Origin of the sequence: Pseudomonas sp. KB_12 (assembly GCF_052114545.1) — a bacterium.
Taxonomy (GTDB): Bacteria; Pseudomonadota; Gammaproteobacteria; order Pseudomonadales; family Pseudomonadaceae; genus Aquipseudomonas; species Aquipseudomonas brassicacearum.
The window spans coordinates 1-57,671 of record NZ_JBFREY010000034.1; the positions used below are offsets into that span (position 1 = coordinate 1).

The window sequence follows — 57,671 nt, forward strand, 5'->3', positions numbered from 1 at the left end:
TGGGTGGGCCATGGATGGCCCTTCGCGGCGGCCCACGGAGCAATGCCGGAGTGAGGGCACACCGAGCCTAGGCGAGGTGCCGAGTGGTGGGGCAAAGCGCTTTTGGTTACTTTTGGCGCTCTTCCAAAAGTGACCCGCCGTAAGGGCGGAACCATAAGCCGCCGTGACCGCAGCAATGGATATTCACCCCCCCAAAACACCTCAAGTCTTCCTCATACCAATACGCCTCCGCATCTCAGCCGTAATACTCTGCCGAGTTCGCTTAAGCCCAGCCCAAGGCTCATGCCCCACTTGCGCCAAACGCTCATGAACGTTATGCACATTCCACAAATTCGCCCCCTTGAGCTCAGCCACCTCCTCACGAAAAATAGGCACCGAAACCGGCAACCCTTCCCGGGTCCGAGCCGCGTAGGCACAAATGGTGGTAGCGCCTAACCCATTGCGCAGGTAATCGATAAAAATCCGCCCCACACGGTTCTTCGGCCCCGACACCGCCGAAAAACGGTCCGGCAGCAGCTTGGCCATGTGACTGACAATCGCATGGCTGAACCCCTTGACCTCATCCCAACCCAGCTTGCGCGTCAGCGGCACCACCACATGGATGCCCTTGCCACCGCTGGTCTTGAGAAATGCCTTGAGCCCCAGCTCATCGAGTACCGATAAGGTGAGCTGCGTCGCCTCGACCATGCTTTTCCAGGGCAGCGCCGGATCCGGGTCAAGGTCGAGGACGAAGCGGTCAGGCTTGTCCAGGTCGACGGAGGTGGCATTCCAGGTGTGCAGCTCCACCGTGCTCATCTGCACCGCGCCGATCAGCGCCTCGGCGTTGTTGATGATCATCACCGGCTGCCCGGTCAGCGCCTTGTCCAGACTGGTAATGCCGGGAATCGCCAGGCGCTCGGCGTTCTTCTGGAAGAACAGTTCCCCGGCGATGCCATCCGGCGCCCTGACCAAGGCCACCGGGCGATCCGCCAGTTCCGGCAGGATGAATTCGGCCACGCTGGCGTAGTACTCGGCCAGTTGCAGCTTGGTGGTGCCGCTGCTGGCGTCAATGACCCGCTCCGGATGGGTGATGCGGACCTTGCCGTCCAAGGCCGGTGCCTTGGCCTTGCTCTTGGTTTTGGCCGGTGTCGCGCCAGGCTCATCCTTGGCTTTGGTTTTTTTTGCCGCAGCGTTTTTTTTCACGGGCTTGGCCAGCTCCTGGGTGATGTCCTTGGCCGGCTTGTCGTTGCGCAAGCCATGGAAGACCGCATGGCGCACCGAGCCGTCCTTGGTCATTTCGGCAAAGGCCACTTCGGCCAACAGCGTCGGTTCGAGCCAGTGCACGCCCTTGGCTTCGTAACCGGTGGGCGGATTCACCACGGCGGCCTTTTTCGTCTCCAAGGGCAGCAGTTGCTGGTAGATGCTTTTAAGGGTGGTTTCGTTGAATCCGGTGCCGACCTTGCCGGCGTAGCGTAACTGGCCGCTGTCGGCATCATGCAGCCCCAGCAGCAAGGCACCGAAGGCGCTGCGAGCGCCCTTGGGATCGCTGAAGCCCACCACCACGAACTCCTGGCGATTCTTGCACTTGAGCTTGATCCAGTCATTGCTGCGCCTGGACACATAGGCACTGCCGATGCGCTTGCCGATCAACCCTTCCATCTGCATCTGGCAGGCGCTGTCGAGCAGCGCTTCGGGGGTTTGCTCGAAAGCATCGGAAAACCGCAGCAAGGGGCTTTCATTGGGCTCCAGCACTGCAGCCAATGCCGCCCGGCGTTCTTGCACCGGCACTTTGCGCAAATCCATGCCGTTGAGGTAAGGCATGTCGAACAGGTAATAGGCGATCTTGCCGCTGCTGCCGGCCTCGAAGGCATTTTGCAAGGCCTGGAAGTCCGGCACGCCCTGGTCGTTGGCAACCACCATCTCGCCGTCGAGCCAGGCCGATTCCAAGCCCAGTGCAGCCAAGGCTTCGGCCTGCCTAGGCAATTTGTGGGTCCAATCATGGCCGTTGCGAGTCAGCAGCCTTACGTCGCCGTTTTCGATGCGTGCCATGACCCGGTAACCGTCGAACTTGATCTCATAGAGCCATTCGCCGTCGGGCGCGATTTCCACCAGCGTTGCCAGTTCCGGCTTGAGGGTTTCCGGCAACGGCCCGGCGACCACGCCACTGAGGGTGGTTTTCGAGGGGCGTTTCGGCGATTTCGGCTGGACGGCTTTTTCCGGTTGTTTCACCGCTTTGGCTGCGGCGGCCTTGCCGCGACGCTTGGGCACGAGGGTGCGATCGCTGAGCACGCTGTCCGGTTCGGCCTGGACCACGTCATATTCGCTCTCAGGCCGGGCGGCCTGGTCCTGATGCTTGATCAGGAACCACTGCTCCTGCTTGCCGGGCATGTGGGTGCGCACCAGGTTCCACAGGCCGCTGAGTTTTTCGCCTTGCAGCTCGAACTTGAGCCGGCCTTTTTCATAGGCCTCATGGGGATCATCCTGGGGAATCCAGACGCCCCGGTCCCAGACGATAACGTCACCGGCGCCATAATGGCCCTCGGGAATGTTGCCTTCGAACGTGGCGTAATCCAGCGGATGGTCTTCGACATGCACCGCCAGGCGCTTGGCTTTCGGGTCCAGGGAGGGGCCTTTGGGCACCGCCCAGCTCTTGAGTGCGCCGTCCAGCTCCAGCCGAAAATCGTAATGCAGCCGCGAGGCGTCGTGTTTTTGAATGCAGAACTGCAAGGCATGGGCAGTCTTCGCCGATTTGCGCGAGCGCTTCGCCGCCGGCTCCGGGGTGGCGGCGAAGTCACGCATGCGGTTGTAGTCATCCAGGGTCTTGCTACTCATGGCCCACCTGCCACCTGTAGCAACGCCGGATCGGCGACCGGCAGCCCGGCGGTTTCCGCGAGCAATTGATCGACCACGCGGCTCAAGGCCTGTTCGACGGAATCGCCCAGCAGCAGCCCCTGTTCAAAGAGGACGATTTGCCGGTCGGCGCTGGTGCCTTCCTGCACCATGCGGCGCACCTGCTTGAATACGTCCTGGACACCCAGCTCTGCTGCGGTCTCACCGAAGGTTTGCTCGGCCAGGGTCAACCATTCACCGATCAGCATCGGCTGCTCCTGCCCCTCGACGATAAACTCCGCAAGAATCCCGTGACGCTTGGCCCGCCAGCGGTTTTCCTTGAGGACCCACTGGGACATCTGGCTGTAGTGGGCACCAGGCTGGCGCTGCGCCACGGCATGGGCCACCATCAGGCGAAACAGCGAGACCAGACAGAGGACGTCGTCGACCCGCGGACAGGCATCACAAATGCGCAGTTCCAGCGTGGGATAACGTGAGGACGGCCGTATCACCCACCAGCAATCGCTGGGCTGGCGAATGGACCCGGTGCGCATGAGCATGTCGACGTAGCTGGCGAACGTCGACTCGTCTTCGAAATACTCCGGCACGCCCATGCGCGGCCATTCATCGCAGGCCACTTGTCGATAGCTGCTGAAGCCACTGTAGCCACCGTTCCAGAACGGCGATGAAGCGCTCAAGGCCAGGAACATCGGCAACCAGGGCAGGATCTCATTCATGACCCGCACCCGATCCTGGGTGGCCGGAACTTCCACATGGACATGCAGGCCCGACAGCACGCTGCGCCGCGCCACCCTCTGGTAATCATCGAACAGTTGCTGGAAATGCAGCTCGTCGGTCGGCTGCAGCACTTGGGTCGTCATCGGGTGTGAACCGGCGCTGAGCAGACCCAGGCCATACGGTGCCAGCCGCTGGTTCAAGCCCGTACGCACCTGGCTCAGGTAGTCGGCAGCCTCTGGCAGGCTGCGAAAGATGGGCGATGCCATCTCGACCTGGCACAGGAACATTTCATGCGCGAAATGCTTGCCCAGCTCGGCCTGGCACGCAGCGACAGCCTCTGCGGGTGGCTCACCCGGCATGCAACGGGTTTGCAGATCGGTGATGAAGTACTCCTCTTCAATGCCGAATTTCATGCGCCTGTTCATCGATAATCCCTCCGATAACCCCGCCGATACCTGCGCCAATGCGGGTTACAACCAACGCCACCACGGCGATCCTTTCCACGTCCTGATAACCCGGCGTCAGCAATTCCTCACCAAACACGTCCGGGTCCAATTCCTTGTAGGTCCAGCCGAAATCCGCCGAGTCACGCCATTGGCCCAGCGCCTCCAGGAACGGGTCGCGCCCATCCACCATCGCTACGCCGGTGTAGAGCACCAGCGAGCCGCCCGGTGTGAGACGGGGCAAAGCCTGTTCGACGATGCGCAACGACAGCCCGGCGCCCAGTGCGCCGCCGCCATGGCGATAGGCGCGTTCGGATGGATCAGCCATGTACGGCGGGTTGGCGACGATCAGGTCGAAGTTGCCTGGCACGTCCTGCAGCACGTCGCTGCGAGCGACCTCGACATTGCCCACCTCGGCCAGCGCAGCGTTCACAGCGCTCAGGCGCAAGGCTTGTGGGTTGATGTCCACCGCCAGCACTTGCGCTTCACGCCGGGCGCGGGCAATCACGATCGCACCGACGCCGGCGCCACAACCGATGTCCACGGCGCGATGCACCGCCGTGAAGTTCTGTTGCAGATGAGTATGGATCAGTTGGGCGAAGCGGTAGCTGTCAGGGCCGAAAAACACCGCATCGGTGGTCTGCGTGGGAAACTGCGAATGAGCGAACAGCAAGCCATCCAGGCTCGACCAGCGCACCCGGCTGCGCAGCAGGCCGTCGCGCTCTTCCAGCACTTGGGCTTCTTGCAGTTGCCGCTGTTCATCGGCGCTGATCAGTCCCGGCGCAAACGGCCGCGACCAGCCGAACACGTCCCGCAAGGTCTTGGCGCGTTCATTGCCGGGCCGCTGGTTGACCCGCTCGTGGGTCAACGGCGTCGGGGTAATGAAACGGTAGCCGTCGGCTTGCAGGCGCCGGCCCAGTTGCAACAGCGCAAGGTCCGTCTCGGACAGGCGTTCTTCCTCATTCATGCAGGGCTCCCTAGCGAAGTGCGGATTTGAGTTCGATGAAGCGGCGAGTCGCCAACAGCCCCGCCGGATGGCTATGACGCCGAGCACAGAGCCACGGCATCAGAACCTGCATCTGTTCGTTGGGCGCCCGGCCTTGCAGTGCCTGTTGCAGACTTTGCACATCGGGATCATCCATCGGCGTCGCGGGCGCGCACGCCGCAACCGGGGCACGCCGGACGCCGGACTTCGTGCCCTCGTCCAGCCAGTCACCGGCAATCCAGTCGTGCAGCAGCTGTTTTTCGTAGGGGCTGAACACCCCGAACATGGCCGCCCCTGCGCCGTCGATCAGCGTCCAGAAACGGCTGTTTTGCGGGTCTTCATGGCGCTTGATCCAGCCTTTGTTCTGCATGGCCGCCAGGAATCCTTCCAACTGGCCCGGCGCTGAGAGCCACTGGTTGACGGTCTTGCCTTCGAACTTGCAGTAATCGGAATGCATGTGCTGGCCGAACGGTCGCTTGCGTTCGAGCATGTCCAGCACTTCGCGATCCAGGTCGAAGGTGCCGATGATGGCCCGGCTGCCCTGCCCCAGGTCATTGAGGCGATAGCCCAACGTGACCCGCTGCCAGAAGGCCTCACGGTCGGCTTCCATCGGCATCAATTGCAGCAGCGCTTGCACGGCCTTGTGGGCGTGGCCGGTACTGGCATTGTCGATGGTGACGTGGAGGGTGAAATAGTACGGATCGATGTCCAGCTCGCTCAGCTCATAGGCGCTGATCAACAGATGCAGGGGCAATTGCTCATAGCCCAGGTTGTAGCCGATGACCTCTGGCAGGTATTCGTCGCCGGCGTAACCCAAGGCCAGTTGCACGGCGCCTTGCAGATAAAGGTCGTCGTCGATGTCCGGGGCATCCGACAGGTCGTGTTCGGCGAGCAATTTGCGATAGAGCACCACGTGGTTTTGCGCGGGATGACCGTCCCCCAGCTCTTCCAGGTAGGTGCATAGCAACCCTTCGAAACGGTGATCGTGCCAGTGCTTGACCACGCCATACAGCCAGGCGCCGTCCACCCGTTTGGTCGGCGCCACCGCCTGCAGGAAGTACAGGGCGTGGGCCTTGCCGCTGAAGAACTCCCGCGCGCCGCCCTTTTTGCGCCGCTCCAGGTAGTCAGCGTATTGCCGGGCCACTCCGGCGCTGTGCTGCTCGACCCAGGCCGGCAGCGCCATGGGGTCATCGGGCATCTCCTGGGGAAGCGCCGCGGCCTTTGCGATGCATTCCTGGAGGAACGCTTGGGCGACGGCTTGCTTGTCAGCGTCGTCGGGGCCCTGGAACAGTTGTTCATAGCATTGGCGCACGTGTCCGTTATGGGTGACAGCCTGGACGGTTGCCGGCCGGGATTGAAGGGGTGTCAGCGCAGTCATAAGGGCCTCTTGGGTTCTCGGCGGACGCTGAATCAGAACGTCTCTTCTGTTGCAGAGCGCTGGCAACGGCGAAAAATTCCGTTGGGTTGAAAGGCAGGCGGATAAACGGGTTGTCCGTTCACGAGGGGAACCCTCGTTTCGTTCCAGCCCTCGAATATTGAGAACCGCCCAGCTGTTGAATGTGACAAAAACGCTGTTGTGGCGAGGGAGCTTGCTCCCGCTGGGTCGCGAAGCGGCCCCAATGCCGCGAGCGCTTCGCACTCGAGCGGGAGCAAGCTCCCTCGCCACGGGGTTAGTCGGCACCCGGTTATCCAAGGAGCAACGATGACTTTCACAGTATGGGTAGCGGTGCTTGGTGCGGTGTTGCTGACCCTGGCCTTGACCTCCTCCTATCTGCGCTGGATGCCGGTCACCACCTCGGCGATGTGCCTGGTGCTGGGCGTCGTCATCGGGCCGATGGGATTGGACGTGCTGAAGCTGGACATCAGCGACTCGTCGGTCTGGATGGAGCACCTCACGGAGGTCGCGGTGGTGTTTTCGTTGTTCGTCAGCGGCCTCAAGTTGCGTTTGCCCCTCAAGAACCGTACCTGGCGTGTCGCCTTTGGGCTGGCCGGGCCGGTGATGATCCTGTGCATCGCCGGCCTGTGCCTGGCATTGCATTATCTGTTCGGCCTCAGTTGGGGCGTGTCGATGCTGATCGGCGCGATGCTGGCACCTACCGATCCGGTGCTGGCGGCGCTGGTGCAGGTCAACGATGCGCGGGATGACGACCGGGTACGTTTCGGCCTGTCGGGCGAAGCGGGACTGAACGACGGGACGGCGTTTCCTTTTGTGATCCTCGGCCTGTTGATGCTGCGCGACGACGGCAGCGGTTTTCTCGGTGAATGGTTGTTGCGTAACGTCCTCTGGGCGGTGCCGGCCGGTTTGCTGGTCGGCTACTGGATGGGCCGCGGCATTGGCAAGCTGACCTTGTCGATGCGCATCAAGAATGCCGACAGCACGCTGTCGCCCAATGACTACCTGGCCCTGGCGCTGATTGCCCTGGCCTACGTCGTGGCCGAGTGGATCCAGGGCTACGGCTTTCTCTCAGTGTTCGCCGCCGGCCTGGGGCTGCGCCAGGCCGAGGTCAAGTCCACCGACGAAGCGGCGCCGCCGGCAGAACACCTGGTGCAACCGGTGGTGGGCCACGAAACCGTCGATCCCCAGCAGGCTGTCCTCGGTGACACCGAGTCGCTGGACGATGGTCAATTGGCCGCAGGGGTCATGATGAGCGACATGCTCGCATTCGGCAGCCTGGTGGAGCGATCGATGGAAGTGTTCCTGGTCACCCTGCTTGGGGTCGTGCTGGCCAACCACTGGGACTGGCGGGCCTTGGCGATCGGTGCCCTGCTGTTTGCCGTCATCCGCCCGTTGAGTGTGCTGGCGTTACCCTGGGGGCGACTGCTCGACGGACCGCAACGGCTGCTGATCGGCTGGTTTGGCATCCGCGGGATCGGCAGCCTGTTTTATCTGTTTTTCGCCTTGAACCATGACCTGCAGCCGGAGGTGGCGCAACTTTGCATCAACCTCACCCTGTCGGTGGTGGCGTTGAGCATTCTGGCCCATGGCGTCACGACCCAACCGACCCTGGCATGGTATGAGCGCCGCAAGCATACGGGCTGAGGCGAGTGTGGCTCAACCGCCAGGATCGCCCATCTGGATATAGACCGAATACACCCCCAGCAATACCCAGAAGGTGGCGAAGATCCATGGCGTACGCACCGAGAACAGCAGCGACTTGCGGTAGCCTTTGTGCGTCGACTCCCGCTCGCTGAACAGCGGTGATTCGTCGTAGGCCAGGCCCATCAAGGGTTCGGCGCGCAATAACTCGCTCTGTTTGAAATGCCAATGATCGATGATTTCGTAGGCCGCCTTGATGCCCGGCCAGGCATTGAGCGAGCTCAGGAACCCCAGCAAGGCCAGGAATGGCGGCACGATCAGCGTGAACAACTTGCCCCACTCCGGGTTCAGGTTGGCCATGCACGAGGCAAAGGCGATCACCAGGAAAGATTGGGCGGCCAGGTAAGCATCGGTTCGGTTGGCCAGGATGCTGGTTTCGTACTGGATCTCCCGGCGATAGAAATCCAGTCGTTCCTTGGGTGAACCGAACAGTTTGGCGTTGTGTTCCGTCAGTTCTTCTTCCGGGGTTGGCCCGGTGAGTATTCTGGGCATTGCGCAGGCTGAGCCTCGGTGATGATTCGGACTCATTAGAAGAACCCGGCAAACGGCAAGTTCAAGCCAATGGACCGCAGGTGCATCCAACGTCCGAGGAAACGCTCCCCAACCGCCAGGGTCTCTAGTTCGTAAGGGCAAGAGGACGCTTGTGTGGATTATCTTGGATGGGTGCAATGGCCAGCGATGCTCGTCACGGTGCTGGCCGCCTGGTTGATCGGCTCCCGCCAACCGCGACGCCGGGTGGCGGGATTCAGTTGTTTTATTGCCAGCAATATTCTGTGGGTGATCTGGGGGCTTCATACCCACGCGTATGCATTGATCGTGTTGCAGTTTTGCCTGTGTGCGATGAATTTGCGTGGGTTCAAGAAAAATACCGAATAAGCCCCGGCTCTTGTGCTGTAGGAGTTGCCGAAGGCTGCGATCTTTTGATCTTTCGCTTGGGACTCAAGTGTCTGGGGAAAGATCGCAGCCTCGTTGCCCTCGACAGCTCCTACACAGCTCCCTTGCCACAGGAGGCGGACGTTGCATTGCTGACTATTTCATCGTCTGCCCAATGATCTGCACCAGGTCAATCTGCTTGAACGGCTTGATCAACCGAGGCAATTGCGTGGCGAAGCCTTCCAGGCGTTCGGCATAACCGGTGGCCAGGATGATGGGCAGGTTCGGTTGGCGGTCGCGCAACAGCTTCGCCAACTGCGCACCGTCCATCTGCGGCATGGCCATGTCGGTGATTACCAAGTCGATGTCTGGGTTGCGCTCATACAGCTCCAGTGCCTGGGCGCCCGATGGCGCGCAAAGGACCCGGTGCCCGAGGTCCTCGATCAACAGGCGCGTGCTGGTCAGCACCAGGCTGTCATCATCGACCACCAGCACTTTCAGCTCATCGACTGGCTGCGTTGCTTCCTGGATCGACGCTTTGCCCGGTGCCGGGTTGTTCGCCACCGGTAGCCACAACTGCGCGGTGGTACCGACACCTTTCTGGCTCCTGAGCGTCAGGCGTCCCCCCAGCTGCTCCGCCAGGCCATGCACCATGGACAACCCCAGGCCCGTGCCCTTGCCGACACCCTTGGTGGTGAAGAACGGGTCCACGGCCGAGGCCAGCGTGGCTTCATCCATGCCCTCGCCTTCATCGGTAATCGCCAGGCAAATGTAGCGCCCAGGGACCATCGGCTTGTCCGGGGCCGCATCACACCCTTGCCGCTCATCGGCGGTAATCATGAGCTGGCCGCCATGGGGCATGGCGTCCCGGGCGTTGGTCGCCAGGTTGAGAATCGCCAGTTCCAGTTGGTTGACATCGGCCAGCACCGGCGACAGCGCCTCGGCGAAACGGGTCTGGATGTGTATCGACGGGCCCAGGGAGCTTTGCAGCAGGCCGCTGATACCCTGCACCAAAGCCGACAGCTCGACCGACTCGTAGGTCAGTTTTTGCCGACGGGCAAACGCCAGCATGCGCTGGGTCAGCGAAACCCCGCGCAGCGCGCCCTGGGTCGCGTTGTCCAGCAATTGAGTGAGTTTCGGCTCGTTGGGCATGCGCTTGCGCACGATCTCCAGGTTGCCAAGGATGACCGTCAACAGGTTGTTGAAATCATGGGCGATGCCGCCGGTGAGCTGGCCGATGGCTTGCAGTTTCTGGGATTGGAACAGCGCCTCGCGGGCCTGCTCGAGGGCCTGCTGGGCCTGGGTGGCATCGGTAATGTCGCGGGTGATCTTGGCAAAGCCCAACAGCATGCCGGTGTCGCTGCGGATCGCATCGATGACCACGTGGGCCATGAAGCGCGTGCCATCCTTGCGCATGCGCCAACCTTTCTTCTCGAAGCGCCCTTCGCTGGCGGCGATGCTCAACGCGCGCTGTGGTTCGCCGGCATCGCGATCCTCGGGGGTGTAGAACATCGAGAAATGCCGGCCGATAGCCTCGGCCGGAAGATAACCCTTGATCCGCTGCGCCCCCAGGTTCCAGTTGGTGACCTGGCCTTGCGGGTCGAGCATGTAGATGGCGTAATCGGTGACGCTTTGCACCAGCAGGCGGAACTGCTGCTCGCTTTGCTTGAGGGTTTCCTCGGCCATCTTGCGATCGGTCAGGTCGCGGGTGATCTTGGCGAAACCAAGCAAGGTGCCGCTCTGGCTGTCGATGATCGGATCGATCACCACATGGGACCAGAACAGCGTGCCGTCCTTGCGCACCCGCCAGCCCTCGCCTTCAAAGCGCCCCTCATGCACGGCCGTGTCCAGCGCCCGTTGCGGCAGGCCGGCAGCGCGGTCCTGATCGGTGTAGAAACGGGAGAAATGCTGGCCCAGGATCTCGGATTCCTCGTAGCCCTTGAAGCGCCTGGCGCCAGAGTTCCAGCTGGTGATGATGCCCGAGGGGTCGGTCATGTAGATGGCGTAGTCGACCACAGCGTCGATGAGCAGGCGAAAGCGCTGTTCCTCGTTCATGAGTGGGGTCTTGGGGGCGTTCTCAAGCATCTGGCCGGGGCATCCGTGTGGACTTTTTTCGGAGTATGGAACAAGTCTGGTGCCAGGAAAAATTATTCCCAGGCTATTCACAAACCCCAGCCCTGATGGATTCCCCTGTGGGAGCGAGCTTGCTGGCGATGGTGGTGTTTCAGCCAGCCTTCATGTCACTGGCAGGCCGCTATCGCGAGCAAGCTCGCTCCCACAGGTGGCGGGGTGTGCTTCCTGAGTGACAGACCACCACTGCGGCAATAAGTGCTGCACCCGGGCCTCGCCAAACCGGTCATCGATCAGCATCACCACCCCGCGATCCTGCTGGGTGCGGATCACGCGACCGGCCGCCTGCACGACTTTTTGCAGGCCGGGATACAGGTACGTGTAGTCGTAGCCATCGCCGAAGATCGCGGCCATGCGCTGTTTTATCTGCTCATTGACCGGGTTGAACTGCGCCAGCCCCAAGGTGGCGATGAACGCGCCGATCAGGCGTGAACCCGGCAAATCGATGCCCTCGCCGAACGCGCCACCCAGCACCGCAAAGCCAATGCCCTGGCTGTGCTCCATGAACCGCTCGAGAAACGCCTGCCGGGGGGCTTCGCCCATGCCGCGCGATTGCGTCCAGAGCGCAATTTGCGGGTACCGCTCGGCAAACAGTCCAGCCACTTGCTGCAAGTAATCGAAGCTGCTGAAAAAAGCCAGGTAGTTGCCTGGGCGCTCGTTGAACTGGCGGGCCATCAACGCGGCAATGGGCTCCAGGGACGCCTGGCGATGGGCAAAACGGGTGGAAATGCGGCTGACAACCTGCACGTCCAGTTGTTCGGCCTTGAACGGCGATTCCACGTCGATCCATACCGTGTCGCCCGGCGTCCCCAACAAGTCTGCGTAGTAATGCCGAGGGCTCAAGGTCGCCGAGAACAGCACGGTGCTGCGCGCGGCGGTCAGCCTGGGCCGCAGGAACGCGGCCGGCACCACGTTGCGCAGGCACAGCGTAGACAGGCTGCGCTGGCGGCCAAGTTCGCGCTTGTGGATGTCGAACAAAAAGTGCTCGTCGAAGGTTTCCGCCACCCGGCCAAACTGCAACGCCTCGAAGTAGAACGTCTGCAATCCGCTGTCCAGGCCCTGGGGATGATCGTTGAGGTAATCGCCGATAGCCGTCGTGCAGGTGGCCAGGGCCTGGAGCAGTTTTTCCGGCAGTTTTTCATAGGCCTGATAGGCCGCCACCTGGGGCGCATGCAAGGCATTCCACTGGCGATTGACCCTGTCCAGGGATTTCTTCAGCGGTTCGGGGGCGGTTTTGCGCACGCTGGTCAGCGTGGCCTGGTCGAGGGTCGCGCTGTACATCTGCCGCCCGCGCTCCACCAGGTTATGGGCTTCATCCACCAAGGTCGCGACAGTCCAGCCGTTGGCCTGGGCCAGGCCGAAGAGCAATGCGCTGAAGTCGAAGTAATAGTTGTAGTCGGCCACCACCACGTCGGCCCAGCGGGCCATTTCCTGGCTGAGGTAATACGGGCAGACCTCATGGGCCAGGGCAATCTCGCGCAACGCCGCCTGGTCGAGCAAGGTGACCTGGCTCGCCGCTGCCCGGGCGCCCGGCAAGCGGTCGTAAAAACCCCGGGCCAGTGGGCAGGATTCGCCATGGCAGGCTTTGTCCGGGTGTTCGCAAGCCTTGTCCCGGGCGATCATTTCCAGCACCCGCAATGGCATTGACGACTCGCCGTGAGTGATCACGCGCGCCGCATCCAGGGCCAGCTTGCGCCCCGGGGTTTTCGCCGTGAGGAAGTACACCTTATCCAGTTGCTGCGGCGCCAGGGCCTTGAGCAGCGGAAACAGCGTGCCAACGGTCTTGCCGATGCCTGTGGGCGCCTGGGCCATCAGGCAGCGGCCGGTACTGACGGCCTTGAACACCGATTCAGCCAGGTGCCGTTGCCCCGGCCTGAAACCCGCATGGGGAAATACCAGCGATTGCGCGCCGAGATTGCGCGCCTGTCGATGGGCCATTTCCTGTTCGGCCCAGGCCAGGAACAACGCGCATTGCGCTTCGAAGAAGGCTTGCAGCTGTGTCGACTCGAAACGTTGGGTGATGCAGGTTTCCTTTTCGCTGACGATGTCGAAATACACCAGGGCCACGTCGATGTGCGGCAACTGCAGTTTCTGGCACATCAGCCAGCCATAGATTTTCGCCTGGGCCCAATGCAGTTGGCGATGATTGGCCGGTTGTTTGCTCAGGTCGCCGCGGTAGGTTTTCACTTCCTCAAGGCACTGGCGGGCCGGGTCGTAGCCATCGGCCCGGCCTTTGACTGTCAGTGTCTGGTAATGACCTTCGAGGGCCACTTCAGCCTGATAACCCTCGCTGCGCCGCGAGGCCACGGTGCGATGGCCGGCGATGCCTTCCAGGGCCGTGGGCGTGGGCGTGAAGCGCAGGTCGAGATCACCCACCTTGGCGGTGAACTCGCACATCGCCCGCACGGCGATGCTGTAGCTGGGTGCAGGGGTCATGCGGCCCCATCGCGAGCAAGCTCGCTCCCACAGGTGATCTGTGGTGACTCATCCCCGAGTTCACTGCCACAGGTGGGCTGTGGTGGTTCGTCCACTGTGGGAGCGAGCTCGCTCGCGATGGCTGACTCTGCCCATTGCACATAACAAACGGCAACGGGCATCTGGTGTTCATGACAGAACTCCAGCCAGCGTAGCTGATTGTCTTGCAGCCGATCGCCAGGGCCTTTGACTTCGATCATGCGGTAGGTCTTGTGCTGCGGCCAGAACTGGATCAGGTCCGGCATGCCGGCGCGATTGGCCTTGATGTCCAGCAGCAGACGGTCAAACCAGTGCTTGAGATGCGCGGCCGGCAGGCAATCGAGGGCTTGCTCCAGCAAGGGCTCGGACAGCGCGCCCCAGAATACGAAAGGCGACTGCACGCCCCACTTTTCGGCGTAGCGACGGCCGATGGTCTGCCGATAGCGGCCATCGTCCAACTCTGCCAGGCAGGCCGCAAACAGCTCGGCGCGACGGGCATGGAAATCTTCGTTGAGCAGGTCCACCGGCCCCCGCTGGAACGGGTGAAAAAACGCGCCCGGCAATGGCGCGAAGATCGCCGGCCAGCACAGCAGGCCGAACAGCGAATTGATCAGGCTGTTCTCGACGTAATGCACTGGCGCGCTGTCGTCGTGCAGGTGGGCCTGGACGTGGTACTCCACGGACAAGGTCGGATCGACGCGCGGCAGGTGCAGCTCCAGGCGTTCCACTTCCCGGGCCATGGCCCGTGGCACTGGCGGGCCGCCCAACTTGCGCCGCAGGCGGGGCACGATCCGCAGCAAGGCCTGGGTTTCGGCGGCACTTTGCGGTGCGAGGGCCGCCGCCTCGCCCAGTTCAAGGGCCAGGGCGTATTCGCCGATGCGCTCCAGCACCCGGATCATCCGCAACCGCGCGCCCGGGTAGGTGCAATCGCGATAGATGCCCAAGGCCAAGGCGAAGTCGCCGATGCGCTCGCCGTGCTGGCCAATCTGGAACAACAACTTGCCCCGGCGCCGCTCCAGCCACGGATTGTCCAGGGACAGTTCGTTGACCTGGGCGACGATCTCTTCCAGGGGGTCGCCAGCTTCGAAGCGCTGCAGGCAGTCGTGCAGGAACAGGCAGGCATCGACGTCCTCGCGGCTGCGCAAGCCTCGTGACTCGGCGCTGAACTCGACGGTTTCGTAGGTGAAGATGCCCAGGTCCGCGAGGACGAATTCCGACCAGTCCTGGTAAAGGTTGCCGAAAAACATCAACCGCAGCCGGTCACACAGACTCATGATCGTCAGGCTGTACAGCCGGTCGTCCAACTGCGGGCACCAGGCACCGAACGGCTGGGGCTGGTTGAGGCGTTCGTCCAAGGCCTGGAGCCATTCGGTCTTTTTCGCCTTGGGGTGTTCGATCAGGTGGCCCAGGCACAGGAGGATTTCCGGCTTGAGCAGCACCTCGAACAGCTCGACGAGCCCGATGGGGACCTGTTCCTCGACCCAACCCAGCGCCAACAGTGGCGCGACGGCGGCGCCGATGTCGCCAATTTCAGGGTAATGCAGCTTGCTATGGCGAAACCGTAGCCCCTTGCGCATCACCATCCGCACCAGCAAGCCCTGGGCGCCACGCGGCAGCGCGGCGAAGTGCTCGATGAAGCGCTGCTCGTCGGTGCTGAGCACATCGGCATAACGCTGCGTCAACCAAGCGAGCACTTGCTGGAAGTTGTTCAGGTAGTAAAACGGGTCGTCGAGGGAACGGACTGCCACAGAAAGAACGCCAAGGATATCGGGTACTGGTTATGCATACAGATAGCAGCTGTAAACCAGCCAGGCAACAGCAAAAGATGAACGGTCTCCTATATTTAAGGTGAAATCCTTCAGCCAGCGATGAACTTTCCTACGGCAAGCGAGACCAATGGCGGTTAGCTAATGTGATGGCGCGGTCGAATCAGCTGCTCCGTGTCCTTTTGATTGAGAGGTTATGGTTATGAACATCAGGTTTCTGGGCCTGCCCATGGTCGCCGTGGCATTTCTGGCTCTGGCTGGCTGCGCGTCGCAAACCGTGGTGACTTTGCAGAACGGTACCCAGTATTTGACCAAGGATACCCCCAACACTCGCACCGTCGACGGTTTCTACGAGTTCGAGGATATTTCCGGCAGGAAAGTCCGGGTCCGCGCCGATGATGTGGCAACCATTCGCAAGGAAGACTGATTAACCCGTGACTGGCCTGCTGCACCGCCATCGCGAGCARGCTCGCTCCCACAGAGGCTCGGTGGTGAATACAAACACTGCATACACCCCAAATCCACTGTGTGCGAGCTTGCTCGCGATAGCGGTGAGTCAGTCACAGAGCGGCTGGATGTGCCGGCCCAATCGCGAGCAGGCCACTGTGGGAGCGAGCTTGCTCGCGATAGCGGTGAGTCAGTCACAGCTAGGCTGGATGTGCCGGCTCAATCGCGAGCAAGCTCGCTCCCACAAGTCCGGTGGTGAATACAAATACTGCATACACCCGAGTTCCACTGTAGGAGCGAGCCTGCTCGCGATGGCGATATCAGGCGAACACGATCCCTTCGCCCCCCACCTGACCCAGACCAACGCCCACCAGGGTCACGGAACTGTCGCCGACCTTGAGCAGCGTGTCATTGCCCACTTGTGACAGGTACTGGCTGTAGTCATGACCTGCCCCGGCGCCCGGCACGCCGAGGAACACCAGCTTGTCCCCCGCGTCGTAGCCGCTGATCCGGTCCTGGCCGAAAGTGCCGTTGAAGAGGAAGGTGTCACTGCCGCCCCCCGCTTGCATCTGGTCATTGCCCGCACCACCGACGAAGGTGTCGTTACCCGCGCCGCCCACCAGCACATCGTTGCCGTCCTGCCCGAACAGCCAGTCCCCCTTTGCTCCCGCTACCAGCGTGTCGTTGGCCGCGCTGCCCTTGATCGAAGAGGCATACGCCGTCAGGTTGGCGCCGGCCTCCAGGCCATTGGCGGTGACGCTGTGGCTCACCTCATCCTTGAGCAGCCCCCAGAACAATCCGGACTCCTTACTGACCAGCGTGCCAATGTCGCGAGTGATGCTGATCGCGCCATGGGCGTCGCGCATATACAGCGTCCCGGCCCCGTCATGGGCAAAACTGAAATCCTTCACCGACTGCTGCAGTTGCAGGCTGTTGCTGCCCTGCCCGCCCACGATCACGTTGTAGCCACCGCCATCGCGAAAAGTGTCATTGCCGGCGCGGCCTTCCAGGTAGTCGTTGCCCTGTCCGCCCTGGATCAGGTCATTGCTATCGCTGCCGATGATGAACGTGCTGCCGGTGTGGGTTTCAGCATTGCGGTTGAGGTCCTGCACCCAGGTATTGGCGCGCGCGGGGTCCGACAGGTTGGCGACGACGATGCTGGAGTCTTTTTCGGTGAGGTCGTAGAACACCGAGCCCATGATCCGGCCCATGCCATCGCCGTAGCCGGTAGGCAGGTGGGAAATCCAGGTGGGGATGTTGAGAATGGAAAACGGCAACACGTTCCATGCCGTCGAAGCGTAGTGGTCGTTGAAGCTGACGATGTTGTTGGTGGCCGATTCCTGCTGCCCATCGTGCACACCCACCGACGCGAGGTTGAACGTCGAGCCGTCCAGGGCGCGGAACACCGGATCGTTCTCGTAACCGATGTTCAAGACCTTGTCGGTACTGCTCTGGGTTGGCGAGGCGTAGGCGATGTAGTTGGCATCGGCGTAGAACCCCGACCATTGGCTGGTGCTCAAGTCCGCCAGGCTGTTGACCGCCAACCCGCCCAGGCTGTGGCCGCTGACCAGCACGTCGCTGCCCGTCAGGCCATGGGCCTGGGCAAACTTCGCGACGTCCCCGAGCAGGTTGCCAAAGGCTTCGCCGACGTAGTTTTTCGCATAGTCCTTGGGCCCCAGCGCGGCCATCAGGTCGTTGATCACGTCACCGATGGAATCGCCAATCAGGTTTTCCCGAGGGCCGCTGGTGCCGCGAAACGACACGCCGATTTCCTGCAAGTGACCCTCGGCGTCGTACTTGCCGAGGATCTCTACCTGCGCGGTGGTGTAGCCGGCCTTTTCACCGAAAAACGTCCCGCGGCCATCCACCTTGCCGGCGTAACCCAGCTGCGCGGCGCTGATGGGCGTCCAGCCGGCCTTCTGTACCGCCTCCAGGGCCAGTTTTTCCGAGTCGGGGTTCCACGGCACGCCGGGAATCACCCCTTGGGAATCGGTGCCACCCAGCAGCGCGGTGACCAGGGTCGCCGGCAGCCCGGCACCGAAGCCGTTGTGCTGGTAACCGGTGGCAAAGCCGTTGTCGAGGTTGTGGTAGGAATACAGCATGATCGCCATTGCGTCGCTGACCAGAGCCTTGGATTCGGCAGTGCCGAGGTTCTTGTAGTCGTAGATACCCATGGTTGTTGCTCTCTTTTTGTTGTTGGAATGCTGTGGTGGCGAGGGAGCTTGCTCCCGCTGGACTGCGCAGCAGGCCCCTCTTGTGAGCGCTTCGCACTCAAGCGGGAGCAAGCTCCCTCGCCACGGAGATGCCTGTTCAACGCCTCCTCTTGGTCAGAACTGCCAATCCAGCGTCAGGCCCACGCCATGGGTTTTATCCCGGGCGCCGAGCAAGCCGTTGTAATCGAGATTGACCCGCACATCCTTGGCGACCGCGAGCCCGGCACGGGCACCGATCACGGCCGCGTTGCGGTCCATGGACACGCTCTGCACCGCGAAGGTGTTGCTGCTGCCGGCAAATGCCAGGTCCTGTTCGGACGTGGTGCTGCTCAGGTTGTGCTGCCAGCCGAGGGAGCCGGACAGCTGCAGTTGCTGTTGATCCGACAGGACCAAGGTGTGGCTGGCCCGCACGCCCAGGGTCGAGAGCACGGCATCGCGACGATCGTCGCCAGCATGCAGGGCTGCGTTGTCGCCTTTTTCATGGAAGCTGTCGCTGTCCAGGTGCACATAGGCCAGGTTGGCAAACGGCTCCAGGGCTACCGGTTGCACGTCGAGGCGATACGCCGCTTCGGTGAAGAGCTGGGTGGTCCGGGCATCGCGCTTGGTTTTCTCCCGGCCGCTGACGTCACCCCATTGCAGGTCACGCTTGACGTCGATGCGATGCCAACTGTGGGCGCCGCCGACGGTCAGGCGCAGCGCGTCGATCTCATGCCCCAGATAGACACCCAGGTGATAGCTGTCGGCCTTGGCCGAGGAATGGGTGCCGTCGCCCATGCTCAACGAACTGTCGCTGTAGCCGGTGACGAAGCCCAGTCGTGTCTGGTCGCTGATCAGGCCGTCGACACCGGCCAGCAAACCACCGATGGAGCTGGTCGTACCGGCGTGATCATCTCCACCATCGTTTTTGCCCCAAGCGCCCAGCACCTTGAACCAGGCATTGCTGCTGGCATCGGTCGGCGTACCGGCGTCGTACAGCGCGTCCTGGCGCAGGCGATCACCCACGACGTCGCGCAATTGACGGCTGTCGTTGATCAGCAGCGTGCCGATGGCCGGATGAATTTCACCAGACAGTTGCTGGAATGCCTGTTGCGCCACGGCGGCGCTGGGCGAAAGCAGCAAGGCTTCGTAGAGTCCGTTGCCCGCGCCCAGTTGTTCGGCGGCCGAGGCGACGGAGCGCTGGTTAGGCGTCAGGCCGAGGCTGGCAAATGACGCGTCGTTACGCTCGACCGCCAGTTGAATGCCACTGGCGCTGTACGCCAGGTCGCCCCCCAGAAACGCATAGTTGGGCAACACTTCAGCGAAGCGCCCGTCAATACCATCGGCGGCCTGGAGGATGTTGAACTGCCTGCCCAGCAGGCTTTTCACTTCGCTGGCCGTCAGCAGCGTCGGGCTGTTTTCCAGGGACAACGACACCGTCGCCCCGTCAATGGACGCCTTGCCGTCGGCCACGATCTGGTCACTGGAGGTGGGCGAGACTTCCACCGCGTAGTTCGAACCGGGCTGGAACGTCACATCACCGGCCACTTGCAACGTGCCGATGGAGTTACCTGGCGCCACACTGCCGCCGCGGTTGGCGGTGAGGCTGGCGATGCGCCCGTTGCCGCCGAGGATGCCGCCGTCGTTGATCGTAACGGCCGACGCCAGCGAGCCATTGATTGCCAGTCGTCCTTGATTGACCAGGGTTGGCCCGCTGTAGGTGTTTGCGCCGGTAAGCACCAGGGTGCCGATGCCCTCCTTGGTCAGCCCGCCGTGGCCGGCGATGTCGTTGCGCCAAACGTCCAGGCCACATTGGATGCCGCTGCACACCCGCTCCGTGGATTTGCCGGCATCGATGATCGCGCCAATGCCGGGCAGGTCCGCCACGAACTGACCGGAGCCATAAGCACCCTCGATGCGGAATTCCTCGGGGATGTCCTGCTCGGTCACCAGCATCGATGGACCGTCGATGGCCTTGCCCAGGTTGATCATGCCCCAGCCATACAACGCATCGACGCCCGGCGCGCCCATGTCGGTGGCGGTGGTGCGCAGCACGCTGGCGACCTGGGCGCCGGTCATGTACGGGAAACGCTCCATCAACACCGCCACGCTGCCGGCGACATGGGGCGCGGCCATGGAGGTGCCGCTCTTGTTGGCGTAGCCGACAGTCAGGTCGTCGGCACTGGTGCCGCCGATCACGGCGCTGTAGACCCGGGTGCCCGGTGCCGACACGCAGAAACTGGCGGTGTAGCCGCAGCGCGACGAGAAGGTACTGATGGTGTACGGATCGGCGCTGGCGGTGTCCGGATTGACTTGCAGCGCCGCCACGGTGAGCCAGTTCGGCGCGATGTCCGGCACAAAATACGCCAGGCCCGCGATGGCATCGGGGTTATTGAGGTTGTAGTCGTTGCCAGCGGCGAAGATCGTCACGATCCCGCTGCGGGCCGCGGCGATGGCGCCCTCGTAGGCGCCGCCGGGCTTGGTGCCCAGCAGCGGCTGGATCTGGTCGAATTGCAGTTGCGCGTCCTGCACGGTGAAGTGCGGGAACGCCGGATCGCGGCCGCCCTGGTCGAAGCGATCGGTGATGCCAATGCCCCAGCTGTTGTTGATGATGCGTGCGCCGCTGGCGATCAACGCATCCCAACCCGCCTTGTACACCGCGCCATCGTTGCCCAGGATGATGCCGTCTTCTGGGCCCGGATCGCCGTTGTCGGCGCTGATGATCTGCGCATCGTACGCCACGCCGTGCATCGGGCTGCCATCGCGACTGCCGGCAGCGATCCCGCCGACATGGGTGCCGTGGGAACCCAGCTTGCCATCGGAACCGACGGTGGGTGAACCGTCGTAGCGGAACGCATCACCGGCCTTCACCGGAATGTAGGGGTCGGTGTACTCACGGATGCCGCTGGTGACCAGGGTCACGACTTTGCCGGTACCGGAGAACTCCGGGTGCGCCGCGTAGACCGGCTGGTCGAAGATCCCCAGCTTGACGCCCTTGCCGGTATACCCGGCGGCGTAGGCCTGCTGCGCGTTGATTGCCCCCAGCCCCCATTCGGCGTTGAATTCGCTGCTGCGCCAGCTGTCCGGATTGCCCGCCCTGCCGCTCTCGACATAAGGCGCCGCCTGGGCCGTGCCCAAGGTCGCCAGGGCGCAGAGCACAGCGCGGTTGAGGGTCTTGAGCAGGAACACGCGGCCCGTCTGTCCGGGCTGTTTTTTGTTATCGACTTTCATCACGAACCATCCTTAGTTGTTGCAAAAATCCTTTTGGTTTGCGCGGCCTGATGGGACTTACCCCAACCACTGTGGCAGCCTTGGCTTTTTGGCTGACCTAAGTTTTGTGCCTTGCCTTGCCTTGCCTTGGCTTTGTGGCTTGCCTTGGCTTTTGTGGCGAGGGAGCTTGCTCCCGCTCGAGTGCGAAGCGCTCGCAGGCTTTTTTGGGGCCGTTGCGCAGCCCAGCGGGAACAATCCCTGGCCACAAAAGCAACACGCCGATCATTGAATTGACGCCTGGGACACAAACGCCTCATCCACCTTCGCCAGGTCCTGCGGGCCGAGGGTGCCGGCGTAGTAATGCAGCTTGGTCCAGGCCATGAGGTAGTCGTAACGGGCCTGGGCCAGGTCGCGGCGGGTGGTGTAGAGCTGTTGTTCGGCATTTAGTGCGTCGAGGTTGACCCGCTCACCGCCGAGGATGCTTTGCCGGGTCGAGACCACCAGCGCTTCGGCGGAACTCAGGGCCTTCTGGTAGGCACGCAGTTTGTTCATCCCCGATACGCAAGCGCTGAACTGGCGGCGCAATTCGATCAGCGTCTCGCGGGTCTTTGCATCCAGCTCGTATTCGGCCTGTTCCATGTTGCGGCTGGCCTGGCGGGTCGACGCCGAGACCCCGCCACCGGCGTACAGCGGCACACTGACTTCCAGGCCGATGGTGTTGGTGTCGTAGCGCTGGTTGTAGGTATTGCCACTTTCCGATTCGTTCTGGCGCATCGTCGCGTAGGCGCTGACCTTGGGCAGGTGCCCGGCGCGGTTGCGCTCCACCTCGAAACGCGCCACATCCACCGCTTGGCGCTGGGACGCCAGGTTCGGGTTATTGCTCACCGCCAGCTCGTGCCAGGTGTCGAAACTGGCCGGTTGCAAGGCAAAGGTCTGGAAGGTGTCGTGCAGCGGCGCCAGGTCGCCGATATCCAGGGCCGGGACGCCAATCAGCGAGCCCAGCTCACGCAAGGCGGCATCCTGCTCATCGCGTGCCTCGATCTCTTCGGCGATTGCCAGCTCATAACGCGCCTGCGCCTCGAGGATGTCGGTGCGCGTACCTTCGCCCTGGCGAAACAGATGCTCGTTCTGGCGAAATTGCTGCTCGAACGCCTTTTTCTTGGCCTGGGCAATGTCGATCTGGTCCTGGGCGAACAGCGCCTGGGTGTAATGACTCAGCACCCGCACCAACAACTCCTGGCTCTTGCCACGAAAACTTTCGTCAGCGAACAACGCCTGGGCCACGCCCTTGCGATAGGCGGCGTAAGCCTCATAGTCCAGCAGCGGTTGTTGCAGCGTCAGGCTGGAGCCGTAGCTGCTGTAGTTGCGATCGTCATGCTGGCTGGCGCCGCGATCGTTGAGGTACGTGACCTTGGACTGGTTGCGCCCCTTGTTGTAGCTGTAGCCCAGGTGTGGCAACAGCCCGGCGCGGCCTATGGCGCGATTTTCCAGGCCCGCATCGCGCTCCTTGATCGCGCCCAGGTAGACCGGGTCATTGCGCAGGGCCTGCTCGTAGAACTCGAACGGTCCCATGGCCCAGGCGTTGTTGCACACGGAAACGGCCAGCACGGCCACCCAATAGAAACGCTTCATACCGCCGGACATCCTTATTCTTCGGTCAACGCAGAGCCGGCTCGGTCGAGCAGCGGTTTGAACAGGTAGTTGAGCAACGAGCGCTCGCCCGTGCGCACGAACATCTCGGCCGGCATGCCGGGCTTGATCACCAGGCCGTTGAGCTTGTCCATCGCCACGTCGCTGACGCTGCTGCGCAGGACGTAATACGGCGCGCCGGTCTTCTCATCGAGCATCTGGTCGGCGGAAATCAAGCTGACTTCCCCCGGCACCCTCGGCGTGCGGTTCTGGTTGAAGGCGGTAAACAGGATGTCCACCGGCAAATGCGGGCCGACCTTGTCGATCAGGTGCACCGGCAGATGCCCTTCCACTTCCAACCGCGTGCCCTGGGGAACGATTTCCAGCAAGGTGTCGCCCTGGCGCACCACTGCGCCCTCGGTGTGCACCCCCAGGTTGACGGCGATGCCATCGGCGGTGGCGAGGATTTCGCTGTGCTGCAGCTCGAAGCCGGCGGATTTCAGTTGCTCTTGCAGGGTTTCGCTCTTGAGCTGGGCGTCGGCCAACTGGCTGCGCACCTCTTTCTGGTATTCCTCGTTGTGCTGCTGCAGCTTCAGCCGCGACTCGACGATCCCCTGCTCCACCCTTCCGCTTTCGCCGCTGTTCTGCGCCAGTTCCTGCTGTACTTGCGACAGTTGGCGTTGATAGTCCAGCAAGCGGTTGCGCGGGATGTAGCCGTTGTCGGCCAAGGGTTGCAGGTTGCCCAGTTGCAGGCGCAGGGATTCGGCCTGGGCGGTCAGGTCGCTGCGGGCCCGACGCATGCCCGCCAATTGCGCCGCCGCACCCTCGATGCTGGCACGCAACGCCGCCTGTTCCCGGGCGAAGGCTTCGCGGCGGCTGCTGAACAGTTGCCGCTGGCCCTCAAGCACCAGGGCCAGGCGTGGATCGGGATCGCGACTCAGCTCGGCCGGAAAACTCACCTGCAACAGGTTGTCCCGCTCGCTTTGCCAGCGCGCCAGGCTCGCCCAGGTCATCCGGTACTGTGCCTGTAGCGATTGCACATCGGCGGCGGCCTGGGTCTGGTCCAGGCGGAACAGCGGCTGGCCCTGCTTCACCGCTTCGCCTTCGCGCACCAGGATCCGGCTGACGACGCCGCTGCTCATCGATTGCACCGCCTTGCGCTTGCCTGAAACCACCACGGTGCCCTGCACGGGGATGCCCTGGTCCAGCGGCGCGAGGCTGGCCCAGGTGAAAAAACTGCCCGCGCCAACGAGCGCCAATGCCCAGCCCATGCGGGTGAAGAAACGGGCGTCGCGCTCCGGCTGCTCAACGTCCTGAGAATGTTCGAGATTCATGTCGCGCTCCTTGCTCATACACCAGCGGGTTTGCTGGCGGCCTGGTATTGGCGACTCATGCTCAGTCCGTTGGGAGTCGCCTGGGGGCTGTTCGGCGGCGAGCTGCGCGGCGCGTTGTCCTGTGAGCCCGACTGGCCGGAAAGCGCCCGCAACACTTGCTGGCTTGGGCCGAAGGCTTGTAGCCGGCCTTCGTCGAGCACCAACAACTTGTCGGCCTGGGCCAGTGCTGAGGAACGATGGGTGACCAACACGACGCAGGTGCCCTGGGCCTTCATCTGCGCGATGGCACTGGCGAGCGCCGCTTCGCCAACCGTGTCGAGGTTGGAGTTGGGTTCGTCGAGCACCACCAGGCTCGGCCGGTCGTACATCGCCCGGGCCAGCGCAACCCGTTGTTTCTGCCCGCCGGACAAACCACCGCCGTCCTCCCCCAGCACCGTGTCATAGCCCTGGGGCAGGCGCAGGATCAGCTCATGAACCCCGGCCTGCTGCGCGGCAGCGACGACTTTTTGCGGATCGGCTTGGCGAAACCGGGCGATGTTCTCGGCAATACTGCCGCTGAACAGCTCGATGTCCTGGGGCAGGTAGCCGATGTGCGGGCCGAGTTGCTCGCGATTCCAGCGATGAATGTCGGCCCCGTCGAGGCGCACCGTACCCGCGAGGGTCGGCCACACACCCACCAGGACTCGGGCCAGGGTCGACTTGCCGGAACCGGAAGCCCCCAGCACACCGAGCACTTCCCCGGCAGCCAAGCTGAAGCTGACCTGCTGCAGCGTCGCGCTGCGTTGCCCAGGTGGTCCCGCGCTCACTTGTTCGAAGCTCACCTGGCCCTTGGGCGCTGGCAGCATCATGCCGTCATCCTGGGGCGCAAACGCTTGCAACAGCGCGTCGAGACGCCGGTAAGCCAGTTTGGCGCCGCTCCATTGCTTCCACACGGCGATCAACTGGTCGATGGGGCTCAATACCCGTCCCATCAGGATCGAGCCGGCAATCATCATCCCGGCGGTCATGTCGCCCTTGATCACCAGCAGTGCGCCCAAGCCCAGCACCAGCGATTGCAGGCACAGGCGCAGGGTCTTGCTCAGGGAGCTGATTACCGCGCCGGTGTCGCTGGCCTGGTTCTGCAGGCCGAGAAACCGTGAGTGCACGGCGAACCAGCGGCTGCGCAGCGCGCCGAGCATGCCCATGGCCTGGATCGTCTCGGCGTTGTGCAAATGGCTGGTAGCCAGCTGGCTGGATTGTTGCGAGTAGACGCTGGCCTGCCCCAAGGCTTTTTTGGTCATGGCCTCGTTAAGGCAGGCCAGGCCGATCAGCAGCAGCGTGCCGACGGAGGCAAACACGCCGAGCCACACGTTGAACAGGTAGATCACCAGCAGATAGATGGGAAACCACGGCGCGTCGAAGAAAGCGAACAGCGCCGGCCCGGTGAGGAACTGGCGAATATGCGTGAGGTCGCCCAGCGATTGCCCGGCGTTGCCTTCACCCTGGCGCAGATTGCGCTCGAACGCGGCCTTGTACACCTGGAGATTGAAACGTCTCTCCAACTGGCTGCCGATGCGGATGACGACGAAGCTGCGGACCATTTCCAGCAGCCCGATGAATACGAAGAAGCCGACAACCATCAATGACAACATCGCCAGCGTGGTCTCGTTCTGCGATGACAACCCGCGGTCATATACTTGGAGCATATAAATCGAAGGCGCGAGCATCAGGACATTAATCAGTGCGGTAAAACATCCAACACTGATCAGAATATTTTTATAATCACCCAGCGCTTTAAACAGCGGCACCGCGGCAACGCTCCTTACCCTATTCATGATCTTCCTTGCTGTTGGCTTGCCCGCGAACGGGCCGTTATTCAACTTACCAATCTTTGTTTTTCAATTCGGCCCACACCGAAAAGCACGCCTGTTCAAACAAGCGCACTTCGATCAAGACTCAACTGTACTCACTCGTTAATGAGCACTCTGGGATTTATTGCGTTCAAGCCTGAGTATCAAGCCGGACTTCAACGTCATTTGATAATGGTCTCCCTGACGCAGCCCCAAGTGAGTCCTGGAGTCTTGTTTGCCAATCAGGGAAAGTCCGTCGGGTTCGGTGAACCAACGAACCGGTTCATCCCCCAACCATTGGCCCAGGCAGTCGGTTTGCCCGCCCAGGGTCTGGTCCATCTTGAGTTCGACGAGGCAACTGTTGGACGGCTTGTCCTGCATCGCCTGGGTTTGCGCGTTGTCCTGCGGGCTCGACAAAACAGCCTGCCATTGACCGGCCAACTGCGAGGGTTCTGCTAACAACAGGCTGCGCGCCATGGCGACTTCTCCACAAAACATCATCAGCGTAGCGAGCAACCCGGCGGTTGCCTGAACGCTACTGGGCATAAATTTTCTACGCATTTTTTCCATCCTGGCCGGGGTCCTGTAGGAGCTGTCGAGCAAAGCGAGGCTGCGATCTTTTCGCTTGAGACTCAGGTGCCTGGGGAAAGATCGCAGCCTCGCTCCGCTCGACAGCTCCTACAGGGTTTAGCATCAGGCCACGATATCCGAGACCGCTGCCTGGCCAACGGTGCTGACCAGGAAGTCAGCCACGCCGTGTCCGGAGAAGTCCACCGACAGCAGGCTGTTGCTACCCGATGTCGACAACACCGCATCGCCCGCCGCACCGGTGAATGCGCTCACGAAGTGCAGGCCCGCGCCCTTGGTGATACCGGTCAGGTCGATCTTGTCCAGGCCGCTGACGAAATCGAGGAGCTGGTCCGTCGCCCCCGGCCGCGAATCGGAACTGGCGGCGAACACGAACGTGTCCGCCCCCGAGCCCCCCCAGAGCTTGTCTGCACCGCCGGCCCCCCAAAGAATATCGTTGCCCGCGCCGCCCTTGAGCTCGTTGGCCACCGTGTTGCCGATCAGCAAGTCGCTGCCCGCGCCGCCGATGGCGTTTTCGATGACGGCACCCTTGGCGATGGAGACGTTGCCTACCATGCCGCCAACATCGGAGAACGAGGCGTCATTGAGGTTGATTTTCTGGTTCTGGGTGAAACCGGAGAAATCCAGGGTATCGCGACCGCCCGCATCCCATACCGAAAACACCACTTTGTCCGACGACGAAGACGCACTGAGAAAATCGCGACCGGTATTGGAGTTGAAACCGTAGGTCGAATCGCCGGTACGGGTCGTGGTGTTGGCACCGTAGAGCTTCTGGATGGCCGCGATGTCATCCATCAGCGGACCGGAGGCGTAGGCTTCGACGCCGCCCTTGCTGAAGTTCTGGTCGGTATTGCTTTCGCTCCAGTAGCTCATGACGCTGTAGCCACGGGAGTCCTGGCCATAAGTGGCGTCATCGTAGGTCGGGCTGCCTTCGCCAGCGTTGTAGTCACCGGGGTGGGCCAGGCCGAGGGTGTGACCGATTTCGTGGGTCAGGGTCTGGCGGCCGTAGTTGTTCAGGTCCGGGTTCTTGTTCTGGGTGTAGCTGCTGTTGATCAGGTACCAGGAGGTCCCGTCATAGCCGGCACCCGTCCCTGGCAGATAAGCGAACGCCGCCGCGCCATCCTGGCCGCCGCTGTAGTTGCCGAAGGTCATGTGACCGTCGCCGCCGCTGGCTTTTTCGGTGAAGGTGACATTGGCCACGTCCGCCCAGGATTGCATGGCCAGGGCTGCCTGGCCTTTCTGCTGCGCACTGAACTGGCTGAAGCCGCTGATCCCATGCTTGTTCATGGTGCTGGAAGAAGCGGAAGTCAGGAAGGTGTAGGTCAGCTCGATCTTGCCGCTGCCGTCCCGGTCCTGGTAAGCCGCGCCGTCGCGCAGCAACTGAGTGGCCGCCTCGTCGACAGAGTACGACGGTTTGCCGTTGACGGTCAGGTTACCGCCCCGGTCGTATTGGTGGCTGAAACTATTGATCTGGTTGAACGCATTGCTGGCAGCCGCCAATGATTGCGGCGCCCAGAGGAGTTGCTCGGCAGAATCAATAGCGCTGCTTTTGACTTTCGACATAAACATACTTCCTTGTTTGCAAATAGAACAGTTTTAGTCAGACAGACAATCTCTGGCGAGATCGTCCTATCACTCGCCCAATGAGGACGTAAGAAACCTGACACAATTGGAAATCAAACGTCTAGCAATTTTTTTCGTTCAATTTCACGCACTGCCCTTAACGCCCATAAACAATAGGGTTCTGCCTCGTTAGTGCCCCGACTAAATCGGCCGAGTTGCGGATTGTCGGACAAAAATCTATTTAAATATTAAATATCGATAACTAGTAATTTGCGTACGGCGTCGCACTTTCGCCAACTAAGTGCCAGCGTAATGCTATTAATGAATATCTACTAAACCTCTACGGTTTTACGTGCACACACTTCTCGCAGACAACCTCGAAACCAACGATGCACAGGATCGGCGTCCATCCGCGGATGCCAGAGCATGGCGATCGTGAACCCAGGCACGGGAAACGGCAGCGTAAAACTGTGCAGGCCGATCCGCAGGCTCGCGGTGTAGCGTTCAGGCACGCTGGCGATCAGGTCACTGGAGCGGGCCAGTCCCAGCGCCGAGGAAAAGCCTGGCACGGTGGTGACGATTTCCCGGGACAGATTCAGCGCCGCCAGGGCCTGGTCGATGAGGCCATGATCCAGGCCGCGCATCGACACACCGACATGCCCATCTGCGGCATAACCGGCGGCGCTCACTGTTGTCTGGCTCAGCGGGTGTCCCGCGCGCACCACGCCAATCAAGCGGTCGCTGAACAACGCCTGGGTTCGCAGTTCCGGGCTGGTGTCCTTGTCCACGACGGCGGTCTCCAGGTCTGCGGTGCCTTCGCGAAGCGCCGTGCTGTCGCGGTCGGTCTTTTCCACGAAACGCAGGCGCACGCCGGGCGCTTGTTCGTGAATGCGAGTGATCAGGTCGATGGCAAAGTTCTCCACGAACCCTTCGCGGGTGCGCAACGTGAAAGTTCTGCTCAAGCGGCCAAGATCCGGGGTCGTCACTGGCCGCAGCACCGCCTGGGCCTGCTGCACCAGGTGGCTGACCTGTTCGCGCAATTCCAGCGCACGGGGCGTCGGCACCAGCCCTCGCCCGGCCCGAACCAACAGCGGGTCACCGGTGGTTTCACGCAGCCGCGCCAATGCCCGGCTCATGGCCGACGGGCTCAGCTGCAAGCGCCGGGCGGCCCGGGCCACGCTGCCTTCCGAGAGCAGCACATCAAGGGTAATGAGCAGATTGAGGTCAGGTGAGGACATGGCGGTCTCTCGAATTGAACAGATGGCGTTTGCTGCAGCTATAACGTGCAAATGCTGCGTCTTCCGCCATGTTATGCCCAGGCGTAACGTTCTGACAGCTCCGTTTCGAGCGCCACGGATACAGGTGACACGATGAAACCCGTCAATACGCAACAAAGCCGGCCGGCAACCGCACCCGCACACCGGCTCTTTTCGCCTCGCTGGGCCCTGGCCAGCCTTGCGCTCTCGACGCTGCTGGCCTCCCTTGGCGCCAGTGTGGCTGCGGTGGCACTGCCGACGCTGGCCGAGGCGCTCGGGGCCTCTTTCCAGCAGATCCAATGGGTGGTGCTGGCCTATCTGCTGGCCATCACCACGCTGATTGTCAGTGTTGGCCGCTTGGGAGACCTGATGGGCCGGCGCAAGCTGCTATTGGCCGGTATCGCCCTGTTCACCTTGGCATCGGCGGTATGCGGCTTGGCGCCCTCGCTCTGGCTATTGGTCGCAGGTCGGGCGCTGCAAGGCCTGGGGGCCGCCATCATGATGACGCTGACCCTGGCGCTGGTTGGCGAAACGGTCGATCAGGGAAAAACCGGCAGTGCCATGGGGCTGCTGGCAACGCTGTCGGCAGTGGGCACGGCCCTCGGACCGTCCTTTGGCGGCATGTTGATCAGCGGGTTCGGTTGGCCGGCCTTGTTCCTGGTCAATATCCCTCTCGGCCTGCTGACGCTAGGGCTGGCGTGGTATTCGCTACCGGTGCGTGAAGTGCCGCCGAAGCCCGAAGGAACCCGCTTCGATGTAACCGGTACATTGCTGTTGGCAATGACGCTCGCCGCCTATGCCTTGTCCATGACTTCCGGACGCGGAAGCTTTGGCGGATTGAATCTTGCGTTGCTGCTGATCGCACTCGTGGGCGGCGGGCTGTTCATTCGGGCCCAGTCCCGGGCCTTATCGCCGTTGATTCCCTTGACGGTGTTTCGCGACAAATCATTGGTATCAGGCCTGGCGACGAGCGCCCTGGTTGCGACGGTCATGATGGCGACGCTGCTGGTGGGGCCTTTTTACTTGTCCATCACCCTCGGACTGCCGGCGGTCTTCGTGGGGCTGGCGCTGGCCGCAGGCCCAGCTGTCGCGGCGTTGGCCGGAGTGCCTGCCGGACGCCTGGCGGATCGCTTCGGCGTGCAGCCCATGCGGCTCGCCGGCCTGGCGGCCATGGTCCTCGGCTGCCTGATGCTGTCACTGGTTCCCCCTGCCCTTGGCACCGTCGGCTACCTCGCGGCCATCGTGGTGACGACCCTCGGCTACGCGTTCTTCCAGACGGCCAACAACACGGCAGTCATGGCCGATGTAGCTGCCCAGAGGCGAGGCGTCATCGCCGGGCTGCTCAACCTGTCGCGCAACCTGGGGTTTTTCACCGGAGCCTCCGTGCTCGGCGCGGTGTTTGCAGCCGCGGCGGCGACGAATGACATCACCCGCGCCAGTCCTGCCGCCGTGACGAACGGTCTGCACACGACCTTCGCCGTCGCCCTGGCGATGATGATCCTGGCCCTGCTCATCGCCTGGAAAAGCCACGTGCCAGAGCCATTGCCCGAGTCTCGGGATAACCCCAGTCAAGCGTGATGGCATTCTGTACATAGCCGCTTAAGTCGTGATCCAGATCAAAAAAAGTGAACCAATCGCAAAATGGACTGAAAAAATCCACATGAGCTTCATTTTCAGGTGCTATTTTTAGTTCTCACTGGTAGAGCCATGATGGCTCTTCCTTCCTGACATGAGCAAAAGGAAGCGCTCGATTGAAGAAGGCGGGCAACATGAATAAAGGATCTTTCAGCAAGGTTACGTTCCCCAACGCTTGCCAGTTGATGCGCTGGCACTTCCATCCCATGGGATTCGAAGCGAGCATGGATGCGCCTGGCAGCATGGTTGCCCGGCTGTTTGACCGTGCCAGCGGCGAGACCATGATCGCCATTGCGGGTATCCCCTGCGCAACTGTGATGAATGCCCCGGATGTTGAACGAATAATCGAGGCGGTGGAGGCTGAGCTGGAAGCCTTTGTACCACCGGTGGGGTTGCGGCGGTTTGCCTCTTAAGTCCACTTCATGTGGCGATACCGTTCACCTAGGTTCCAAAAGCGGCACTTCCCTTTTTCCAAGGGAGGTGCCGTTTTTTTTGAGAGGGCTCGGGATTTTCTTGCTTTGGGGTGTATATCCGTTTTTGCGGTAACGGCTGCTGGCGGTTCCGCTCTTACAGCGGGTCACTTTTGGAAGAGCCGGGAGCCGGACCAGCCAAAAGTAACCAAAAACGCTTTGCCCCACCACTCGGTGCCTCGCCTAGGCTCGGCATGCCCTCACTCCGGCATTGCTCCATGGCCCAGCGCGGCTATCCCGGCATCCATGCCGGGATACCCACTCCACAATGCCTGCGTTCGGCCAGCGTGGTTAACGGGGCGCCGAGATCAACGTCCACCGCGAGGCGGCCTAACAGCCGACCTAGTTCTGGGTGGGACCGCGTTTCTCCTGTGGGAACTCCTCCTGTGGGAGCGAGCTTGCTCGCGATTGCAATTCATCATTCAATCCAAATATTGACTGACACACCGCTATCGCGAGCAAGCTCGCTCCCACAATAAGATCGGGGTACGGCCGGAGAGATAGGCCAGCTGTTAGGCCGCCTCGCGAGCAAGCTTTACTCCCACAGATCAGACGGGTGTACGACCGGGAGAACCAGGCCGGCTGCCAGGCCGCCTCGCTTTTGATCTTGATCTTGATCTGGGGCGCCCCGTTAACCACGCTGGCCGAACGCAGGCATTGCGCAGTGGGCACCTCGGCATGGATGCCGAGGTAGCCGCGCTGGGCCATGGATGGCCCTTCGCGGCGGCCCACGGAGCAATGCCGGAGTGAGGGCATGCCGAGCCTAGGCGAGGCACCAAGTGGTGGGGCAAAGCGCTTTTGGTTACTTTTGGCGCTTTTCCAAAAGTGACCCGCTGTAAGAGCGGAACCGCCAGCAGCCGTTACCGCAGAAATGGATATACCCGAAAAAAAACGCAAAACGAAAAACCAAAAAAAAACGGCGCTTTTCATTTCTGAAAAACGCCGTTGTTTCTATGTGAACAGCATCACGCCGAAGCGGGCTGCTCACTCATCACAAATGCAATCAGTCGTCACGCCCCATCAGGCCGAACAGCTGCAGCAGGCTGACGAACAGGTTGTAGATCGATACATACAGGCTGATGGTGGCCATGATGTAGTTACGCTCGCCGCCGTGAATGATGGCGCTGGTCTGATACAGGATGCAGACAGACGAGAACAGCACGAAGCCGGCGCTGATCGCCAGTTGCAGGCCGCTGATCTGGAAGAAGAAGCTGGCCAGCGTCGCCCCCAGCAACACGAAGAAACCTGCGGTGATGAAGCCACCCAGGAAGCTCATGTCCTTGCGGGAAATCAGCACGTAGGCCGACAGGCCACCAAATACCAGTGCGGTCATTGCGAAGGCCGAGCTGACCACTTCGGCACCGCCCTGCATTTGCAGGTAGCGATTGAGGATCGGGCCGAGCAAAAAGCCCATGAAGCCGGTCAGGGCGAAAGCCGACACCAGGCCCCAGGCCGAATCACGGAGTTTGTTGGTGAGGAAGAAAAGGCCGTAGAAACCGATCAGCACGACGAAGACGTTCGGGTAACCCACCCGCATCTGTTGTGCGACGTAGGCCATCACACCGCTGAAAGCGAGCGTGAGTGCCAGCAGGCCATAAGTGTTGCGCAGGACGCGGCTAACCTCTAGCTGCTCAGCCTGCACGCTGTTGTTCACTGCGTAATCCTGTTCGCGCATGGCGACACTCCTCCGGTTTTGAAACATTCAGTGGCAAGGATCATAACAGACGCTCTGTAACAAGCTACGTAGAGAGTTTGACAGTGTGTTTCATTCGGGTATTATGGCGCCCGCAACGCAATATGGAGGTGTGGCCGAGTGGTTTAAGGCAACGGTCTTGAAAACCGTCGACTGTAACAGGTCCATGAGTTCGAATCCCATCGCCTCCGCCATTTTCTAACGTTAAAGCCCTGATTATTCAGGGCTTTTTCGTGTCTGGCATTCAGAATGCCGATTGCAGCTTCAACATTGGACACAGCTATGGCAAACCCTCCCCAGCCAATCAAGGAAAGAAAAGTGACCAGTAAAACCATCGGTTCCATCCTTGCTGCAATCGCGGGCATCGTCCTGTTGTGCGTGTTCTTTGGCAGTTGGTACACGATCGACGAAACCGAGCGTGGTGTGCTGCTGCGCAACGGGGCGCTGGTCGGCGTCATTGAACCGGGACTGTCCTTCAAGACGCCATTTATCGAGTCGGTACGACTGATCAGCGTCCAGAGCCAAGTGACGGCTTATGAAGACCTGCAGGCCTACAGCAAGGACCAACAGTCCGCCCAGCTCAAGGTGTCCGTGTCCTGGCATATCGCGCCTTCCGATGTCGCGAAGGTCTATACCCAGTTCAAGGACCTGGAAGGTATCCGCGACCGGATGATCAGCCGCCAAGTGCCTACCCAGGTGGAAAACGTATTCGGCAAGTTCAACGCCGTGGCTGCCGTGCAGAACCGCGTCCAACTGGTCAACGATATTTCCACGGCCATCAAGGCCACCATTACCGGCCCCGTGATCATCGACAGCGTCCAGGTCGAGAACATCGACTTCAGTGATGCCTACGAAAAAGCCATCGAAGCGCGCATGGCCGCGGAAGTCCAGGTCAAGACCCGCGAGCAACAGCTCGCCACCGAACAGGTGCAAGCACAGATTCGCGTGACCCAGGCCCAGGCAGAGGCCGATTCGCAAGTTGCGCAGGCCAAGGCCGATGCACTGGCGACCGAGTTGCGCGGCAAAGCCGAAGCCGAAGCCATCAAGGCGCGGGCCCAGGCCCTGGCCAGCAACCAGAACCTGGTGGAACTGACCAAGGCCGAACGCTGGAACGGTGTCTTGCCAACCACCGTGCTGCCAAACGGCACCCTGCCCTTCATCGACATCAAGTAACGCCACGGGCGCGGCCTGCCCGGCCGCGCCTGCTTCACTGCGGCGCACTCGCGCAGCAGCATCGCCCCTCTCGTTAGCGCTACACTCAGCCATGAACCCGACGTTCATCGTTAGCAGGGAGCCCAACGTGTACCCAGGCCACAGCAAACCGGCACACCAATCCGTACGACGTTTACCTTTCCCCTCTTCCGGCTCCTCCCTCGAGCATCTCTCCCCCCTCGGGAATTCACCGACTCCTTCGATAAGCGCCCTGAACAGGAGAATAGCGTGACCACTATTATCAAAAAATATAAATGGCCCGCCCTATTGGCCGTCGCGCTGATTGTGTTTGCTGCACTGATATTCTTTTTGATCAAGTCATACACGTACGACTCATCGACCTACTTCGAATCCCGCGACTTCATTCGCCAGCTCAAGCAGGCCGACGCTAACTGGAACGTCAAGATCCTCAGGAAAAAGATCGGCGTGAACAACAACCTGTCGTTGGCACCGCCGCTTGAGGCCGGCAGTCGATGGGAGCAGTTGGAGCAGCTCAATAACACTGGCCCACTGGCAGCTCTTTGGGCGTCCAGACGCAACGGCTACGTGGACGCGGTCAAGAACAAAACGGTGCTGGTCGATCAATTCCAGCAACACAACGCCAATCTACGCACCGCCCTGGATGCGTTGCCGATGGTCGAGGACGGTATTCAAACCTTGCTCGACGGGATGAACGCCGAAAGCCCGACGGAACGTCTGGCAACAGCTTCCAATGTTCGTGAGCTGACACTGACGACGCTGGAGTACGCACTTTATGTCACCTCGGACAAAGCCGAGGAAGTGCAGCGCCAATTGAGTGATCTGGAGAAGTACGTCGACCGACTGCCCGCGACCAGCCAGCCCCTTTTCATTGCCCTGGCCCAGCACGTCAAATCTGTTATCCAGGAACAACCGATCGTCAATGATCTGCTGGATCGCATCAGCGTGATTCCAGTGGCCCAGGAACTGGACAGCATCACCGAACTATTGAACGAGACCCAGCGCAGGACCGCCGCTGCGGACCGTCAATACCATATCTACCTGGGCGCGTGTGCCAGCCTCATGGCGCTGTTGATGATCTACCTCGCGGTGCGGCTGGTTCGCAGTTACGCCGTCATCAACCAGATCAACCAGCAACTGCAAACGTCCAACGAGCGGCTCGAAGAGCGCGTGCAGGAGCGCACCCGCGAGCTGATGGAGGCCGAGCGCGAACTGGTGGATGCGGCCCGAATGGCGGGCATGGCCGAAATAGCCACGAATGTGTTGCACAACGTCGGGAATGTGCTCAACAGCGTGAACATTTCAGCCGAACTCGTAACCCGCAAGTTGAGGAACAGCAAGACGATCGGGCTCACCAAGGCGGTCAAAATGATGAATGAACATGCCGAAGATCTTGGCCAGTTCATCACCCATGATGAAAAAGGTCGGTTGCTGCCGCGTTACTTCAACGAACTGGTCGACTCCATCGCCGCAGAACAAACCGTGCTTATCGATGAGCTGGCGCAGTTGACCAAGAGCATCGATCACATCAAGGAAATCGTCACCACTCAACAAACCTATGCAGGGGCCGCCAGGCTGATCGAACCGCTCAATGTCAGCGATCTGTTCGAAGATGCGCTACGCATGAACTCGGGCGCGCTCAGTCGGCATCACGTCACCGTCATCAAGGAATATCAGGACGTTCCTGCGATCATGGGGGACAAGCACAGGTTGCTGCTGATCCTGATCAACCTGATCAGCAACGCCAAATTCGCGATGTCGCACATCAGCGAGCATCCGCGGGAGATGACCCTGGGGATCCGCATCCTCGACGAAACGACACTGAGCCTGAGCGTCAAGGACCGAGGCGAAGGCATTTCCCCGGAGAACCTGGCCCGCATCTTCAATCACGGTTTTACGACCCGCAAGGACGGCCATGGGTTTGGCTTGCACAGCTGCGCCCTGGCGGCGGTTGAAATGAATGGCCGCCTCCATGTACAGAGCGACGGACCGGGGCAAGGCGCCCTGTTTACCCTGGAAGTCCCGCTGGAACTGGCCCGCGCCTGATCACAGCTGACCCAACGCCATCGCGAGCAAGCTCGCTCCCCACAGGGGATTTTTGGTGAACAACCGGAAAAATCGTGGGAGCGAGCTTGCTCGCGATAGCGGCCTACCTGTCACCAAGAGGCTGGCTGTACCGGCCCCATCTATTTCGTATTTACAGGCCGGCCGCTACGGGCCCTTCGGGTCGGCAACGCGGCGGCGTAGGCCAGCGCTTCCTCACGGGAAGCAAAGGAACCCAACCGGTCAGCCTGGGTGCAGACCCTCCACGGGCCGCTGTTTACGCTAAGCACGTCATAACCGTTGATGTGCATTTTCGTCAGCATCGCAGTACTCATTGGTCACCTCCGACTTTAACCAAGGGTGCACGGCCTACCATACACGCGGATTGCGCCGGGCGACCAACCGAATGTCGCGACACCCGCCGCATTCGTGGCGCCCTCAGTGGGAGTCCGAATCCCACAACCAGTCCCACAGCCCCGGCAAATGCACGGGCTCGGTGCTGTGATCGACTGTCCGCGCCAAGGCTGCTCGCTCCAGCGCCTGGTGGTCATCATAGAATGGCTTGGCGTCGGTCCTCACGCCGGTAGCCTTGGCACTGTCGAGCAGGATTTGCAGGTATTCGCGAGCATGCCGGGCGGTATAACGATTGATGTCGTGAAACGTCACCACCACCGGAATCACTCCGTCCACCGCTGGCAGTTGCCCGACGGCGATGCGCTCGCGCACTTCGGAAAGTTGCCGGGTCAGGTTGATCCGCCGCCGCGGGCTCATGGTGATGCCCCAGACTTTGCCGTCATTTGCGCTCAAGTCGGTCAACAGAATGTGCAGGCCATGTTGTCGGTAGGCGGCCGCGGTGCGCTTGTCGAAGCTCCAGAATGGCGGCCTCACCAAGATCGGTGCCGCGCCGCTAATGGCGGCGATATCGCTCCCGCCATTGCTGAGCGATTGCTCCAGCTCATCAGGGCTCAGCGACCGGTGATTGGTGTGCCAGTAGGTTGCCGTATGAAAGGCCAGCACATGACCTTCCTGCTGTTCACGGCGCATTACCGAGCGGCCAATATCACTGCCACCGGCCCGTGGTGCGCGGGTCTGCAGGAAAAACACCGCCTTGATGCCGGGCTGTACCGGATTGTCTGCCAGTGCGTCGAGCACCTCCAGGCTAGGGTTCCAGATAGACGAGGCGCTGGGCCCATCATCGAATGTCAGCAGGAAACGGATCGGGGGTTGTTCGCGCAAGCGTTGCTCGGTTTGCGGCGTCAGTTCGATGGGGGCGCCAATGCAGCCCGACAAACCGATGGCGAGGGCTGCGATGAACAGCACCCTGGCGATGTTTTTCATGTTTTGCCTTTTGTTGATGCCGCACTGCGTCGCCTTTGATCCCTGGCCCATGGTGTTGAAGCTCATCTTGGAGAAGGGTAACCGGGTTTGGTTCCTTGCCGCGAGTTCCGACTGTTTTGCTGCTGCTCGATGCATGAGCCTGGGCGGAATTAATTTGACCGTCTGGAAATTCGATGGAATTTTCCGAATGCCTTTGTATCCATCCGTATAGGACTAATTAGGGAGGATTTATGGGCGGGCCATCGCTTTACATCATCGACTACATACTCCATGGCGAACCCAAGTCATTCATTATTCGCGCAGAAGTGATGAATAACTCCGAGGCTTGGCATTGGGCCAGTTGCGACGCAGGGGTCGGGCGCATACCGAAATTCGGGAGAGAAAAGGTCAAGCGGGTCTCCAAGCCCCTTGCTGAGAAATACGGTATTACCGACGTGCGCTGGCGGGCGAGCGTCACGCCGTCCTGGGTCAAGGAGTCCAGCTGACAACACAGGGATTGTTTCCGGCACGCCGGCTGTCTAGCCGGACGCCGGATTCTTCGACGGACCTGAAATAACTCAACTACGCTTAAACCACGGCGCAGCCCGCCCCCCTGGCGGGTTTTGTGCTGCCTCATCAACCCCTGAATGGAGGTGTGACATGTCCGAAAAAGAGTCCATCACCACCCTGCTCACCTTGCTCGAATCGCGTCAGGCCAGGCTCACGGCAGCCTGCAAGGAAATCGCCGACTGGGTCGACCACCAAGGTGGGCATCCCACCGCAGTGCGCATCCGGGACCGGCTCAACGACATCGACAAGGACGCTCCGTCGATCCAGAGCGCGCTGACGTCGCTCAAGCCTGCTGAACCCCCTCTACCCAAGTTTCGCTGACGCGCTGCGCCAGCCCCGTTTCTCCCTGAGTTCTACCGGTTGGAAAACTGATGGAACGTGGGCTTTTTTTGCACCTCGAAATTGATAGGCACCGGTGCAGAATCCGCAAAGGGAGAAACTCATGAATGCCAGAATCCTGCTATTGATCGTTTGCGCGAGCCCCGCCGCCGCCTTGGCCCAAGGCTGCGACGTCATCACACGGTCCCAGAGCCAGGCAGTTCCAGTGATCGAAAGCCACAGTTGCTACGAATATAAAGGCATGCCCGCCGAAACCCTCGATTGGTCTTGCAGCAATGAAAGCAAGGGAACGCTCACGACCCAAAAGCGTAAAGTCGAGCGTTGTGCCGAGGGATACGTGGCGACATGCCAGGCGAAGCCGACCCAGGAAGCGTTGGCCAACCCGCACGCAACCAGCAAGGACAAGCGCGGTGGGTCGGCCACCCTTCCCGATAATGCAAAAGTGACGTGGTACTACTACGGCGTCGAGCAGTTGCAGCAGGCCCAGGAAGACTGCGAAACCACCGGCGGCAATTGGATAAACCGGTGAGGTGGCTCCCACAGCCGCTTCTCGGCTAGCCCTTGCTGTGCTCTGGCGATGACGGACCTTCCTTGACTCCGCGAGGCCCGGCTACGCCCCAGATGACCAGGCCCAGCACTGGCAAAACGATCAGCAGCAGGGCCCAGCCCGCCTTGGTCCCGACCGACTTGTCGCTTCGAAAGACACTGACGATCGCCCACAAATCGACGAGCAGCAAAAGCACCGCAACAGCGATCCAGAAATAACTGGCTAATTCAGACATGGCCTAATCCTCTTGTCGGTTCAAGGATTAGGCAGAGCCGTTGAGGCGCCGTTCAAAGAATTTGCACCTTCGGGACGCGCATTGGCAGCTATCCCCGCTCGTTCAGATAAGCGACCCATTGCTCATAGGCCTCATGTTGACGCTGGACCGCCTCATCCCAGGTCGATCCGCTCATTTGATGAACACATATGAGCTTCATCATTTCCGATGTCGCCGTATCGAGCTCTACCAGGAGCTCATGGGATTTGAGCTTGAAGTCTTCAACGGTGGTCATTTCTCGCTTCCTTCCCCTATCGGGGCCGGCCAATGCACCCAACATGGATTCATTTTTTTGAAGCTGATTCATTTGAGGCGATAACCGGTCGAAAACCTAGTGCTAGCGGTCGGAGAGATTGAGTGAAGCGATGACAGGCACAAATAAGCTCAGTGTTTCCCGTTCCGTCGCGGTCGTAGTGGATAAGACCTTGAAAAACTCGACATTTGAACGAAGCAGCTAATGCCAGGCGCAAATATTGCAGTTATATTTCACTTTAATGACAGTCACAGATCGAGCACCTCCATGAAAATTCGAGCGACCGTCATCTGCGAGGAAAATCGCCACATCCTCCTGGTTCGCAAAGCCAATAGCCGCTGGGCGTTGCCAGGCGGTACCGTCGAGCGCGGCGAAACCCATGCAGGGGCAGCCATCCGGGAGTTGGCAGAGGAAACCGGCCTGGACGTCGAGAACCTGCTCTACTTGATGCGAATCAGTGACGGGCAGACCGAACATCATGTGTTCGAAGCATCGGTCAGCGACTCGACGGCGGCCAAGCCACAGAATGAAATCAGCGATTGCCTCTGGCACCCGCTGGACGCCATTGCCCAACTGCAAATGAAAAAGGGGACGCGGGACATTCTCGAGGCGTTTCGGCGGCGGTTGTAAGGCGCCGGCACCGACGGTCAGCATCAAACAGGTTGCATGAGGAATATCATGCAACCCATTGTTTTATAAAAATTAGATGATCAAAAGTCTGCCCTCAAACCGCTGGGGACAACGGGCTCACTTCTTCTGCCAGGCAGTACTGATCGGATTCACCACAGTATTTTTTTCCTGCGTATAGGTCCCATTCTGCTGGGCTATCGCCTCGCCAGTGTCGACAATTGCGTTCTGGATAAATACGTTTTGTGCATCACCTCGAATAAAGGTGAGCTGGTGATACGCCGTTTTATTTCCCCAGTCCGGGGAAGGCAGGGAGATGAACTTCACGGTGTATGTCTCGTCGGTGTGTTGGCCCTGCAAGACGTAGACACCGTAATGGTTTTCTCCCTGAGAGATGATCTTGTACAAACCGTTGCTGTAGTAATAAATTTCCGCATCGGGAAAAGGCTTCTTATCGTACATTTTCCGATAGTGCAGAACCTGCTTGACGGTCGGCTCGCCAAAGTTCACGGCCAGCGTTTTCCCATCAACGGAGGTTGTCTCCCCGGCGTCAGCGCTGCTGCTCATCAAGGCCAATAGACTCATCGTTGCGATTGTTTTCACTCGTTACCTCTCCATGGTTAAAGGATCTCGACACCCAGTGTAGAGGCTTGCGCTTGAAAATACCCGCAGGCTTGGACTCCATTTCCGCAGCAATTTCCAGAAGCAGAAACGAACAAGGGTTTGCATTAGCTTTCGCCCGCAAACCCTTGATTTTAGATGGTGCCCGAAGCCGGAATCGAACCGGCACGCCCTTACGAGCGGGGGATTTTAAGTCCCATGCGTCTACCAGTTTCGCCATTCGGGCGGTAGCGCGGTTAGCCATGGAAACATCGGCAAAATCCAATGACCGATGTGCTGGCTGGTGCAGCAAGAGGGGGAATATATACATCCCTCCCCTGCGAAGCAAGGTAGCTCATGTCCTTTTCAAGACAAAAGCTTTCAATGCTTCGCAAATAAAAAAGCTCCGTAAATCATAGATCTACAGAGCTTTTTAAAAGTGGAGGCCGAAGTCGGAATCGAACCGGCGTAGGTGGATTTGCAATCCACTGCATAACCATTTTGCTATTCGGCCTCAGAACGCTTGATGCGATGCTGCTACATCAACCGCGGTACAAACCTGATCAGGATACAGGGCATCTAGGTGCCGCTATCTCCTTGAAAACATTGAGATTTTTTACGTCTCAGTGCGTTCGATGGGCGCAATTATGTACTCATTTGCCTAGGCTGACAACCCCTTGATTTCAAAAAAAAATCGTCCAGCGGCCCAGCTTCCGCCAGACAAACACATTCGGCTGTCAGGTGGCGGGTGGAAGGCTTTTGGGGCTGCTGCGCAGCCCAGCGGGAGCAAGCTCCCTCGCCACGGGAATGTCGCCGATCCTAGAGGCTGTCGCAGCCCTGCACCATTATGGGTAACATACCGGCCTTCCCCGCAGCCCTTCTGCGACCTGCTAAATAAGCCTATTCCATGCCTTTTGAACTCAGCGTTGACCTCACTACCCTCGCTATCCTTGCTGTTGTCGCCTTCATTGCCGGTTTCATCGATGCCATTGCCGGTGGCGGTGGGTTGCTGACCACGCCAGCCCTGCTGACGGCAGGCTTGCCGCCTCATCTGGTCCTGGGGACCAACAAACTCAGTTCGACCTTCGGCTCGGCGACGGCCAGCTTCACCTTCTACAAGCGCAAGCTGTTCCACCCAAGGCAGTGGACTCATGCCCTCGTCGGCACCCTGGTCGGGGCCCTGACCGGCGCCATCGTCGCCCATTACTTGCCCGCCGAGTGGCTGAACAAGATGCTGCCGGTGATCGTCTTCGCCTGCGGTTTGTACCTGTTGTTCGGCGGCACGCCCAAGGCACCACTGGACAGCGACGCACCGATCAAGAAGACATGGCAGTCGCCCCAAGGCTTTAGCCTGGGTTTTTATGACGGCGTGGCCGGGCCGGGTACGGGGGCGTTCTGGACGGTGAGCAGCCTGCTGCTCTACCCCATCGACCTGGTCAAGGCCAGCGGTGTGGCCCGCAGCATGAACTTCGTCAGCAACATCGCGGCGCTGTCGGTGTTCATCTTTTCCGGGCAAGTGGACTGGGTCATCGGCCTGAGCATGGGCCTGTCGGTGATGATCGGCGCGTTCTTCGGCGCTCGCACCGCCATCAGCGGCGGTGCGAAGTTCATCCGACCGGTGTTCATCACCGTGGTGCTGGGCTTGACCGTGCGCCTAGCCTGGCAGCACTGGTTCAGCGTGGCCTAAGCGCCGCGCCACATACAGGTCGATCAGGTAGCGGGCGATGGAGCGCGAAGCCGGCAACGGTGGCAGGTCATGGACGTTGAACCACTGGGCGTCCTCGATTTCATCTTCCTGGGGCACAATGTCGCCACCGGCATATTCAGCGTGGAAACCGAGCATCATCGAATGGGGGAACGGCCAGCACTGGCTGCCCATGTACTGGATGTTCTTCACCTCGATGCTGACTTCTTCGCGAACCTCGCGCACCAGGCAATCCTCAGCCGACTCGCCAGGCTCGGCAAACCCCGCCAGGGTGCTGTAGACGCCCGGGACGAAACGCGGCGAACGGGCCAGCAGGACTTCGTCGCCGCGGGTAATCAACACGATCATGCTCGGTGAAATCCGCGGATAGTGCCGCAGCTCACAGGCGTCGCAATACATGGCCCGTTCCAACGGAATCTGGCTCATGCGCTTGCCGCAACTGCCACAGAAGCGATGCTCCCGGGCCCAGGTGCCGATCTGCGCGGCATAGCCCAACACTTTGTAGAGTGTGTGGTCATCCTCGAGCATGAACGCCCGCAGGCCTTTCCAGTTACAGCCTGGGATGTCCAGCGAGCTGTGCAATTCCAGCAGGTAGACCGGCTCGCCATCCAGGTGACCGATGCCGTGCTCGGCGAGAATCGACAGGTCTTGGCGCTTGAGCCATTCGCGGGGAAACAGCGCGCCGTTGTCATCGAACAGAAAGCCCTCAGGGCTACGGGCAACGGCCCAGCCGCCAGCAAGAGCGGTATCGAGTACTGCGGTGGTCCAGCGTGAAATCATGGTCAATCAATCCTGAAATTCAGGTTTCTGTTTGCTCATATGGGCGGCCATGGCCACGCGCAGGTCGGTCGATTGCAACATGGCGGCGTTCCAGGTGGCGACGTATTCCAAGCCGTCGTCGATGCGGTGGTCGCGCATGTAGCTGATCATTTCCTTGGTACCGGTCACGGCAATCGGCGACTTGGCGGCGATTTCCCGGGCAATGCCCATCACGCCGTCGAGCAGGCTGGCGGTGTCGCTGTAGACACGATTGACCAGGCCGATGCTGCGCGCTTCGTCGGCACCGAAGGTGCGCCCCGTATAAGCGAGTTCACGCAGCATGCCGTCCCCGATGATCCGGGGCAAGCGTTGCAGTGTGCCAACATCGGCGGCCATGCCGATATCGATCTCCTTGATGGAGAACTGGGCGTCCTCGGCCGCGTAACGCATGTCGCAGGCGGCAATCAGGTCGATGGCCCCGCCCAGGCAGTAGCCCTGGATCGCCGCGAGCACGGGTTTGCGGCAGTTGTCCACGGCGTTGAACGAGGCTTGCAGTTGCAGGATCTTGCGCCGCAGCAGGCGTGCATTGCGCCCTACGTCCTTGCCCAGCTCGTTGGCCACGCCCGCCAGCATCATCAGGTCGATCCCCGAGGAAAAATGCTTGCCGGCGCCGCTCAGCACCACCACCCGTGCAGCATCGGTGTCGTCGATCCATTGGAAGATCTCGATGATCTCGCTCCAGAACGCGGCGTTCATCGAATTGATCTTTTCCGGGCGATTGATCTGCACATGGGCAATGTTGTCTGCAAGTTCGACGTTGAACGCTTGGTATTGCGACATGGCAGTGATCCTTTACCGGCTGAAAAGAGGCTTGAACTATAACAAGCCAGCGCGACAGGACGTAGGCAGTGCATCGGCCAAAAGCGGGACTGGCCTCACCGCAAGCCATTGTGGGAGCGAGCTTGCTCGCGATGGGGCCAGCTCAGTCAACATTTCTGCAAGCTGACCCACCGCTATCGCGAGCAAGCTCGCTCCCACAGGGACAGTGGTGGGTATCAGTCCGCTGGAGCTTGTTCGCTCGCCTGCAGTTGCCCGTCCCAACCACCCCCCAGCGCCGCAATCAACTGCACGCTGGCAATCAATCGACTCTGCTGCAGGCTCAGCACACTGCGCTCATTGCTCAAGGCCGTGGCCTGGACGGTCACCACGTCGAGGTAGGCAATCAACCCTGCCTTGTACTGGTTCTGCGTCAAGCGCAGGGATTCCCGGGCGGCGTCCAGGGCTTCCTGGCGTACGCGGGCTTCGTCTTCCAGCACCTTGAGCTGGATCATGTAGTTTTCCACCTCGCGCAAGCCGTCGAGCACGGTCTGGCGATAGGTGGCGACGGTCTGGTCGTAGGCTGCGACAGTACGGTCGACCTCTGCCGAACGCTGGCCGCCATCGAACAGCGTCATCGCCAGTTGTGGCCCTACCGACCAGAAGCGGTTCGGCACGCTCACCCAGTTGTCGTAGGTACTGCTGCTGTAGCCGCCACTGAGGCTCAGGGTCAGGTCTGGGTAATACGCGGCCTTGGCGACCCCGATGTTGGCGTTGGCGGCCATCACCGAGCGTTCTGCCGAGGCGATATCCGGCCGGCGTTCGAGCAGTTGCGACGGCAGCGCCACCGGGATCTGCGGCAGCGACGGGATGTCCTGGGTCTCGGCCAGGTTGAACTCGGCCGGCGGCAGGCCGACCAGCACGGCAATGGCGTTTTCAAACTGGGCCCGTTGCCAGATCAGGTCGATCAGGTCGCCCTGGGTGGTCTTGAGCTGGTTTTGCGCCTGGGCCACCGCGTCCTTGCCGGACACCCCGGCGCGGTACTGGTTTTCGGTCATTTTCAGGGAGCGCTGATAGTTGTCGACGGTGGTCTGCAACAGGCGCTTCTGTTCATCGATCACCCGCAACTGCAAGTAGTTCTGCACCAGTTCCGATTGCTGGCTCAGGCGCATCGCCGCCAGGTCGGCAAAACTGGCTTGCGCGCTCGCCTCGTCGGCTTCCAGGGTGCGGCGCAACTTGCCCCATACATCCGCCTCCCAGCTGACGCCGGCCTGGGCGTTATAGGTATCGCGAATGCCGCTGGACGAACTGCTCAGGCTCGAACTGCTGCTGCCGGTGCCCTGGCTGGAGCGGGTCTTGCCAACGGTCAGGTCCACGGTGGGGAAAAATGCGCCACGGGCGTTGCGCACCAGTGCCCGGGCCTGCCGGTACTGGGCGTCGGCCTGGGCCACGGTCTGGTTGGACGCATTGAGCTGGTCCACCAGGCCATTGAGTTGCGCATCGCCGTACAGCTCCCACCAGGCGCCCCTGGCCAACGCATCGCTGGGGTTGGCCTGGCGCCAGCCCTGGGCCTCCTTGTATTGCACCGGGGCGGCGGCCTGGGGACGTTGATAATCCGGGCCGACGGCACAGGCACTGAGCATTGCCACGCACAGCACCAGGCTCAGCACCCGCGAGCCACGGGCAGTCGCCAGTGTTGCGACAAGATTGAAAGGCGAACGGTCGGTCATAGCGGAGTTTCCAGGGCAGCATCAGTGCGCACGCCGCGCCAGCGATTGAAGCGATGGCGCAGTTTGTCGAGATAGAGGTAAACCACCGGGGTGGTGTAGAGCGTCAGTACCTGGCTGAACACCAACCCACCGATGATGGTGAGGCCCAGTGGCCGGCGCATTTCCGAGCCCTCGGCAGCACCGAGCAACAGCGGCAAGGCGCCAAGGATCGCCGCCAGCGTGGTCATCAGGATTGGCCGCAATCGCAGCAGGCAAGCGCTGCGGATCGACTCCAGCGGCGTCTGCCCGGCGCGTTCGAGTTGCAGCGCCAGATCGATCATCAGGATGGCGTTTTTCTTCACCACGCCGATCAGCAGGAACAGCCCCAGCAGCGAGATCAGGCTGAACTCGCCACCCAGCGCGTAGATCGACAGCAACGCGCCGACCCCGGCCGATGGCAACGTAGACAGGATGGTCAACGGATGGATGTAGCTTTCATAGAGCACACCCAGCACCAGGTACACCGCCAGCAATGCCCCGAGGATCATGAACGGCTGGCTCTTCTGGGTGGCTGCGAACGCATCGGCGGTGCCGGCCATTTTCGCGATGACATCCTCGGGCAACCCAAGCTTGGCAAGTGCACGCTCGATGGCCGCAGTGCCCTGCTCCACCGTGACACCTTCGGCCATGTCGAAGGAGATGCCCTCGGACGCGAACTGGCCTTCATGGCTGACCCGGTCGTCCTCCAGGCTGTTCTCGTAGTGGGCAATGGCCGACAGCGGTACGCGCGCGCCATCGGCGGTGATCACCTGGACCTGCTCGAGGGTACTCGGGTCCTGGGCATACTTGGGATTGACCTCCATCACCACCTGGTACTGGTTGAGGCTGTCGTAGATGGTCGAGATCTGCCGCTGGCTGTAGGCGTTGTTGAGCACCGCGGTAACCATGTCCATGTCGATGCCCAGGCGCTTGGCCTGGTCGCGGTCCACCACCAGCGTCACCTGCTGCGCCCCACCACCGTCGCGGGCATCGATGGCGGTGAGTTCCGGCAAGGCCCGCAAGGCCGCCACGACCTTGGGATACCACGCGCGCAGCGACGCCAGGTCAGCGCTTTGCAGGATGTAGGAATACTGCGAGGTGGTCTGCTCGCGACCGCCACCGAACTGCAGGTCCTGGTCGGCCATCAACATCAACTGAGCGCCGGGGACCTTGGGCATTTCTTTACGAAGGCGCTCGATGACCTTTTGTGCAGAAATATTACGCTCCTTGATCGGCTTGAGGCGCACCAGCATGAAGGCGTTGTTGGTACCGTTGTTGCCACCGATGAAACCCGCGACGCTTTGCACCGCCTCGTCCTTGAGCACGGCGCGGCGGAAAATTTCCATTTTCGGCTGCATCACGTTGAACGACAGCCCGTCGTCGCCGCGTACAAAACCGATCAACTGGCCGGTGTCCTGCTGCGGCATGAAGGTTTTCGGCACCACCACATACAACGCGACGTTCACGCCGATGGTCACCAGCAGGCTCAACAAGGTCAGGCGTCGATGGCGCAGCACCCAGTCCAGGCTGATCGCGTAACCACGGACCATCCGCTCATTGAGCCGCTGGCTCCAGCGCTGCAGGCGGTTTTCCTGCCCCGGCACGTGAGGCTTGAGCCAACGGGCACAAAGCATCGGTGTGAGGGTCAACGAGACCACCAGCGAAACCACGATGGACGCCGCCAGGGTGATGGAAAATTCGCGAAACAGGCTCTCGATGATCCCGCCCATGAACAGGATCGACAGGAACACCGCCACCAGCGAGACGTTCATCGACAGCAAGGTGAAACCCACCTCTTCAGCCCCCCTGTACGCCGCCGTCATAGGGGGGACGCCTTCGTCGATATGCCGGGAAATGTTCTCCAGCACCACGATGGCATCGTCCACCACCAACCCGGTCGCGAGGATCAACGCCATCAAGGACAGGTTGTTCAGGGAGAAACCGTACAGGTACATCACCGCAAACGTGCCCACCAGCGACACCGGCACCGCCAGGGTCGGGATCAGCGAGGCGCGGAAGTTGCCGAGGAACAGGAACACCACCAGCACCACCAGGGCCACGGCGATCAGCAAGGTCATTTCCGCTTCATGCAGGGTGGCCTTGATCACCGGCGAGCGGTCCATCGCCAGGTTCAGCTTGACGCTGGCCGGCAGCACGGCCTGTAACGCCGGCAGTTGCGCCTTGATTTCGTTGACCGTCTCGATGATGTTGGCCCCGGCCTGGCGGTTGATCACCAGCAACACGGCGGCATCGTTGTTGAAGAAACCGCTGTTGTAGCGATCCTCGACGCTGTCGGTGACTTTCGCCACGTCCTTGAGTCGCAGTACCGAGCCATCCTGGTAACGGATGATCAGCGTTTCGTAGTCCTTGGCCTTCTCCAGTTGATCGTTGGCCTGGACCTGCCACATGCGCCGATCGTCCTCCACCGACCCCTTGGGCCGGCGCACGTTGCTATCGGCAACGGCGGTGCGCACATCATCGAGGGCCACGCCGTACTGGTTGAGCAGATGTGGTTCCAGTTCGATGCGCACCGCCGGCAACGAGCTGCCGCCGATCTGTACCTCGCCGACGCCCGAAACCTGGGACAGGCTCTGGGACAGGATGGTCGAAGCCAGGTCGTAGAGCTGGCCTTTTTTCAACACATCCGAGGTCAGCGACAGCACCATGATCGGCGCCTGGGACGGGTTGACCTTCTTATAGGTCGGCATACTGCGCATGCCGCTGGGCAACAGGTTGCGCGACGCATTGATGGCCGCCTGCACTTCCCGGGCGGCACCGTTGATGTCACGGTCCAGGTCGAATTGCAGGATGACGCGGGTAGAACCCTGGCTGGAACGGCTGCTCATGGTGTTGACCCCGGCGATGGCGCCGAAGGAACGCTCCAGGGGCGTAGCCACCGTCGAAGCCATCACCTCGGGGCTGGCCCCTGGCAAGTTGGCCTGGACCACGATCACCGGGAAATCCATTTGCGGCAGCGGCGCAACCGGCAGCAGCCCGAAGCTCACACCACCGAGCAGCATGATGGCGAAGCTCAGGAGCATGGTTGCTACGGGGCGGCGGATGAAGGGGCCGGAGAGGTTCATTGACGGCCGCTCCAGACTTCAAGCCACTGGCAGCAAGAATTGGCGGGGCTTTTGTGGCGAGGGAGCTTGCTCCCGCTATGTGGGAGCAAGGCTTGCCCGCGATGGACGCGATGCGGTCTTGCAGAATCGAGGCGCCTGTCTCGCGAGCAAGCTTTGCTCCCAAAGCCCAGCGGGAGCAAGCTCCCTCGCCACGAAAAGCGCTGCACCGCCGTCACACCCGCACCTCTTTCCCATCCGGCCTGGCAAACCGTCGTCCCAATCGATCGAAATACAGGTAGATCACCGGGGTGGTGAACAGCGTCAATACCTGGCTCACCAACAACCCACCTACCATCACCAAGCCCAGGGGCTGGCGCAGTTCGGCGCCGGAACCGGTGGCGAACATCAGCGGTATTGCGCCGAACAAGGCCGCCAGGGTGGTCATCAGGATCGGGCGGAAGCGCAGTAATGCAGCCTGATAGATCGCCGTCTGCGGGTCGACGCCCTGGTTGCGTTCGGCGTCGAGGGCGAAGTCGATCATCATGATCGCGTTTTTCTTGACGATACCGATCAGCAGGATGATGCCGATGATCGCGATCATGCCCAGGTCATTGCCGCTGAGGATCAAGGCCAGCAAGGCGCCGATGGCCGCCGAGGGCAAGGTGGAAAGAATGGTGATCGGGTGGATGTAGCTTTCGTACAACACGCCCAGCACGATGTACATGGTCACCACCGCCGCCAGGATCAGCAGCAAGGTACTCGACAGTGACGCCTGGAATGCCTGGGCCGCGCCCTGGAACTCGGTCTGCACGCCCACCGGCATGCCGATGTCCCGCTGGACCTTTTCGATCACGTCCACCGCATGCCCCAGGGCCACGCCCGGCGCCAGGTTGAACGACATCATCACCGCCGGGAACTGGCCAATGTGGGCAATCGCCAGTTGCGCCTGGCGTTCTTCGACCCGAGCCAGGCTCGACAGCCGCACCTGCCCACCGTCGATGGTCTTGACGTGAATCTGGTCCAGCGCCTGGGGCCCGATCCGTTCCCCGGCCTGGGCCTGCAACACCACGCGGTACTGGCTGGCCTGGGTGTAGATGGTGGAGATCTGCCGCTGGCCGAAGGCGTCATAGAGCGCATCGGTGATGTTCGACACCGAGACGCCCAGGCGTGAGGCTGCGTCGCGATCGATCACCAGGTAGACCTGCAAACCCTTGTCCTGCAGGTCGCTGGCCACATCGGTCAGCTCCGCCTGTTGGGCCAGGGCTTCGACCAGGCGCCCGCTCCACAGGCTGAGCAACTCGGCGTCCGGCGATGACAGGCTGAACTGGTATTGGGTGCGGCTGACCCGGTCTTCAATGGTCAAGTCCTGCACCGGCTGCATGAACAGGCGAATGCCCACCAGCCGATCCAACTGCGGCTGCAAGCGGGCAATGATCTCGGTGGCGCTGTCATCCCGTTCACTGTGGGGCTTGAGGTTGATCAGCAGGCGACCGCTGTTGAGCGTGGCGTTGTCGCCGTCCACGCCGATGTAGGACGACAGGCTTTCCACCGCCGGGTCCGCCAGGATCACTTTCGCCAGTTGCTGCTGGCGCTCGCTCATGGCGGCAAAGGAGATCGATTGTGGCGCCTCGGAAATGCCCTGGATCACGCCGGTGTCCTGCACCGGAAAGAACCCCTTGGGCACGGCCAGGTACAGCACCACCGTCAACACCAGGGTGCCCACCGCCACCAGCAGGGTCAGCGGTTGGTGCTTGAGCACCCATTGCAACTTGCGTCCGTAGGCGGCGATCAACCAGTCGATCCAGGCGCCGCTGGCGCGATAGAAACGGCCCTGCTCTGCTTCCTTGGGCTCACGCTTGAGCAAGCGGGCGCACATCATCGGGGTCAGGGTCAGGGACACCACCAGGGAAATCAGGATCGCCACCGCCAGGGTGATGGCGAACTCGCGGAACAAGCGTCCGACCACGTCGGCCATGAACAGCAGCGGGATCAACACGGCGATCAGCGACAGCGTCAGGGAAATCAGCGTGAAGCCAATCTGCTTCGCGCCCTTGAGCGCAGCCTGCAGCGGGCTGTCGCCCTCCTCGATGAAGCGAGCGATGTTCTCCAGCATGACGATGGCATCGTCCACCACGAAACCGGTGGCGATGGTCAGGGCCATCAGGGTCAGGTTATTGACGGAAAAACCGGCCAGGTACATCACGCCGAAGGTGCCGATCAGCGACAACGGCACAGCCACCGAGGGGATGATGGTGGCGCTGACGCGACGCAGGAACAGGAACGTCACCATGACCACCAGCACGATGGCGATCAGCAATTCATGCTGCACGTCGGTGACCGAAGCGCGGATGGTCTGGGTGCGGTCGGTCAGCACGGTGACATCCAGGCCGGCCGGCAGGTTGTCGGTGATGCTCGGCAACAGGGCCTTGATCCGGTCCACCACTTCGATGACGTTGGCCCCCGGCTGACGCTGGATGTTCAGCAGCACGGCCTGGTTTTCGTTGGCCCAGGCGGCAAGGCGTTCGTTTTCGGCGCCGTCGACAATCTGTGCCACATCCTTGAGCCGCAACGGCGCGCCGTTGGCGTAGGCCAGGATCAGTTCGGCGTAGTCCTTGGGCGAGGTCAACTGGTCGTTGGCGTCGAGCATCGAGACCCGGGTCGGGCCGTCGAAGTTGCCCTTGGGCTGGTTGACGTTGGAAGCGCCGATCAATGTGCGCACGTCCGCCAGGTTCAGGCCGTTGGCCGCCAGGGCCTCGGGATTGACCTTGATTCGCACGGCCTGGCGCTGGCCACCGGCGATGGTGACCATGCCGACGCCGCTGATCTGGGCGATTTTCTGCGCCATGCGGGTGTCCACCAAGTCGTTGAGCTTGGGCAGCAGCATGGTCTTGGAGGTGATAGCCAGGGTCAGCACCGGGGTGTCGGCCGGGTTGACCTTGTTGTACACCGGCGGCGCCGGCAGGTCCTTGGGCAGCAGGTTGGTGGCCGCGTTGATCGCGGCCTGCACCTGCTGCTCGGCGACGTCCATGTTGATGTCGAGGTTGAAGCGCAGGGTAATCACCGAGGCGCCACCGGAACTGGTGGAGGCCATTTGCGTCAGGCCCGGCATCTGTCCGAACTGGCGCTCCAGGGGCGCGGTCACCGCGCTGGTCATCACATCGGGGCTGGCGCCCGGGTACAGGGTCATCACGCGGATGGTCGGGTAATCGACCTGGGGCAATGCCGATACCGGCAGCAGCCGATAGGCGATCAGGCCGGCCAGGATGATCGCCAGCATGCTCAGGGTGGTGGCGACCGGGCGAAGGATGAACAGCCGCGAGAGATTCATGCGCCGCCCTTTTTCGCCTTGTCGGCCGCAACCGGCTCAGCGGGCACCGCTGCGGACTTGCCCTGCAGGTGTTCGGTCGGCGTGGTGGGCACTTCCTGGCTGTCGCTGACCACTTCCACTTCACTGCCTTCCTTCAAGCGATCGGTGCCTTCGAGCACCACCCGGTCACCGGCGGCCAAGCCTTCGGTGACCACGGTATTCGCACCGTCGCTGGCGCCGATCTTCAGCTTTTTGATGGTGACCTTCTTGTCGCCATCCAGGGCATAGACGAAGGTGCCATTGGTGCCGAACTGAATAGCCGCCGTCGGCGCCAGGGTCACGCCTTTGAGGGTGTCGGCCAGCAGGCGGACATTGACGAACTGGTTGGGAAACAGCGACTGGTCGCGGTTCTCGTAGCGAGCCTTGAACTTCAAGGTGCCGGTGGTGACATCGATCTGGTTGTCCAGGCTTTGCAGCACGCCGCTGGCCTGCAGCTTCACATCGCCCCGGTCCCAGGCTTCGACGGGCAGTTTCGCCCCGCTGCGGTAACGGGCGAGCACTGTGTCGAGGTTGTTTTCCGGCAAGGTGAACACGACGCTGATGGGTTGGGTCTGGGTGATGACCGCCAGGGCCGTGGTGTCGTTGGCCGCCACCAGGTTGCCGATATCCAGTTGCCGCAAGCCGACCCGCCCGGAGATGGGCGCGCGGATCTTGGTGAATTCGAGGTTGAGCTTGGCGTCGTTGACGGCCGCCTGGTTGGTCTTGACCGTGCCCTGGTACTGGCCCACCAGCGCCGCGGCAGTGTCGAGGGTCTGCTTGGCGATACTGTCTTCGGCGTACAGGCCGCGATACCGCTCAAAGTCTACCTGGGCATTTTTCAGCTGGGCCTGGTTCTGCAACAATGTGCCTTCGGCCTGGAGCAAGGCGTTCTGGTACGGACGCGGGTCGATCTCGGCCAGCAAGTCCCCAGCCTTGACCATCTGCCCTTCTTCGAAGGCGATCTTGACCAGTTCGCCACCCACGCGGCTGCGCACGTTGATCGTATTGAGGGCCGTGACCGTGCCCAGCGCCTTGAAGTACAGCGGGAAATCCCCGGTCACCGCCGGCGCCACCCGCACCGGAATCGGCCCCGTCGCCCCACCAAACCCTGGCCGCATGCCACCCGAGCGCCCCACATGCCCCGCCGCGGCTTTATCCCCTGCCCCAGGCTTCTGTGCCGAACCACTGGGCCAGAATTTCCAGGCCAGCGCTGCGACGACCAATACGATGAACAGGCCGAACAGCCAGCGACGGGAATTGCGGGAAACAGAGGATTGCATGGAGTGATCAACCATTGGGCGCGTGGACTTCTTTTACGGGAGGCTGAACGATAAGCACTGGCGGGTGTTTAGCAAAGCGCCTTTACCGGCAATTTACGTTGGGCTTACCTGGCACATAGTCGGCTAACGCCTTGACGCACAAAAGAAAACGGCCTGGGCAGGGCCAGGCCGTTAACAATTGTAATAAATCCCTTATTTCAGAACGGCCAACGCAGCGTCGTAGTTCGGCTCTTCACCGATTTCCTTGACCAGCTCGCTGTGCAGCACGGTGTCGTTTTCGTCCAGCACCACCACGGCACGGGCGGTCAGGCCTTTGAGCGGGCCATCGGCGATTGCCACGCCGTAGTCCTGGATGAACTCGGCACCGCGCAGGGTCGACAGGTTCTGGACGTTTTCCAGGCCTTCGGCGCCGCAGAAACGCGCCTGGGCAAACGGCAGGTCGGCGGAGATGCAGAGCACCACAGTGTTGGTCAGGCCGTTGGCCTGGGCATTGAACTTGCGCACGGAGGTGGCGCAGGTCGGCGTGTCGACACTTGGGAAAATGTTCAGCACTTTGCGCTTGCCGGCGAAGTCCTTCAGGGAAACGTCCGACAGATTGCCGGCAACCAGGGAAAAGGCTGGTGCCTTGGAACCGGCTTGTGGCAACTGGCCGTTGACTTGGACCGGGTTGCCTTTGAGGGTGACTTGAGCCATGAACGGATTCCTTCTGACAGTTTGAAAATGGTGAGGCCGGAGTTAACCACGAAATGCTTGCGCGACCTATGGTTGGACATAAAAAGTCGTGGTTTGGACGCCGGCGCGTGAGGTAACGGCGGTGGCTATTTAGCCTTGAATTTCAGAAACGACTGATGCAAATCCGACGCCCAACCATCGATGACCCCTTTGACGTCATCGGGCTTCATCACCTGGGATTCGTTGGACAACGGCTTGCCCGTGCCTTTGCGCACCACCTGGGCGACCACCGCGTTGTTGCCACCGTCGAGAAAAACCGCTTCGGTGCCCAGGGTGGTTTCCTGGTCGCGAATGCCGCTGGCCGTGCTGACAGCGGCCGCCACCAGCGCAATCGGGATCACCTCATAAGGTTTCAAGCCTTCGGTCTTGCTGCTGACAGCCGTGATGGCCGCCCGCATCACCAATACACCCGGCCCAGGAGCTGTCGCCAGGGGCAAGGATTTTCCCGCTTCCCGCTTGAGGGCCTGATCGTAATAAGCGGTGATACCCGACAGCGTGGCCTGGGGGATCTTCACGGTCGGCTGCGGCTTGGGGTAAAGCTGTGTCGGCTCGATATAGAGGCTGGTGTACTTGCCCGGGTCGATCTTCGGATCGACCCAACGCATCACTTCGGCCCCCGACGGCGACTTTTCTTCCTTGAGCCGGCTGTAATCCCCCAGGAACCCGGAGTACTCATCCGGCTGGGTGACTTTGCTAGAGCAACCCGCCAAGGCGAGCGAGGCCATGCAAACAGTGCCGATCATCGACGAAAACTTCATGCTGTCACTCCTGTAAGCCACACGAGGCGGGGCCGGAACTACAGGTATAGCCAATGGACAGGTTTTTGCCTGCTCTGAGAATGCGTGACTCAGCCGCGCTCGCGCGGTATCAGGCTCTGCAACTGTTGTGCGAGGAAGTTGGCATCGAACGCAAACGTGTCGGGGTCCTTCAACCCGTTGGTCCGGCGCCATTGCCATTGCACCGATGGCGGTTGGCAAACCAGGGAAATGCTGCCGTGACGGGTCGCGGCCAGGCCCATGATCGACAAAGAAATCAGCCCGCCCGCGCCCATCACCTCCGGCACGAACTCCACCGGCTTACCGGTAATGGTCAAGGTCAGTTTTTCAGTCTTGAAACCGGACGTTTCTACCGGGGCGCTCGGCCCGTGCGCCACATAAGTCTCACGGCTCAATTCCAGCAGGCCGAGCGCCATGACGGGCGCCAGCCATTGCTCGATTTGCCCGTACAACGCCTTGATCTGCTCTGCCCAAACCATCGACTGGGCCTGGTGCAATTGTTTCTTGTGCGCTTCGCTGTCGGCGTAGTGACGAAGCATCTCGCCCAATTGCTGTACATCGTCCATGGGCCGGTCCTCGATTAAGGGAGTGCTGCGAAGCGCGATGATGACAGGTTCAAGACGTTGGCGTACGTAAAAGCCCTCTTTGCCTGCGCGCTGGGTCCTTCAGCGCAGCCGCGCCATGGCCAGGGTGTCCACCCAGCGGCCGTCACGCACGGCATAGTCGCGCATCAGGCCTTCGGTTTCGAAGCCAAACTTGCGGTACAGGCCGATGGCCGCTTCGTTGTCGGCGTACACCGTCAACTCGACCCGCCGCAGGTTCATCCAGTTGTCCGCGACCTCCAGCGCGGCGGCCAGCAACATCGAGCCCACACCCTTGCCCTGCCAGGCGACAGCCACGCCCATGCCGAGGCTGCCGCAATGGGCACGACGCACGCGCGAAAACTGCTCCAGCCCCAGGTTGCCGATGACTTCACCCTCGTGCAGGGCCACCAGTTTCAATAAACGCTCGTCGTCCATTGCCAGGCGCTTGCGCCAGACTTCGGCGGACTGGAAAGGCATCTGCAGCACCTGGCGAGTCACCGCCGGATCGTTGTAGAGCGCGGTGACACCGGCGATGTGGGCTTCAGTGAAGCGTACGAGGGTGATCGATGATTCGGACATGCGGCTCCTCCCTGGAGACGTGACAAGGCCGATCACTATAAGCCGCGCCAGGCGCTATGGGGAACCTGTGGGAGCGGTGGTTTTGGCATCCGTGTTGACGAATACGCCGGTATCGCGAGCAGGCTCGCTCCCACAGGGGGCTCGGGTGTCCGCCACCCATTCCATGTGGGATCGAGTGTTGGCGATAAAGCCCGCCTCTATTGGTGTTGCACCTGCACCATCGAGCTGACCTGCACCCTTGCCTGCATCTGCTCCGCTCCGCCACCCCGGCGCATGCCGCGTACCGGGCAGGCGTCGAGGTAGTCCAGGCCGACCGCCAGTTTCAGGTGGCGGTCTGGAAGGGTCAGGCGGTTGGTCACGTCGAAGCTGTACCAGCCATCATCCAGCCAGGCTTCCGCCCAGGCGTGGCTCGCCAGGTGGCTTTCATCTTCGGTGCACAAATAACCGGAAACATAGCGTGCAGGAATACCCAGGCTGCGGGCGCAGGCCAGGAACGCGTGGGTATGGTCCTGGCAAACTCCCGTCCCACCGGCAAACGCCTCGGCGGCCGTGCTGTTGACCGCCGTCGTGCCGGGGCTGTAGGGCATCCGCGCCGCCAAACCGTTCATCAAATCGGTCAAGGCCGAGCGATCGCGCCGGCCGGCACATTGCTCGACGGCGAAGGCACTGAGAGTTTCATCCGCCTGGGTCAGGCGACTGGTGCGCAGAAAAGGCAGCGGCGACTGGTTGTCCGGCTCCATTGCGATGGACTGATGGATTTCCACCTCGCCATAAGCCGTCAGTACCAAGGCACCGTGGGGCTCGTCCATGGTCATCACATGCAGGATGTTGCCATAGGGATCAAGCTGGCTGCGTACCAGTCGCGGCAGTTCCAGGTGCCATTCCAGGATGCGCTGGCGCTGAGTGTCCCGGGGCGTCAGGCGCAGGAACTGGATGCTGGTGCAGACTTCATCGGCGTAGCTGTAGGTCGTGTCGTGGCGTATGGACAGTTTCATACGACCTCCAGGTAAGACTCATGGACGGTCTGGCCCAAGTGGCGGATCTGCCCAATCAAGTCGGTCAACCATTGATGCAGGCCCGACGCCAGGATCTCATCGATCCCCGAATAACGCAGGCGTGCATTCAGTTCGGCGGCCAGGCGTTGCGCTGGCCGGCCGTTGTTGCCCGGCAAGCTGGCGAGAATGTGGTCCAGCTCTTCGATGCAGGCATGCAGCGAGCGCGGGACGTCAGCGCGCAACAGCAACATCTCGGAAACCTGCTCGGCATTGGGCGCATTGCGGTAGATCTCGTTGAACGCCTCGAACGAAGACAACGCGCGCAACAAGGCACTCCACTGGTAGTAGCCGCGGGCCGAGTTGTCGCTGACCTCCTCCGATTCCTCGCCGA

The 57,671-nt window shown here is 61.3% G+C and carries 46 protein-coding genes and 3 tRNA genes (1 of these 49 running past the window's edge); 13 read left to right on the forward strand and 36 right to left on the reverse strand.

Annotation, left to right across the window (positions count from 1 at the left end):
- Positions 1-201: 201 nt before the first annotated feature.
- Genes ligD through AB4Z20_RS22865 form a run of 4 tightly spaced genes read right to left on the reverse strand, consistent with a single transcriptional unit; the run spans position 202 to position 6,352 of the window.
- A complete protein-coding gene (gene ligD / locus AB4Z20_RS22850; RefSeq protein WP_442090650.1) occupies positions 202-2,811 on the reverse strand; it encodes a DNA ligase D in 2,610 nt (869 codons plus the stop codon).
- On the reverse strand, positions 2,808-3,971 hold the full coding sequence (locus tag AB4Z20_RS22855) for a carboxylate-amine ligase (protein ID WP_442090651.1): 1,164 nt from the start codon (positions 3,969-3,971) through the stop codon (positions 2,808-2,810). Before AB4Z20_RS22855 ends, ligD begins: the two co-directional genes overlap by 4 nt.
- On the reverse strand, positions 3,943-4,956 hold the full coding sequence (locus AB4Z20_RS22860) for a class I SAM-dependent methyltransferase (protein ID WP_258691189.1): 1,014 nt from the start codon (positions 4,954-4,956) through the stop codon (positions 3,943-3,945). Before AB4Z20_RS22860 ends, AB4Z20_RS22855 begins: the two co-directional genes overlap by 29 nt.
- Before the next feature lie 10 nt (positions 4,957-4,966).
- Complete coding sequence (locus AB4Z20_RS22865) at positions 4,967-6,352, reverse strand: iron-containing redox enzyme family protein (protein ID WP_258691188.1); 1,386 nt, start codon at positions 6,350-6,352, stop codon at positions 4,967-4,969.
- Between the two features lie 324 nt (positions 6,353-6,676).
- Here AB4Z20_RS22865 and AB4Z20_RS22870 point away from each other — a divergent pair, with 324 nt between their 5' ends.
- On the forward strand, positions 6,677-8,014 hold the full coding sequence (locus AB4Z20_RS22870) for a cation:proton antiporter (RefSeq protein WP_253474722.1): 1,338 nt from the start codon (positions 6,677-6,679) through the stop codon (positions 8,012-8,014).
- A gap of 12 nt (positions 8,015-8,026) precedes the next feature.
- Here the strand turns inward: AB4Z20_RS22870 and AB4Z20_RS22875 are convergent, their stop codons facing one another.
- A complete protein-coding gene (locus AB4Z20_RS22875; protein ID WP_003201795.1) occupies positions 8,027-8,563 on the reverse strand; it encodes a hypothetical protein in 537 nt (178 codons plus the stop codon).
- Positions 8,564-8,716: 153 nt separating this feature from the next.
- On the opposite strand from AB4Z20_RS22875, the gene AB4Z20_RS22880 reads away from it, so the two are divergent.
- Positions 8,717-8,947 carry a hypothetical protein gene (locus tag AB4Z20_RS22880; protein ID WP_003201793.1) on the forward strand — a complete coding sequence of 77 codons (231 nt, stop codon included), beginning with the start codon at positions 8,717-8,719 and terminating at the stop codon, positions 8,945-8,947.
- A 153-nt stretch (positions 8,948-9,100) separates the two neighbouring features.
- On the opposite strand, the gene AB4Z20_RS22885 is transcribed toward AB4Z20_RS22880, so the two are convergent.
- From AB4Z20_RS22885 to AB4Z20_RS22895, 3 genes are all read right to left on the reverse strand, one after another.
- Positions 9,101-11,029: a hybrid sensor histidine kinase/response regulator gene (locus tag AB4Z20_RS22885; RefSeq protein ID WP_253474716.1), complete on the reverse strand. Its 1,929-nt coding sequence runs from the start codon at positions 11,027-11,029 to the stop codon at positions 9,101-9,103.
- Between the two features lie 150 nt (positions 11,030-11,179).
- Positions 11,180-13,510, reverse strand: coding sequence for an ATP-dependent DNA helicase (locus AB4Z20_RS22890; protein WP_442090652.1), 2,331 nt, complete (start codon positions 13,508-13,510; stop codon positions 11,180-11,182).
- Positions 13,507-15,276, reverse strand: coding sequence for a VRR-NUC domain-containing protein (locus AB4Z20_RS22895; protein WP_442090653.1), 1,770 nt, complete (start codon positions 15,274-15,276; stop codon positions 13,507-13,509). The genes AB4Z20_RS22890 and AB4Z20_RS22895 overlap by 4 nt, the downstream gene beginning before the upstream one ends.
- A gap of 220 nt (positions 15,277-15,496) precedes the next feature.
- On the opposite strand from AB4Z20_RS22895, the gene AB4Z20_RS22900 reads away from it, so the two are divergent.
- The gene (locus tag AB4Z20_RS22900) at positions 15,497-15,721 is read left to right on the forward strand and encodes a YgdI/YgdR family lipoprotein (RefSeq protein WP_258691183.1); all 225 of its coding nucleotides are present in this window, start codon (positions 15,497-15,499) and stop codon (positions 15,719-15,721) included.
- Between the two features lie 340 nt (positions 15,722-16,061).
- Here AB4Z20_RS22900 and AB4Z20_RS22905 read toward each other — a convergent pair whose 3' ends face one another.
- From AB4Z20_RS22905 to AB4Z20_RS22940, 8 genes are all read right to left on the reverse strand, one after another.
- Positions 16,062-17,915: a polyurethane esterase gene (locus AB4Z20_RS22905; RefSeq protein WP_442090654.1), complete on the reverse strand. Its 1,854-nt coding sequence runs from the start codon at positions 17,913-17,915 to the stop codon at positions 16,062-16,064.
- Between the two features lie 153 nt (positions 17,916-18,068).
- A complete protein-coding gene (locus AB4Z20_RS22910; protein WP_442090655.1) occupies positions 18,069-21,161 on the reverse strand; it encodes an autotransporter domain-containing protein in 3,093 nt (1,030 codons plus the stop codon).
- A 261-nt stretch (positions 21,162-21,422) separates the two neighbouring features.
- A complete protein-coding gene (locus AB4Z20_RS22915; RefSeq protein WP_258691180.1) occupies positions 21,423-22,772 on the reverse strand; it encodes a TolC family outer membrane protein in 1,350 nt (449 codons plus the stop codon).
- 14 nt (positions 22,773-22,786) lie between these two features.
- Entirely contained in the window at positions 22,787-24,121 is a 1,335-nt protein-coding gene (locus AB4Z20_RS22920) for an HlyD family type I secretion periplasmic adaptor subunit (protein ID WP_258691179.1), read from the reverse strand.
- On the reverse strand, positions 24,118-25,917 hold the full coding sequence (locus AB4Z20_RS22925) for a type I secretion system permease/ATPase (protein WP_442090656.1): 1,800 nt from the start codon (positions 25,915-25,917) through the stop codon (positions 24,118-24,120). The genes AB4Z20_RS22920 and AB4Z20_RS22925 overlap by 4 nt, the downstream gene beginning before the upstream one ends.
- A gap of 138 nt (positions 25,918-26,055) precedes the next feature.
- Positions 26,056-26,493, reverse strand: a complete 438-nt coding sequence (locus AB4Z20_RS22930) for an AprI/Inh family metalloprotease inhibitor (protein ID WP_408980850.1) — start codon at positions 26,491-26,493, stop codon at positions 26,056-26,058.
- Between the two features lie 132 nt (positions 26,494-26,625).
- Positions 26,626-28,083, reverse strand: coding sequence for a serralysin family metalloprotease (locus AB4Z20_RS22935; RefSeq protein ID WP_442090657.1), 1,458 nt, complete (start codon positions 28,081-28,083; stop codon positions 26,626-26,628).
- 332 nt (positions 28,084-28,415) lie between these two features.
- On the reverse strand, positions 28,416-29,321 hold the full coding sequence (locus AB4Z20_RS22940) for a LysR family transcriptional regulator (protein WP_253474672.1): 906 nt from the start codon (positions 29,319-29,321) through the stop codon (positions 28,416-28,418).
- A 132-nt stretch (positions 29,322-29,453) separates the two neighbouring features.
- Here AB4Z20_RS22940 and AB4Z20_RS22945 point away from each other — a divergent pair, with 132 nt between their 5' ends.
- Positions 29,454-30,917 (forward strand): MFS transporter, encoded by a 1,464-nt coding sequence (locus tag AB4Z20_RS22945; protein ID WP_442090658.1) that lies wholly within the window; start codon positions 29,454-29,456, stop codon positions 30,915-30,917.
- Between the two features lie 191 nt (positions 30,918-31,108).
- Positions 31,109-31,387, forward strand: coding sequence for a DUF1652 domain-containing protein (locus AB4Z20_RS22950; protein WP_003201764.1), 279 nt, complete (start codon positions 31,109-31,111; stop codon positions 31,385-31,387).
- Between the two features lie 1,060 nt (positions 31,388-32,447).
- Here AB4Z20_RS22950 and AB4Z20_RS22955 read toward each other — a convergent pair.
- A complete protein-coding gene (locus AB4Z20_RS22955) occupies positions 32,448-33,119 on the reverse strand; it encodes a Bax inhibitor-1/YccA family protein (protein ID WP_214512834.1) in 672 nt (223 codons plus the stop codon).
- Between the two features lie 124 nt (positions 33,120-33,243).
- On the opposite strand from AB4Z20_RS22955, the gene AB4Z20_RS22960 reads away from it, so the two are divergent.
- The 3 genes from AB4Z20_RS22960 to AB4Z20_RS22970 all read left to right on the forward strand — a co-directional run bounded on the left by AB4Z20_RS22960 (position 33,244) and on the right by AB4Z20_RS22970 (position 36,374).
- Positions 33,244-33,331: transfer RNA gene (locus tag AB4Z20_RS22960), tRNA-Ser, on the forward strand.
- Between the two features lie 124 nt (positions 33,332-33,455).
- Complete coding sequence (locus tag AB4Z20_RS22965) at positions 33,456-34,310, forward strand: prohibitin family protein (RefSeq protein WP_214512835.1); 855 nt, start codon at positions 33,456-33,458, stop codon at positions 34,308-34,310.
- Between the two features lie 267 nt (positions 34,311-34,577).
- The gene (locus tag AB4Z20_RS22970) at positions 34,578-36,374 is read left to right on the forward strand and encodes a DAHL domain-containing protein (RefSeq protein ID WP_442090659.1); all 1,797 of its coding nucleotides are present in this window, start codon (positions 34,578-34,580) and stop codon (positions 36,372-36,374) included.
- Between the two features lie 140 nt (positions 36,375-36,514).
- On the opposite strand, the gene AB4Z20_RS22975 is transcribed toward AB4Z20_RS22970, so the two are convergent.
- Entirely contained in the window at positions 36,515-36,706 is a 192-nt protein-coding gene (locus AB4Z20_RS22975; RefSeq protein ID WP_013693334.1) for a hypothetical protein, read from the reverse strand.
- 103 nt (positions 36,707-36,809) lie between these two features.
- The gene (locus AB4Z20_RS22980; protein ID WP_253474656.1) at positions 36,810-37,709 is read right to left on the reverse strand and encodes a polysaccharide deacetylase family protein; all 900 of its coding nucleotides are present in this window, start codon (positions 37,707-37,709) and stop codon (positions 36,810-36,812) included.
- Between the two features lie 230 nt (positions 37,710-37,939).
- Here AB4Z20_RS22980 and AB4Z20_RS22985 point away from each other — a divergent pair, with 230 nt between their 5' ends.
- From AB4Z20_RS22985 to AB4Z20_RS22995, 3 genes are all read left to right on the forward strand, one after another.
- Positions 37,940-38,194 (forward strand): DUF6555 family protein, encoded by a 255-nt coding sequence (locus tag AB4Z20_RS22985; RefSeq protein ID WP_003201754.1) that lies wholly within the window; start codon positions 37,940-37,942, stop codon positions 38,192-38,194.
- A gap of 154 nt (positions 38,195-38,348) precedes the next feature.
- On the forward strand, positions 38,349-38,579 hold the full coding sequence (locus tag AB4Z20_RS22990) for a hypothetical protein (protein WP_003201752.1): 231 nt from the start codon (positions 38,349-38,351) through the stop codon (positions 38,577-38,579).
- 121 nt (positions 38,580-38,700) lie between these two features.
- Positions 38,701-39,126 (forward strand): hypothetical protein, encoded by a 426-nt coding sequence (locus tag AB4Z20_RS22995; RefSeq protein WP_253474653.1) that lies wholly within the window; start codon positions 38,701-38,703, stop codon positions 39,124-39,126.
- 25 nt (positions 39,127-39,151) lie between these two features.
- Here AB4Z20_RS22995 and AB4Z20_RS23000 read toward each other — a convergent pair whose 3' ends face one another.
- Entirely contained in the window at positions 39,152-39,379 is a 228-nt protein-coding gene (locus AB4Z20_RS23000) for a PLD nuclease N-terminal domain-containing protein (RefSeq protein WP_003201749.1), read from the reverse strand.
- Positions 39,380-39,467: 88 nt separating this feature from the next.
- Positions 39,468-39,653, reverse strand: coding sequence for a hypothetical protein (locus AB4Z20_RS23005; RefSeq protein WP_253474650.1), 186 nt, complete (start codon positions 39,651-39,653; stop codon positions 39,468-39,470).
- Between the two features lie 285 nt (positions 39,654-39,938).
- Here AB4Z20_RS23005 and AB4Z20_RS23010 point away from each other — a divergent pair, with 285 nt between their 5' ends.
- On the forward strand, positions 39,939-40,301 hold the full coding sequence (locus AB4Z20_RS23010; protein WP_003201745.1) for an NUDIX hydrolase: 363 nt from the start codon (positions 39,939-39,941) through the stop codon (positions 40,299-40,301).
- A 117-nt stretch (positions 40,302-40,418) separates the two neighbouring features.
- Here AB4Z20_RS23010 and AB4Z20_RS23015 read toward each other — a convergent pair whose 3' ends face one another.
- The 3 genes from AB4Z20_RS23015 to AB4Z20_RS23025 form a co-directional block, all read right to left on the reverse strand.
- Positions 40,419-40,865 (reverse strand): hypothetical protein, encoded by a 447-nt coding sequence (locus AB4Z20_RS23015; protein ID WP_413817780.1) that lies wholly within the window; start codon positions 40,863-40,865, stop codon positions 40,419-40,421.
- A 193-nt stretch (positions 40,866-41,058) separates the two neighbouring features.
- Positions 41,059-41,145: transfer RNA gene (locus AB4Z20_RS23020), tRNA-Leu, on the reverse strand.
- Between the two features lie 193 nt (positions 41,146-41,338).
- Positions 41,339-41,412, reverse strand: a tRNA-Cys gene (locus tag AB4Z20_RS23025).
- A gap of 393 nt (positions 41,413-41,805) precedes the next feature.
- Here AB4Z20_RS23025 and AB4Z20_RS23030 point away from each other — a divergent pair.
- Positions 41,806-42,585 carry a TSUP family transporter gene (locus AB4Z20_RS23030; RefSeq protein ID WP_092143641.1) on the forward strand — a complete coding sequence of 260 codons (780 nt, stop codon included), beginning with the start codon at positions 41,806-41,808 and terminating at the stop codon, positions 42,583-42,585.
- Here AB4Z20_RS23030 and nudC read toward each other — a convergent pair.
- From nudC to AB4Z20_RS23090, 12 genes are all read right to left on the reverse strand, one after another.
- Complete coding sequence (nudC, locus tag AB4Z20_RS23035; protein WP_214512840.1) at positions 42,553-43,383, reverse strand: NAD(+) diphosphatase; 831 nt, start codon at positions 43,381-43,383, stop codon at positions 42,553-42,555. The genes AB4Z20_RS23030 and nudC overlap by 33 nt on opposite strands.
- A gap of 6 nt (positions 43,384-43,389) precedes the next feature.
- On the reverse strand, positions 43,390-44,202 hold the full coding sequence (locus AB4Z20_RS23040) for a crotonase/enoyl-CoA hydratase family protein (RefSeq protein WP_003201737.1): 813 nt from the start codon (positions 44,200-44,202) through the stop codon (positions 43,390-43,392).
- Between the two features lie 215 nt (positions 44,203-44,417).
- Positions 44,418-45,908: an efflux transporter outer membrane subunit gene (locus AB4Z20_RS23045; protein ID WP_258691169.1), complete on the reverse strand. Its 1,491-nt coding sequence runs from the start codon at positions 45,906-45,908 to the stop codon at positions 44,418-44,420.
- Entirely contained in the window at positions 45,905-49,009 is a 3,105-nt protein-coding gene (locus tag AB4Z20_RS23050) for an efflux RND transporter permease subunit (protein WP_442090660.1), read from the reverse strand. The genes AB4Z20_RS23045 and AB4Z20_RS23050 overlap by 4 nt, the downstream gene beginning before the upstream one ends.
- A gap of 211 nt (positions 49,010-49,220) precedes the next feature.
- Positions 49,221-52,316, reverse strand: coding sequence for an MdtB/MuxB family multidrug efflux RND transporter permease subunit (locus AB4Z20_RS23055; RefSeq protein WP_442090661.1), 3,096 nt, complete (start codon positions 52,314-52,316; stop codon positions 49,221-49,223).
- Entirely contained in the window at positions 52,313-53,629 is a 1,317-nt protein-coding gene (locus tag AB4Z20_RS23060) for an MdtA/MuxA family multidrug efflux RND transporter periplasmic adaptor subunit (protein WP_442090662.1), read from the reverse strand. The genes AB4Z20_RS23055 and AB4Z20_RS23060 overlap by 4 nt, the downstream gene beginning before the upstream one ends.
- A gap of 177 nt (positions 53,630-53,806) precedes the next feature.
- Positions 53,807-54,307, reverse strand: coding sequence for a thiol peroxidase (gene tpx / locus AB4Z20_RS23065; RefSeq protein WP_013693326.1), 501 nt, complete (start codon positions 54,305-54,307; stop codon positions 53,807-53,809).
- 125 nt (positions 54,308-54,432) lie between these two features.
- Positions 54,433-55,104, reverse strand: coding sequence for a DUF3313 domain-containing protein (locus AB4Z20_RS23070; protein ID WP_258691166.1), 672 nt, complete (start codon positions 55,102-55,104; stop codon positions 54,433-54,435).
- A gap of 89 nt (positions 55,105-55,193) precedes the next feature.
- Positions 55,194-55,688, reverse strand: coding sequence for a hypothetical protein (locus AB4Z20_RS23075; RefSeq protein WP_253474628.1), 495 nt, complete (start codon positions 55,686-55,688; stop codon positions 55,194-55,196).
- Positions 55,689-55,787: 99 nt separating this feature from the next.
- Positions 55,788-56,285 (reverse strand): GNAT family N-acetyltransferase, encoded by a 498-nt coding sequence (locus AB4Z20_RS23080; protein WP_214512846.1) that lies wholly within the window; start codon positions 56,283-56,285, stop codon positions 55,788-55,790.
- 197 nt (positions 56,286-56,482) lie between these two features.
- Positions 56,483-57,280, reverse strand: coding sequence for a transglutaminase family protein (locus AB4Z20_RS23085; protein WP_014338095.1), 798 nt, complete (start codon positions 57,278-57,280; stop codon positions 56,483-56,485).
- Positions 57,277-57,671 carry the final stretch of an alpha-E domain-containing protein gene (locus tag AB4Z20_RS23090; RefSeq protein WP_003201699.1) on the reverse strand. 556 nt of this gene lie beyond the right edge of the window, so only the last 395 of its 951 coding nucleotides appear in the window; the start codon falls outside the window, past its right edge — the gene reads right to left on this strand; its stop codon occupies positions 57,277-57,279. Before AB4Z20_RS23090 ends, AB4Z20_RS23085 begins: the two co-directional genes overlap by 4 nt.

Excerpts from the sequence above, each read along its gene's own strand:
- AB4Z20_RS22905 (WP_442090654.1), bottom strand. The coding sequence starts at position 17,915 with ATGGGTATCTACGACTACAAGAACCTCGGCACTGCCGAATCCAAGGCT.
- AB4Z20_RS22940 (WP_253474672.1), bottom strand. The coding sequence starts at position 29,321 with ATGTCCTCACCTGACCTCAATCTGCTCATTACCCTTGATGTGCTGCTC.
- AB4Z20_RS22990 (WP_003201752.1), top strand. The coding sequence starts at position 38,349 with ATGTCCGAAAAAGAGTCCATCACCACCCTGCTCACCTTGCTCGAATCG.
- AB4Z20_RS22890 (WP_442090652.1), bottom strand. The coding sequence starts at position 13,510 with ATGACCCCTGCACCCAGCTACAGCATCGCCGTGCGGGCGATGTGCGAG.
- AB4Z20_RS22985 (WP_003201754.1), top strand. The coding sequence starts at position 37,940 with ATGGGCGGGCCATCGCTTTACATCATCGACTACATACTCCATGGCGAA.
- AB4Z20_RS22860 (WP_258691189.1), bottom strand. The coding sequence starts at position 4,956 with ATGAATGAGGAAGAACGCCTGTCCGAGACGGACCTTGCGCTGTTGCAA.
- AB4Z20_RS22855 (WP_442090651.1), bottom strand. The coding sequence starts at position 3,971 with ATGAACAGGCGCATGAAATTCGGCATTGAAGAGGAGTACTTCATCACC.
- AB4Z20_RS23055 (WP_442090661.1), bottom strand. The coding sequence starts at position 52,316 with ATGAATCTCTCGCGGCTGTTCATCCTTCGCCCGGTCGCCACCACCCTG.
- AB4Z20_RS23050 (WP_442090660.1), bottom strand. The coding sequence starts at position 49,009 with ATGAACCTCTCCGGCCCCTTCATCCGCCGCCCCGTAGCAACCATGCTC.
- AB4Z20_RS22865 (WP_258691188.1), bottom strand. The coding sequence starts at position 6,352 with ATGACTGCGCTGACACCCCTTCAATCCCGGCCGGCAACCGTCCAGGCT.
- AB4Z20_RS22945 (WP_442090658.1), top strand. The coding sequence starts at position 29,454 with ATGAAACCCGTCAATACGCAACAAAGCCGGCCGGCAACCGCACCCGCA.
- AB4Z20_RS22920 (WP_258691179.1), bottom strand. The coding sequence starts at position 24,121 with ATGAGCAAGGAGCGCGACATGAATCTCGAACATTCTCAGGACGTTGAG.
- AB4Z20_RS22930 (WP_408980850.1), bottom strand. The coding sequence starts at position 26,493 with ATGCGTAGAAAATTTATGCCCAGTAGCGTTCAGGCAACCGCCGGGTTG.
- AB4Z20_RS22885 (WP_253474716.1), bottom strand. The coding sequence starts at position 11,029 with ATGCTTGAGAACGCCCCCAAGACCCCACTCATGAACGAGGAACAGCGC.
- AB4Z20_RS23010 (WP_003201745.1), top strand. The coding sequence starts at position 39,939 with ATGAAAATTCGAGCGACCGTCATCTGCGAGGAAAATCGCCACATCCTC.
- AB4Z20_RS23070 (WP_258691166.1), bottom strand. The coding sequence starts at position 55,104 with ATGAAGTTTTCGTCGATGATCGGCACTGTTTGCATGGCCTCGCTCGCC.
- nudC (WP_214512840.1), bottom strand. The coding sequence starts at position 43,383 with ATGATTTCACGCTGGACCACCGCAGTACTCGATACCGCTCTTGCTGGC.
- AB4Z20_RS23045 (WP_258691169.1), bottom strand. The coding sequence starts at position 45,908 with ATGACCGACCGTTCGCCTTTCAATCTTGTCGCAACACTGGCGACTGCC.
- AB4Z20_RS22875 (WP_003201795.1), bottom strand. The coding sequence starts at position 8,563 with ATGCCCAGAATACTCACCGGGCCAACCCCGGAAGAAGAACTGACGGAA.
- AB4Z20_RS22995 (WP_253474653.1), top strand. The coding sequence starts at position 38,701 with ATGAATGCCAGAATCCTGCTATTGATCGTTTGCGCGAGCCCCGCCGCC.
- AB4Z20_RS22935 (WP_442090657.1), bottom strand. The coding sequence starts at position 28,083 with ATGTCGAAAGTCAAAAGCAGCGCTATTGATTCTGCCGAGCAACTCCTC.
- AB4Z20_RS23030 (WP_092143641.1), top strand. The coding sequence starts at position 41,806 with ATGCCTTTTGAACTCAGCGTTGACCTCACTACCCTCGCTATCCTTGCT.
- ligD (WP_442090650.1), bottom strand. The coding sequence starts at position 2,811 with ATGAGTAGCAAGACCCTGGATGACTACAACCGCATGCGTGACTTCGCC.
- AB4Z20_RS23080 (WP_214512846.1), bottom strand. The coding sequence starts at position 56,285 with ATGTCCGAATCATCGATCACCCTCGTACGCTTCACTGAAGCCCACATC.
- AB4Z20_RS23085 (WP_014338095.1), bottom strand. The coding sequence starts at position 57,280 with ATGAAACTGTCCATACGCCACGACACGACCTACAGCTACGCCGATGAA.
- AB4Z20_RS22925 (WP_442090656.1), bottom strand. The coding sequence starts at position 25,917 with ATGAATAGGGTAAGGAGCGTTGCCGCGGTGCCGCTGTTTAAAGCGCTG.
- AB4Z20_RS22950 (WP_003201764.1), top strand. The coding sequence starts at position 31,109 with ATGAATAAAGGATCTTTCAGCAAGGTTACGTTCCCCAACGCTTGCCAG.
- tpx (WP_013693326.1), bottom strand. The coding sequence starts at position 54,307 with ATGGCTCAAGTCACCCTCAAAGGCAACCCGGTCCAAGTCAACGGCCAG.
- AB4Z20_RS23015 (WP_413817780.1), bottom strand. The coding sequence starts at position 40,865 with ATGAGCAGCAGCGCTGACGCCGGGGAGACAACCTCCGTTGATGGGAAA.
- AB4Z20_RS22910 (WP_442090655.1), bottom strand. The coding sequence starts at position 21,161 with ATGAAAGTCGATAACAAAAAACAGCCCGGACAGACGGGCCGCGTGTTC.
- AB4Z20_RS22915 (WP_258691180.1), bottom strand. The coding sequence starts at position 22,772 with ATGAAGCGTTTCTATTGGGTGGCCGTGCTGGCCGTTTCCGTGTGCAAC.
- AB4Z20_RS22980 (WP_253474656.1), bottom strand. The coding sequence starts at position 37,709 with ATGAAAAACATCGCCAGGGTGCTGTTCATCGCAGCCCTCGCCATCGGT.
- AB4Z20_RS23060 (WP_442090662.1), bottom strand. The coding sequence starts at position 53,629 with ATGGTTGATCACTCCATGCAATCCTCTGTTTCCCGCAATTCCCGTCGC.
- AB4Z20_RS22870 (WP_253474722.1), top strand. The coding sequence starts at position 6,677 with ATGACTTTCACAGTATGGGTAGCGGTGCTTGGTGCGGTGTTGCTGACC.
- AB4Z20_RS22955 (WP_214512834.1), bottom strand. The coding sequence starts at position 33,119 with ATGCGCGAACAGGATTACGCAGTGAACAACAGCGTGCAGGCTGAGCAG.
- AB4Z20_RS23005 (WP_253474650.1), bottom strand. The coding sequence starts at position 39,653 with ATGACCACCGTTGAAGACTTCAAGCTCAAATCCCATGAGCTCCTGGTA.
- AB4Z20_RS23075 (WP_253474628.1), bottom strand. The coding sequence starts at position 55,688 with ATGGACGATGTACAGCAATTGGGCGAGATGCTTCGTCACTACGCCGAC.
- AB4Z20_RS22975 (WP_013693334.1), bottom strand. The coding sequence starts at position 36,706 with ATGAGTACTGCGATGCTGACGAAAATGCACATCAACGGTTATGACGTG.
- AB4Z20_RS22900 (WP_258691183.1), top strand. The coding sequence starts at position 15,497 with ATGAACATCAGGTTTCTGGGCCTGCCCATGGTCGCCGTGGCATTTCTG.
- AB4Z20_RS23000 (WP_003201749.1), bottom strand. The coding sequence starts at position 39,379 with ATGTCTGAATTAGCCAGTTATTTCTGGATCGCTGTTGCGGTGCTTTTG.
- AB4Z20_RS23040 (WP_003201737.1), bottom strand. The coding sequence starts at position 44,202 with ATGTCGCAATACCAAGCGTTCAACGTCGAACTTGCAGACAACATTGCC.